Here is a 57,671-nt window from a genome sequence, read left to right as displayed (position 1 = left end):
GGATCACCCGCACCGCCGTGGTCTTTTTGTTGATCATCCCGATGGCCGCTTCGTCGGCAATAAGAGCGGCGATGACCTCGGCGGGGGTATCGCCCGGCACGGCAAACATATCGAGCCCCACCGAGCAGACGGCGGTCATGGCCTCGAGCTTGGCCAGGGTAAGGGCACCCTCCTTTACCGCCCGGATCATGCCGCTGTCCTCACTAACCGGGATAAAGGCGCCGCTTAAGCCGCCTACGTAGGATGAGGCCATGGCCCCGCCCTTTTTGACGGCGTCGTTTAAGAGGGCCAGAGCGGCGGTGGTGCCGCAGGCGCCGCAGCGTTCCAGCCCCAGGGCTTCCAGGATCTCGGCCACGCTGTCGCCCTGGGCGGTGGTGGGGGCGAGGGAGAGATCGACGATACCGAAAGGCACCCCCAGGCGCTGGGAGACCTCGCGGCCGACCAGCTCGCCCATGCGCGTCACCTTGAAGGCCGTGTTCTTGATGACGGCGGCGATGGTCCCCAGATCGGCCTCGGGGTGCTGGCGCACCGCCGCCAAGACCACACCGGGGCCGCTTACGCCAACGTTGAGGGCGAACTCGGCTTCGCCCACGCCGTGAAAGGCGCCGGCCATAAAGGGGTTGTCCTCCGGGGCGTTGCAGAACACCACCAGCTTGGCGCAGCCTAGGCCGCCGCGGTCGGCGGTGAGCTGGGCTGTTTCCTTGATGATCTGCCCCAGCTCGCGCACCGCGTCCATGTTAAGGCCGGCTTTGGTGGTGGCGACGTTCACCGAGGCGCAGACCCGTTCGGTGCTGGCCAAGGCGCGCGGCAGGGAACCAAAAAGCGCCCGGTCGCCGGTGGTGAAGCCCTTGTGTACCAGGGCCGAGAAGCCACCGATGAAGTTTACCCCGACCTCCGCCGCCGCTTTATCCAGCGCCGCGGCCAAGGGCGCATAGTCGGTCGCCCCGGAAGGCTCACCCACCAGGGCGATGGGGGTCACGGCGATGCGCTTGTTGACGATGGGGATGCCAAAGCGCGCCTCCACCTCTTCGGCCACCGGCACCAGGCGCGCGGCGGCGCGGGTGACTTTATCGTAGATGCGCCGGCAGGTTTCCTTAAGGTCGCCCGTCGCGCAGTCGCGCAGGCTGATGCCCAGGGTAACCGTGCGGATATCCAGGTTTTCGGCCTGCACCATGCGAATGGTTTCCAGGATCTCGCTGGGAGAAAAAAGCGTTGGCATGGCAGGCCCTCCTAAATGCGGTGCATGTAGCGGAAAACGTCGGCGTGCTGGAGCTCTACTTTTACCCCCAGCTTCTCGCCTGCCGCAGCGAGACGGGCCTGGAGCTCGCTGAAACCGACGCGGCTGGCCTTCAGGTCCACCACCATGATCATGGCGAAAAACTCCTGCAGCACCGTCTGGCTGATGTCAAGGATGTTAACGTTGTTCTCTGCCAGCACGCCTGCCACCCCGGCGATAATGCCCACCCGGTCCTCGCCGATGACGGTGACAATGGCGCGTCCGTCCTTTTCCTCCACTGTTTTACCTCCTAGCGCCAAGTCTAGAGCAGGGTATAACCTGAAACTTTCGCCGCCTAAGCAGGAAATCCTGCCGGCCGGGGGGAAGTTTACTGCCCTGACTGTTCCCGGGCTGCACGGTGGCGCCGCCAGAGGAGGTAGCCGGCGCCGGCGGCGAGGAGCAGGCTCATCACCTGGGCGGCACGCAGCGGCCCCAGCATGAGGCTGTCGGTGCGCAGGCCCTCAACCCAAAAGCGCCCCAGGGAGTAAAGGACGAGGTAGGCCAAAAACACGTCGCCGCGCCTTACGCCTTGCCGGTGCCTTCCCCAGAGCAGCAGGGCAAAGACCCCCAGGTCCCACAGCGACTCGTAGAGGAAGGTGGGGTGACGCCACTCGCCGGCGATGTACATGGCCCAGGGGAGGCGGGTAGGATAACCGTACGCCTCCTGGTTGAAGAAGTTGCCCCAGCGGCCGATGGCCTGGCCCAGGATCAGGCTCGGGGCTGCAATGTCGGCAATTTGCCAGAAATCCAGGCGGTGCCGGCGGGTGTACCAGAGCCCCACCAGCACAGCGGCGATCAGCCCACCGTGGATGGCCAGGCCTCCCTTCCACAGCTGCGGGATCTCAGCCAAGTGCGCCCGGTAGTAGCTCCACTCGAAGATGACGTAGTAGATGCGGGCGCCGATCCAGCCGATTGGTGCCGCCAAGATGATGAGATTAAGCAGGGCATCTTCATCCAGGCCCTGGCGGCGGGCCTCTTTAAGGGCGAGCCACGTCCCTACCAGGAGGGCCACGGCCATGAGGATGCCGTACCAGCGCACGGTGAGGGGACCCAGGCTGAAGGCGATGGGATTGGGAGTCACGAAAAACACCTGGCCTTTCATGCTGAACTGGGGTTTCGCCCCTATTATACCGGGGGCGGCGGGCGCCCCGCCCCGAAAGCTGCCAGGCAACAAACCTGGTTATTTGTGCCCTTAAAACTCCTTGAGTTCCGCCCGTTGGGTCCAGTAAAAAACTTCAGCCGGCCGGGGGACGGCGCCGCCCAGAAGGCCCAGGTGCTCCAGAAGAGGCAGCAGGCCATCGGTGAGCGCGAGAGCACCCACCTCGGTCAAGGGTACCCAGCGGGCGGCGCGGGCGTCGGATGCAGGGCGGAGTTCCCCGCTCAGGACCTTCGCCCAAAAGTCCACCAGTACATAGTGGTAAACGATGCGGCCGCTGGTGTCGGTGGTGAGCGAGTCCAGGACGGCCACCGGGGACCCCACCGCGATGGTAAGGCCGCACTCCTCGGCAAGCTCGCGCTTTACGGCGGCCGGCAGCGTTTCGCCCACCTCCACCGTCCCGCCCGGGAAACTCCAGAGGCCCCGGGCGGGTTCTTTACCCCGGCGCACCAAAAGAACGTTTCCTTCCCGGACGATGAGGGCACCCACTCCGACCAGGGGCTGCACGGGATAGCGGCGTTGCATGTTCCGACCTTCTTTCGCCCAAACTAAAAGGAGATTCGACGTCGAACCGTTCAGTCCTCCCAGGTGCTCGAAACCGGAAAGGAGTCAACCTTGAACGTTCAAGTCGTCCATCGCCTGCCGGGACGCCTCCGAATCGATGTTCCGGGGCTGCGCCGGAACGCGCCCCTGGCGGCGCGCCTTCAGGAAAACCTGACCGGCCGGCCGGAAATCAAGGCCTACGAGGTAAGCACCCGTACCGGCCGCCTTTTAATTTATACCCGACCGGGGGCCGGGGAGAAAGAGGTTCTGACCCTTCTGGCGCGCCTGGCGGGCGGAGAGCGATGCTCGGCCGCCCAGCCGCGGTACGTAAGCGCCGCGCCGCCTTTAGCTTTACCGGCGCAAGCTGCCCTTACTCTCGCCGGTGGGGGAGCTCTGCTCGGCCTTGCCCTGGCGCGCCTGGCGCGCGGTCCGGGCCGCGGCGGGCGCTCTGGAACCCTGTACGCCCTGCATGCGGTAGCTACAGCACTGGCGGGTTACCCTATCTTCGCCGGCGCCGTCCGCAGCTTAGGCCGCCTTTCCGGCGACGTGCTCCTCAGCCTGGCGCTCCTTGGAACGCTGACGGCCCGGGAGAGCTTGCTCGGCCTTGCGGTGGCCACCCTGGTCAACCTGAACGGCCTCCTCCTGGCCTGGGGCGAAGAGAAGGGACGGCGGGCGGCGGCCCGGCCGTCACCGCCGGCCCGGCTTCTCACCGTGCGCCGGGCCGGCAAAGAGATTGTCGTCTCACCTGCGGCCGTCGTGCCCGGCGACCGCCTGGAGTTCGGCACCGGCAGCCTGGTGTCGGTACCGGGCCGTGTGGAGGAAGGGAAGGGGTTGGTGGCCGAGAGCCTCCTTACCGGTGCGGCCTTACCGCGGCGCGTGGGCCGCGGCGATGAGCTCCCTGCCGGCGTCCTGCTCCTGGCGGGGAAGGTGCAGCTTACTGCCTTGGGTCCCGCTCCCGTGCGCCCGGCCCCCGCCCCGCGTCGCGCCTTGACGGAGGAGCGTGCCGAGCGTTATGCCCGCCGGGTACCGCCCCTGGCCCTGGCTCTAGCGGCCCTTACCTACCTGGGTACCCGTAACCCGCTTGCCGGCCTGTCTCTCCTTATCCTGGGCTGCCCCTGTGTCGTTTACCTGGCCGAGCCGGCGGCCCGGCGCGCCGGGCTGCGGGCTGCCGAACGGCAGGGCCTGGTCGTGCGCGAAAGCGGGGCGCTCCTCCAGGTTGGCACGGTGGACGTGGTGCTCTTCGACAAGACCGGGACCCTCACCGCGGGCGAGCTCAGCCTGCGCGAGGTTCTGCCCCGGGAACCAGTCCGGTCCCCCGAACGGGTCCGGGAGCTCCTTGCGGGAGCCGCCGGCACGGTGCCCGGCGAGGCCCTGCCCCTGGCCCAGGGCTGCTGGGGAGAGGTGGCAGGCAAAAGCCTGTGGGTCGGCAGCGCCGACTTTTTGCGCCGCCACGGTTTCCGGCTGCCGCTTCTCCCGGCCGCCCGGCGCTTGGAACACCAGGGGCGCCTGGTGCTCTACGTGGTCCACGGGCGCCGGGTGGTGGGAACGCTGGGGACGGAAGAGGTCCTGGCAGAGGGGGCGCGGGAAGCGGTGAGCGGGGTCCGCCGGGCCGGTGTAGCGCGGGTGGCGCTGGTTACGGGCGATGCGCCGGCCGCGGCACGCCCCGTGGCGGAGGCGCTCGGCATCGCGGAGGTTTACGCCGGACTGAGCCCCGCAGGCAAGGCCGGCCTGGTGCGGCGCCTGCAGGCAGAAGGCCTGCGCGTAGCGTTTGTAGGGGACAGCCCGGCCGATGAGCCGGCGCTGGAAGCAGCAGATGTCGGCATTGCCCTGGCTCGCCCGGGATACCCGCTGCCGGCCGCCGGTTCGCTCGTTGCGCCGGCCGCCCAACTGGGTGGGGTCCCCGGGCTCATCGCCGCCGGGGCGCGCCTTAAAGAAACGGTGGAGCAGAATTACACCTTGGCCGTCGGCCTCAGCCTGGCCGCCCTGGCGGCCGCCTTGACGGGTTTCCTGGACCCCCTTTCCGCTGCGGTGGTGCACAACCTGGTCACCCTGAGCGTTCTTGCCAACACCGCCCGCCGCCACCGGCGGCCGTGGGACGGTTTTCAACGCCGGCACCCACCGGGCAACGCTGAGGTGCCCGGCCCTCGCTCTGGAGGCGATCTCCTGAGTACTGTCCCCTGGTGGGAGCTCGATGAACCTGCCCTGGTGCGCCACCTGGGCACGGACCTGGTACACGGCCTCAGCACCAGGGAAGCCCTGCGCCGCCTGCAGGCGGTGGGGGCGAACCGCCTGCAGGAACTGCCGCCACCCAACATCCTGGCGGTGGCGCTGCGTCAGCTTTCGGACTTCATGCTGCTCGTCCTTCTAGGGGCGGCGGTGGTCTCCCTCTGGTTGGGGCGGCGCGGCGAGACCTTTACCATCGGTGCCATCATCCTCCTCGACGTGGTGCTCGGTTCGTGGCAGGAGTACCGGGCCGAACGGGCCGTGCAGGCGCTCAGGGAGCTTACTGCTCCCCAGGCGCGGGTGCTGCGCGGCGGTGAGGAGCGGGAGATCCCGGCCGACGGCCTGGTACCGGGCGACGTCATTCTCCTAGGTGCCGGGGATCGGGTCCCGGCCGATGCCCGGCTGCTTACGGCGGCGGGACTGGAGGTGGAGGAGGCGGCGCTCACGGGGGAGAGCGTCCCGGTGAGCAAGGAGGCGCCGGGCGCTGCGGGCGCGGCGGCTGTCGCGGACCCGCGGCGCTCGATGGTTTTTCTCGGGACCAGCGTTACCCGCGGGCGCGCCCGGGCGGTAGTGACCGCCACGGGTATGGGAACGCAGCTCGGTGAAGTGACCAGTCTCATCCAGACGGTCGAGGCCGACGTAGTGCCTCTGGAGAAACGTCTGGAACGCCTGAGCCGTCAGCTGGTGGCCGCCTGCCTGGGCCTGTGCGCCGCTGTTGTGACCGTGGGTCTGCTGCGCGGCCAGCCGGTCCGGCAAATGGTGCTCTCTGGCCTCAGCCTGGCGGTGGGGGCCATCCCGGAAGGGCTCCCCACGTTCGTCACCATCTCCCTGGCCCTGGGTGTGCGCCGCATGATCGCCAAGCACGCCATCGTCCGCCGGCTGCCGGCGGTGGAGACCCTGGGCTGCGCTACGGTAATCTGCTCCGACAAAACCGGGACCCTTACCTGTAACGCCATGACCGTACGCTGCATCTACACCAACGGGCGTTGGGTGAAGCTGGGCGGGGAGGGCTACCGTCCGGCAGGCACGCTCAGCTGGGCGGGGGGCGAACCGGCCGAGCACGACGAAGCGGCGCTCCTTCTCACCCTGGCGGCCGGCGTGTTGGCCAGCGACGCCCGGCTGGTGCCGCCGGAGCGCCCCGGCGGGGAGTGGCGGATGGAAGGCGATCCCACGGAAGGCGCTCTGGCGGTGGCGGCGGCCAAGGCCGGGCTTGACCCGGACGAGGTGAGGCGCTGGGCGGTGCGGCTGGCGGAGCGCCCCTTCGAGAGCGAACGCCGTAGCATGACGACGGTGGTGAAGGAAGAAGCGGGCCACACCTTTGCCTGCGTCAAGGGGGCACCGGAGGTGCTGCTTAGGCGGGCGCGTTACTGCATCTGGCAGGGCAAGCTCACGCCGCTCGGCGAAGAGCGGCGGGCGCATCTGGCGGCTGCGGGCGGGGAAATGACGGCCCGCGCGCTCAGGGTACTGGCGGTGGGCCTCAAACCTCTCCCTGACCAGGTCTTGCCGGCGGAACCACTCCCGGAAGATTTTGAGGAGGGGCTCATCCTCCTTGGACTCGTCGGCATGGTGGACCCGCTGCGCCCGGAGGTCAAGGCGGCGGTGGCGCGCTGCCGCCAGGCCGGAGTGAAGACGGTGCTCATCACCGGCGACCACCCGGACACCGCCCGCGCGGTGGCGGGCGAGCTGGGACTGTGGGAAAAGGACTCCCTGGCGCTGACCGGCCCGGAGCTGGAAGAGCTCTCCGATGCCGAGCTCGCCCAGCTGCTGGCGCGCGTGGTCATCTTTGCCCGTGCCCTGCCGCAGCATAAGGTTCGGATCGTGCGCGCCTTTAAGTCCCAGGGTTACGTGGTGGCCATGACGGGTGACGGCGTTAACGACGCCCCGGCGGTAAAAGAGGCCGACATCGGTATTACCATGGGCCGCACCGGTACCGAGGTGACCAAGCAAGCCTCCTGCCTCATCCTCACGGACGACAACTTCGCCACTATCGTCCGCGCCATCGAAGAGGGGCGGGGCATCTATGAGAACATTCGCCGCTTTATCCGCTACGTACTCACGGGAAGCCTGGCCCAGGTGACCCTCATGTTCACCACCTCCCTCCTGGGCCTGCCGCTTCCGTTGCTGCCGACGCAAATCCTCTGGGTGAACATGGTAACCGAGGGCCTGCCCGCCCTGGCGCTGGGGGCGGACGCACCCGACGGTGCGGTGATGCGGCGCCGCCCGCGCTCGCCGGAGGATGGAATACTAGACGGTGGCCTGGCGGAGCAAATCGTCACCCGGGGGTTCCTCACCGGCCTGGCGACGGCGGGGGTATTTGCCGGCAGCCTGAGCCTCTTCGGCAACCTGCGCCGCGCCCGCACCACGGCCTTCGCCTCTCTGGCGGCCAGCCAGCTGCTGCACGTCTTTGAGTGCCGGCTGGAGGGCCGCCCGCCGGGCGCAGTCCTGGGCCGAAGTTATCTGGTGCCGGCGGTCGGGGCCTCAGCGGGGCTGCTCGCGGCCGCCATAGGCATCCCGCCCCTGCAGCGCGTGTTTTACACTCAGCCGCTCGCGGCCCCGGACATGGCGCTGGCGCTTCTTCCCGGCGGCAGCCATTTGCTGCTGACCGCCGGCAGAGGTCTTGTCCCCCGGGCACCGAAAGGCGCCCCGGCGCAGGGCAGCTTGGCCGGCCAAAGACCAGTATCCGGCGGGACCGACCCAAGGCCTCAGGGCTTCCCTCCCGCCGGCCCCAGGTAAAAAAGAAACGCCTCCCGGCAACGGGAGGCCTTCCTCTTTTTAGACTTTACTCTTCCGCCGGCTGGACGCTGGGGCCGGCGTTGCAGTCATCGGCGGGCTTCCAAGGTTCTTCCCGGCCGCCGCCGGCGGGGGGCGGGGTTTGGTCCTCACCGCCTCCCTGCGCGGCGCTTTGGGTTTTGCTCATTGCTTGTTGCTTCCACTTGTGGGCCTGGTCGTACAGGTTCAAAGCACCCACCGCGGCGGCGACGGCCGCTTTGCGGAGTTGGCGCCGGGCCCAAGGCGAAAAGGCGATCACGGCGGCCGTCCCCAAAAGAAAACCACCCCAGGAAATACGGCCCCGGCGCCGGAGCATTTTAGACATCTCTTCCCGCCACGCCACTACGCACCCTCCCTTTTCTTGTAAAACAACCTTAACACTAGTTTTAGCCATGGCCGGCGGGCCTATCCCGGTGGGGGCACAAGAGATTGTATCCAGTTTTAGCATAATTTGGCCCCTAAGAGGCAAGAATAGGAGGGTAAACCATTTCAAGCGGGGTGGCGAAATGGCACTTCTGGAACGGATGCGCTACGGCCTGGACCCAGAGACCTTACACGCCGTGCGCGAAGAGGTGCGCCGGGAGCTGGAACGGGAGGAGCGGGAGCGCGCGGGTCGTTTCGGCCGCGGGCGCCCGTCTTGTGATGAAGCGGACGAGGACCCGCCGGCCGGCCTGCCGCTCCGGGCGCGGGTGCTGCGCGGTATCCGCGCGGACCTGCGCCGTGGGCGCGGGCTGAGGAGCCGCATGGAAGGAGCCGAAGATCCCTTTGTCTACCGCGCCCTGGAGGCGCTTTTGGCCGAGGCGGAGGAGCAGGGCCTGACCATACGGGAGCTTATCTTAAGCCTTCCGGAGATCAGCCGCGTGGGTGCCGGCATCCTGCAGCCGCGCCTGCAGCGCTTTTTCCGCTCCGAGCAGGGGAGGAGTTTTCTCCTCGGCATGGGCGCGGCGGTGGTGGTGCTGGCCCTGGTCCCGGCGGCGCAGAAGACGCTGCGGCCCCTGGCGGTGAAGGTGGCGCAAGAGGTCATGGAGATTGCTGAGCAGTTCCAAGCTTCGCTGGGCCAGGCAAAAGAAGGGCTGCAGGACATCATGGCGGAGGCCCAGTTTGCCCGGGCGCAGTCGGCGGTGCAGGCGGCGGGGGAGGCCGCAACCGGCCCGGCCGGGGAGGGTGAAGAGTGACCCCGCCGGCGGTGGCTGAGCTTCAGGCCCAGCTCGAGCGGATAGGAAAGGACCTCAAAGGTGCGGTGGACGCCAGCATCGCGCTGCGCCGCGCCGGCCAGAAAGAGGAAGTCATCCGGTTGTGGCAGAATTTCCTGGGCGATTTCCTCAGCTACATCGTTGCCCGGGGCCGGGCGACAGGCGTGAACCTCCTGAGCGGCCTCACCCTGCCGCCCCTCCACCGCTGACGCCGCACGGCGGCGGGGATGCAATTCCCTGCTGCGTGTGGTATACTGAAACCTGTGACAAGCCTTCGGGTGAAGGCCCACGGGAGGGATTGAAGTGGAGAAAGTGCGCGTGCGCTTTGCGCCTAGCCCTACCGGTAAGCTACATATCGGCGGGGCCCGCACAGCCCTTTTCAACTGGCTGCTTGCCCGCCACACCGGCGGCACCTTTGTGCTGCGCATTGAGGACACGGACCTGGAGCGTTCTACCCGGGCTTCCGTGGACCAGATTATCGCTTCGCTCAAGTGGCTGGGCTTGGACTGGGACGAAGGGCCCGAGATCGGCGGGGAGTACGGGCCGTATTACCAGTCGCAGCGGCTGCACCTTTATGAGGACAAGGCGCAGGAGCTCATCGAAAAGGGCCTGGCCTACCTGTGTTACTGTACGCCGGAGGAGCTGGCGGCCAAGCGCGAGGAGGCCCGGCGTACCGGCCGCCCGCCGCGTTACGACGGGCGCTGCCGCAACCTGAGCGAGGAGGAATGCGCCCGCCTGGCCGCCGAAGGGCGCCAGCCGGTAATCCGCTTCAAGGTACCGGAAACGGGCGAGACGGTGGTCGACGACCTCATCCGCGGCCGTGTGGCGTTCCAGAACAGCATCCTGGATGACTTCGTCCTGGTGAAATCGAACGGCATGCCCACCTACAACTTTGCCTGCGTGGTGGACGACCATGCCATGGGCCTTACCCACATCATCCGGGCGGAGGAGCACCTCTCCAACACCCCGCGCCAGGTGCTCTTATACCAGGCGCTCGGTTATGAGCTCCCGAAATTCGCCCACGTGCCCATGATCCTGGCACCCGACCGCTCCAAGCTCAGCAAAAGGCACGGTGCCACCTCGGTGGAGGAGTTCCGCGAGCAGGGGTACCTCAAAGAGGGCATCATCAACTACCTGGCGCTCCTGGGCTGGTCGCCGGAGGGCACCGACGAGATTATGCCGCTCGAGCGCATCGTTGAGGAGTTCAGCCTGGAGCGCATCTCCAAGAACGCCGCCATCTACGACGTTAAAAAGATGACCTGGATCAACGGCCACTACCTGCGCGAGCTTCCCCTCGAGCGCGTGGTGGAGGAGGCCCTGCCGTTCTTAAAGAAAGAGGGGCTCATCGGTGCGGAGCCGACGGAGGAAGAGCTGGAGCTCGCCACCGCAAGCATTGCGCTGACGCGCGACCGGGCCAAGACACTGGTGGAGCTCACCGACGGCGTAAGTTACTTCTTTAAGGATGACTGGGCGTACGACGAAAAGGGCGTACGCAAGCACTTCGCCTCCGCGGGGACGGCGGAGCGCCTGCGGCAGGCGCGGGAGCGGCTGGCGGGCGTCGAGCCCTTCAGCGCCGAGGCCGTCGAGACGGCCTACCGTACCCTGGCCGCCGAGCTGGGCGTTAAGGCGGCACAGCTTATTCACCCCACGCGCCTGGCCGTGAGCGGGCGTACCATCGGCCCCGGCCTCTTTGAGCTCATGGCGCTCCTGGGGCGGGAAAAGTGCCTGGCGCGCCTGGACCGGGCCGTCGCCTTCATCGAGGCCGGCCTGCCGGCTCCGGAACAGGCGGAGGGTGCGCCGCCGATGTAGAACGGCGACGCCGGACTGCGTCAGCTTGGAAGGCAAAAAGGACGGGAAGCAGCACCTGCCCCCGCCCTTTTTTGTGCCCGGCGCCGGTCGAGCGCCGGGGCGCGATTCAGCACGCGCGCGCCCTACAAGGGCAACTTGTTGCCAAACACCTCCTGCAGCTTATCCGTCGCCTTCAGCCCGCTGCCCGTCAACACCGCCACCGCCCGTTCCGCAGGGCGCAGATCTCCCTGGGCGCGGAGCTTGGTGAGGGCGGCGGCTACGGTGGCCGAGGTGGGCTCGACATACAGGCCGCAGGCGGCCAGCTCCGCCAAAGCCGTGACGATCTCTTCTTCCGTCACGGTGATGAAACGGCCGCCGCTTGCCTGCACGGCTGCCAGCACCTCGCGCCCGCGCGGCGGCGCGGCCGAGGCGATTCCCTCGGCCAGGGTCGGACCCTTGGCGATGCCGGCCGGCTCCGCCGCACCGGCGGCGAAGGCTGCCGCCAGCGGGGCACAGGCGGCGCTTTGCACGGCGATGAGGCGCGGCAGCCGGCCTATGACGCCGGCAGCCGCAAGGAGTTTAAACCCGGCCGCCAGCCCCAGGGCCAGACTGCCGTTGCCCACCGGGATGACGATGCTGTCTGGTGCTGCCCAGCCCAGCTGCTCGGCCAGCTCCAGGGCCAGGGTCTTTACTCCCTCGGCGAAGAGCGGGCTCAGGTTGTGGCTGGCGTAAAACGTGGTCCGAGCGGCCTGAAGGACGGCCCGGGCGGTGTCCTCGCGGCTTCCCCGTACGGGCACCAGGTGTGCACCGGCGAGAGCGACCTGCACCAGCTTCCCTCGGCTGGCCGAAGCCGGCACGTAGATGGTGCAGCCGATCCCGGCGCGGGCGGCGTAGGTGGCCAGCGAGGCGCCGGCGTTTCCAGAGGAATCTTCTACCACATCCTGTATGCCCCAGGCCTTGAGCTGCGAGACCAGCACCGTGGTACCCCGGTCCTTGAAGGACCCGCTGGGGCACAGGTAATCGAGCTTGAAGAGGATCTCCCGGCCGTGCCACTTCACCGGCACGAGCGGCGTCCAGCCCTCCCCCAGTGTCACCGGCTCCGCTCCTGCCGGGAGCGGGAGGACGTGTCGGTAGCGCCAGAGAGAATAATCGTGCCGGTTAATGCTCTCCCGGTCAAAGCGCACCGGCTTGTCCCAGTCAAGGCGGCTGCCGCAGGCACAGCGCCAGCACGGCTCCTCGGCCGGGTAGCGCGCGCCGCAGCGCGGGCAGACAAACAAGGCTGTATCCCCCTTTGTTTCTCGCTTTCATGCTTCCCTTATTCTCTTTCCGCATGCCCGGCGCAAATCCTGCCTCGCCTGGCAGTACCGGGGAAGCAGGCACTCTACCGGGTGGTGCCGCCTTCGCTCTCCGCCGTTCGGGGAAGGAAAAACGGCCGGCGCCCCGAATTTAGGAAAGAGAAAGTCAGCGCCCGAAACCCTGAAGGAGGAGTTGCTGTGCCCGAGTGCAATATGGAACGCAACAAGAAGAACTGCCCCTGCACCTACGAGCCCTGCGCGCGCAAGGGCCGTTGCTGCGAGTGCATCGCCTTTCACCGGAAATACGGGGAACTCCCCGGCTGCCTCTTTCCACCGGAGGTGGAACGGACGTACGACCGCTCCTTGGAAGCGCTTATCCGGGCCAAAGACCGCTGGAGTAAAGACTTGAAATGACCCAAGCGCCTGCACCGTACTTCACTTACTTAGGTGCCGCACTTTTTTTCTACAACCTTGTCGGCGGCGCTCTCATGGGCTGGGACAAGCGGCAGGCCCGGCGTGGCGCCTGGCGGGTACCGGAACGGACGCTCTTCACCCTTGCCTTCACAGGCGCTGCCTTGGGAATCCTGGCCGGCATGTACCTTTTCCGCCACAAGACCCGGCACCTGTCCTTCGTTCTCGGCATCCCGGCCATCATCGCCCTGCAGCTGGGGGTACTCGTATGGCTCAGCCGCTGAGGAACGTAAGCGGTGTGGTGCTGGCGGGAGGCACAGGCCGACGCTTGGGCGCAAGCAAAGCCTACCTTACGCTGGGCGCTCAAACCTTTCTCGAGCTGGCAGTGGAGAAGCTGGGTGCGCTGTGCGCCGAGGTGCTGGTGGTGGGAAACTGCGTCACGCCGCAAGCGAGGCTCGGTGCCCGTTTCCTCCGGGAAGCCGAGGACGCCCCGCCGCACCCGGCGCGCGGGCTGCGGGCGGCCTTACGGCACGCCCGCTACAGCACCTGCCTGGTGCTGGCCGTGGACCTACCCTTGGTGCGGCGGGAGCTTTTGGCGGGGCTCCTAAGCGAAGGCGAGGCCGAGGGAAGCCCCCTCGTTCTCCCGGCGGTGAACGGCTTTCTCGAACCCCTCGTGGGCCTTTACCGCCGGGACCTTCTTCCCCGCCTGGAGGCGCTGGGGTCCGGGCAGGGGCTCCAGGCCTGGGCACGCTCCCTCCCGCCCGGGGAGCTCAAGCTGATCCCGGAGGCGAAGCTGCGCCGCTGGGATCCAGAGCTTGTCTCCTTCCTCAACGTCAACACCTGGGCCGACTACGGGCGCCTTACGGCGTGTGGCCGGCCCTCCCGGGCGGCGGCCGTGCCGGTTGTGCCGCGCTTCTCAGAGAAAAGGACTGGATACGTCCTGCGGGGATAAACCCGGCGGGGACACTGTTTCTCACGCGGGCGAAAAGAGGTGTTTGCCACGAAACGCGCTGTTTGTCCTTTCGATTGTCCTGACACCTGCAGTGTTCTGGTGGCGGATGACGGAAGAAGCTGCCGCGGCGACCCGGCCGACCCGTACACCCGCGGGTTTCTTTGCGCCAAGGGGCGCCGCTACCCTGAGCTGGTCTTTTCCCCTGACCGGCTCCTCACCCCGCTCAAAAGGGTGGGGCCGAAGGGCAGCGCGATCTTTCGGCCGGTGAGCTGGGAGGAGGCCCTGGCGGAAATCGCGGCGCGCTTGGAAGAAACGCTCACCCGCTGGAGCGGCGCGAGCATCCTGCCTTACGCCTCCTCCGGCACCTTGGGAGCCATCCAGGGGCGGGCCGGCGACCCCTTTTTCAACGCCCTCGGGGCCCTTTCCCTGGCCGACACCATCTGCAGCGCCGCCGGCGAGGCGGGGTGGGAGGCCACCCTCGGCCGCCGGCTGGGGACGGATCCCGAGACAGCAGTCGACTGCGACCTTATCCTCATTTGGGGCGCCAACCCGGCCTCGACGCGCCAGCACTTCGTGCCCCTGCTGCAGGAGGCGCGCCGCCGGGGCGCCCGGGTGGTGCTGATAGATCCCTACGCCAGCCGCACGGCCCGCCTGGCCGACCGCCGGCTCTGCCCGCGGCCGGGCACCGACACGGCCCTGGCCCTGGGACTCATGCACGTCCTCTGGCGGGAAGACCTCCTCGACCATGCCTACCTGGAGCGGCATACGGTGGGTTTTTCCGAGTTGGTCCGCCGGGTCCTGCCGCGCTACACGCCCGAGCAGACGGCCGGCATCACCGGCGTCCTCGCCGAAGAGATTGTCGCCCTGGCCCGCGCGTATGCCGCCGCCCAGGCGCCCTTTCTCCTTATCGGTTACGGCCTCTCGCGCCAGCGCGGCGCCGGGCAACTCTTCCGGGCCCTGGCCTGCCTGCCGGCGCTGGTGGGAGCATACGGGCGAAAGCGGGGCGGGGCCCTGTTCTCCACCAGCCAGGGCTTCCCGCTCGACCGTTCGGCGGTGCACCGGGTGGACCTCCGGCCTGTGCCGGCGCGCGTCGTGAACATGCTGGAGCTGGGAAAAGCCTTAGGTGCCATGGCAGAGCAACCCGTTCGCCTGCTTTTTGTTTACAACGCCAACCCGGCGGCCACCTGCCCGGACCAGAACAGCGTGCGCGCGGGCCTGGCCCGGGACGACCTTTTCACCGTGGTGCTGGAGCAGTTTCCCACAGAGACCACGGCCTACGCCGACATCATTCTCCCGGCCACCACCGCCTGGGAGCACGCCGACCTCTACAGCGCTTACGGCCACTACTACCTCAAGTGGGCGGAGGCGGTGCTGCCGCCGCGCGCGGCGGCGCGCAGCAACCTGGCGGTCTTCCAGGAACTGGCCGGCCGGCTGGGACTTAAAGACCCGGTGTTTTCGCTGACAGCCCGGCAGTGGGCCGAGCAGGTGGTGCGGCGCGGGCCGGGCGGCTTAAGCGACGACCAGTGGGCCGCGCTCTGGCGCGGCGAGCCGGTGCGGGTGTTGCCGCGGGGCGCGAACCCGTTTGCGCACGGTTTTCCCACGCCCTCGGGCAAGCTTGAGATCTATTCCGCGACCCTGGCCGCCCAGGGCCTGCCGCCGCTGCCGGACTACCAGGAAGACGAACCTTCCGCGGACGCCGATACACTGCACCTCATCACTGCCCACCCACACGACTTCATCAATTCCAGCCTAGTGCCGCCGGCACGGGCGCGCGGCGGGGGGAAGCGGCCGGTGCTGGTGCTTAACCCCGCGGATGCCGCCGACCGCGGGCTCAAGGACGGAGACCTGGTGCGCGCCAAGAGCGCCCAGGGTGAAGTCGATCTTCCCCTGGCGGTGAGCGCGGCCATCCGGCCCGGCGCCGCCTACATCCAGGGCCTGGTCGACCCTACCTCCGCGCCCGGCTGGAGCGTGAACTTCCTCACCTCCCAGCGCCTTTCCGACTTCGGCGGCGGCAGCACCTTCAGCGACAGCCGGATCAAGGTCAGTAAGGCCGGCGAAAGGGGCGGGGACGCAGGTGGAGATCATTGAACCGCCGGCTATCCGCGGCATTCCGGCTCCCTGACTCGAACGCGCTTCATAAGCGCACTTCAATCGCAACATACGCCGAACGCCTTTTGGCCTGCGCCCCAGCCTGAACCTGCCGCGTGTAGGCTGCGGCGGGGTTTCCCTTGACTTTCCGGATTGCCTGTGCTAAGATATGTGTTGTCGAAACGCTGCGGGATGGTGTAGCGGTAGCACACATGACTCTGGATCATGTTGCCTAGGTTCGAATCCTAGTCCCGCAGCCAATTTTTTTGTGTCTTGCGGCCCCGTGGTCTAGTGGTCTAGGACACCGCCCTTTCACGGCGGCAACAGGGGTTCGAGTCCCCTCGGGGCTACCAAACGTAGCACAGCCAAGCTCCCGGTGCCGAAGTGGTGCCGGGAGCTTTTTTGTAAGCAGGCCGGTTGCCACAAACCGCCCCGCAACCGTCCTCTTGGTTGCCTCTGGGCAAAGCAGAGCGCTTTTCAGGGATGTATCCCGTATGCGCAATGAGGTTGCGGCAGCATGAAAGGAAACATTTAGACTATGGGGGTCCACCTAAAAAATTCCACCCCCGGTGACGGGGGAGGGATGCCGCTGGGCTGAATGGGATGCACAGCGGGGCAGAAAAACGGCCCGGCCGAGCCGGGCGTCAAGTATATAGAAGAAGGGGGGTATTGGATAGCTCTCTTATAAGGTACCAGATCTGTGTTAAGCGGAGGTGACAGGAAGTTTGCACGTTGCTTAAGAAAGGCCGCGGCGGCCGCTTTTTTCTTTTAACCCGCCGGCCTCTGACGGGGGTGGATGTGCTAAAATGGTAGAAAGGCATTCCGTACCGAGACACCAAGGGGAAAGGGGTGACCCCCGGTTCGGTCGGGGAGCGTGATGGTTAGAATCCTGCACGTGGCCGACCTGCACTTGGGTTGGGAGCCGCGGTTTTTAGGGCCTAAGGCGGAGGAGTGGCAGCGCCGGCGCGACGATCTTCTGACAGCGGTGGTGGACTACGCCGTGGCGCCGGAACACGGCATTGACCTGGTGCTGATCGTAGGGGATCTGTTCGACACCCATAAGCCCGGGCCGGCACTGGTGAACCAGGTTGAGGCCCAGCTGCGACGGTTGGTGGAGCACGGGCGGCAGGTGGTAACCGTGCCGGGCAACCACGACGAAATCTCTTACCCTGACTCCGTCTACCGCCGGGCGGCCGGCGTGTGGCCGGGCATTCTGGTCCAAAATCCACAGCCCGATCTGGTGGCGACCTTGAACATCAGGGACGAGACCTGCTATCTCTACTCACTGGCCTACACCGGAGGTCTCACCCGCACCGATCCGCCCATCGCCGATTTCCCCTGCAACGGCCAGCCGGGCTGGCACATCGCCGCCTTCCACGGCTCGCTCAACTGGAACGCGGGCGACCGCAGCCTGCCGCTGGCGGAGGCGGCGCTGGGGCGGGCGGGTTACAACTACGTGGCCCTGGGGCACATACATAAGCGGACGGAACGGGTACTGGGCAGAGGAGTTGCCGTGTACCCGGGCGGTCTGGCCGCGAAGGGCTGGTCGGACCCGGGCACGGGACGGCTCACGGTGGCAACCCTCTCCGGCAGCGGGGTGCGCACGGAAACGGTCGTCCTCGACCACCCGGGGTGCTGCACCTGCCGCACCCTGGAGGTGGACGCCGGCATGTACGGCTCCGCGGCCGAGCTTGCGGACGGCCTTAAAGCGCGGCTCGGGCAAAAAGATATCGCCTGCGTGCACCTGACCGGCAGTCCCAGTTACCCGGTGGAGCCGCAGCACCTCCAGGAACTCTTAGCTCCTTGTTGCTACTACCTGGAGGTGCGCGACGAAACGGCGGCCGCTGCGCCGGGAGCACTGGAGGCCTGGGCGCGCGAGACCACATTGCGCGGCTATTTTGTCCGCCGGATGAAGGCGCGCCTGGCGGCTGTGCACGATGAACGGGAACGCCGCCTGGTGAGCCGGGCGCTCACCTGGGGCCTCAAAGCGCTGGGAGGTGAGGCGGGTGAGTAAAAAGATCCGCTGGCAGCGGCTGGTGCTCCGCGGTTTCGGGCGCTTCGCGGGCGAAGTGGAGCTTACCTTTCACCCCGGCCTGAACCACGCCGTGGCCCCCAACGAGCAAGGAAAGTCCACCTTGGTGGCCGGGCTGGCGGCGGTGCTCTTCGGGCTGCCGGCCAGCAGCGATCCTGCCCGACGCGGTAAAGCCCGTTACCGTAACTGGGCGGAGCCCGAGCGCTTTGAGGGCGAGGTTTACTTTAGTGTCGACGGCACCACCTACCGCGTTCAGCGCGATTTTGACAGCGACCGGGTGACCCTCAGCCGTAAGGACGGCAACCGCTGGACGCAACTCGCGGGCGGCGAGCACCGCGCGCGGGCCCGGAAGCGCAATTTGACCTATGAAGAGTCACTGGCGGGCCTCATCGGCATCGCTTCGGCCGACCTTTTCTGGTCCACCTTTTGTGTGGGCCAGCCGCCGCCCGAGCCCGGGCAAATCAGCCACAGCGTGCAGCAACTGCTGGCCGGTGCCGGCGCCACGGGGGCGGAGGCGCTGGCATTTTTGGAGGAACACCTGGAGAAAAAGACCCGCTACACCGGGCGCCTGGGCGTGACCGGCCGGGACAAGAACAAGGACCGCGAGCTGGAGAGACTGCAAGAAGAAAAAAGGAACCTGGAGCAGGCCGTGAAGGAAAGCGCCGCCGGCGTTGACGCACAACACGCCCTGCAGCAGGAGTTGAGCCGGTTGGAGCAAGAAAAAAAGGACACCCAGGATGCCCTCACCGCCAAGGAGGGGCTCTACCAGGGCTGGAATCGCTGGCGGCTGTTACGCGACCAGTATGAGGCGGCACTTAAGGAGCAGGTAAAGCTGGAGGAGGCCCGAGAGCAGGCTGCCCAGCTAGAGAGGCAATTGGCCCTGGTGAACGCCGGCTTGGCCGAAGAGTACGAGGAGTTTCAGGAAGCACCTCCGGGGGTCAAGGATAGGTTGGACGAACTCCTGGCCACCGCGGAAGAGCTGAAACGCCTCCAAGCGGAAAGCGCGGGCCTTGAGCAGCGAATAGAAGACCTCCGCACGGAAAGCAGGGCGCTGGAGGAAAAGCTGCACGGCCCGCTGGCGGCGGCCGTAGGGCGGCCGCACCTGGTGCGGGATCACCAGGAACTGGTGCGCCGGCTGGCGGAGGCACGCGACTTGGCGGCACGCCTGGCCGACCTGGAACGGCGCGCCAGGGAAGCTGAGGCGGTGCTCGAGGAGGTACAAACCTGGGCAGCGCTGGGCGACAGACCCCTGGATTTTTACCGCCGTACCGCCCGGGCGGCGCTGGAGAAATATGAGGGCCTGCAGGCGCGCGCCCGCGCCCTGGCGGCCAAGCAAAAGGAACTGGCCGAGCGTTACGGTTTCTTTGCCGCCGCGCCCCCGGAGCTTTTGGCCCAGTGCCGGGATTATCACACCCTGACCCGCGAACGCGAGGGAGCCAGGGACAGGGCGCAGGCCGCACTTAAGGCGGCCGAAGCCAAGCTGGTGCGGCAGAAACAGCAAGAGGAGAAACTTAAGCAGCAGTTCGCCGACGTGGCCGACCTGCCCCCGGACAGCGCCGCGCTGCTCGATGAGAAACTGGCGTTGGCCGCGGCCCGGCAGCGTCTAGAGGAAAAAGCCGCCGCGCAGCGGCAAAAGGCGGGTGGGACAGGCTTGTGGGTGGCCGGGGCGGCTCTACTTGTGGCGGCGGCGGTGCTTTGGGCCGCGGGGCATGCGGCTGGCCTTGCGCTGGCCCTGCTGGCGGCCGGGGCAGGACTTTGGATCTACGGCGCGGCCGCCGGGCGCCGGCGTGCTCCGGCGGCCGACCCGGAGCGGGCGCGAGTTGCAACCGCGCTCGAGGCCCTGGATGCCAGACTCGGGTCACTCGCCGTCCTGCCCCTGCCCGAGCTGGCGGCCCGGCGCGAGCGGCTGCGGCTCTGGGAAGAGCAGCGGCGCGAACTTACGGCGGCGGCTGCGGACCTGCCTACGGAAGACGAGCTCGCCGCTTTGCGGGAGCAGGCGGCGCGGGCGGAAAAGGACCTGGAGAGTTTTCGGGAAGAGCTGGCACCGGTGTGCGCCCAGTTTGCCGACCCCCAGGCCGCGTATTTGGCCTGGCAGGGGCTGGTACAGGCGGTGGCGGAGCTGGAAAAGGAGTTGGCAGGGGCGGCCGAGCGGGATTTCGGCCGGCTGGCCGCCCAGATCGCGGCGGCCCCCCTGGAGAGTGTAGCGCTCTGGCGGGACCTGCAGCCTCTGGCAGAAGCCGTGGGCCGGGACGTACCGACGGTGGGCGACGCTGTGCGCTGGCTGGAGGCATTAACCCCGGCCGAGTGGGAGAGCTGGCGGCGGGCGGCGGAGCGGTATCGCGCAGCTGAAGAAGAGCTGCGCACCTTAGGCATTCAGCGGGCAGAACTGGAAAAGCCGGATGCAACCGGAAAGAGCCGGCGCGAGCAGCTGGAGGCAGGTATCCAGGCCCTGCGCGCCGCTATTCATCCCTTCAACGAAAACACCCCGGCGGCGGAGATCGCCGGGCTGGTGGCGGCCTGCCGGGAGGCGGAGCAGGAGCTGCAAGAAAAGCTGGCGGTGGTAAAAAATGAAACAGACAACCTGGCCAAGCTGAAAGAGAAGCTCAGGGCACTCCAAGAGAAGGAAGCAGGCTTGCGGCAAGAGCTGGCGCCTATTTTGACCCCCGCAGGCGGCAGCGCGGCGGCGGCCAAAGCGCGCTGGCTGGCATGGCAGGAAAAAGAAACGGTGCGGCAGGGCCTGGCGTCGCGCTTGGAGGGTTTGCTCAAGGGGCAGGGCGCGGCCAGCCTAACGGACCTCAGCGCCAAGGCCCTGGATGCCGCCAATACCGCCCTCGCCATTAAGCGGGAGTGGGAAAACCTCATCGCCGGCCGCCCGGGCCTCCCGAGCACGGCCCAGGCGCAAGAGCGGGCAGAACTGGAGAAGGAGTACAGCGCGCTGGAGCGGGCGCGCGCGGAGCTGGCGCAAAAGAAAAAGGCCCTGGAAGACGACATCTACGCGAAAAACAAGGAGCTGAGCGCCCTCCTCGGCCGGCGGGTGATCAATATTGCCGCGGCCCAGGATAGACTTAAAGAACTGGAAGATGAGTGCGCGCGGCTGGAGCTCGAGGCGGAAGCCCTGGCCCTGGCCCACCGTGAGCTGGCGGCGGCGCGCGACGAGTTTAGTGCGGCGTACCGGGAGCGCCTGGCCCGGCGGGCAAGCGGGTACTTCGCGGCCTTCACCGGGGTCCCGGGGCGCCAGGTGCTCTTTGATACAGAATTCGACGTCAGCATCGCGGAGCCGGATGGCCAAGTGGTGGCCATCGCTCAGCTCAGCCAGGGGGCGCAGGACCAGCTGCAGATCGCCCTGCGCCTGGCGATTGCCGACCTCGTCGCGGGCAACTTCAACCTGCCGCTAATCTTCGACGATCCTTTTCTCAACTTTGACAGCGAGCGCCTGGCCCAGCTCCAGGCCACGCTCACCGAACTAGGGAAGGAGCGACAGATCATCCTTCTTTCCCACCAGGAAACGTACCGGACCTGGGGCGAGCCGCTGCAGTTTTGTGGAAGCTAGTACCCGCGCAGGCCAGGGGCTTACCATGGCTGGAAAAAGCAGAGGCAGATAAGCGAAACCCCGCTCAAGCGAGCGGGGTTTTTATATCTTTTTTTATATCTTTGAGGAGGAATATCACGACCGAACGAAGAATATAAATTGAAAAACAAGGCAACCATATTGCGATAATCGCAACCAGGAAAGGAAGGCGGTGCGTCACGGGTCCAAAAGAACAGACACGGAAAGATACACTGCACACCTTGGACAAGAGCCTGGAACTTCTCTTTTGTTTTGAGGAGCAACCGGACTGGAGTCAAACGGAACTGTCTCAGCGGCTGGGCCTGCACAAAACCATCGTGCACCGGATATTACGAACGTTTTGCCGGCACGGGGTCTTAGTGCGCAGTCCCGCGAATAAACGTTACCGCCTCGGTCTGCGCGTTTGGGAGTTGGGCAATCTGGTAAACCAGCACCAGGAGTTTTTGGAGCATGCCAGACAGGTCATGGCACGCCTGGCAGAGGATTCAGGAGAATCAGTGTTTCTCAACAGCGTAGTAGGTTTTGAAGGGCTGGTGGTCCTGGTACAAGAAGGACCGCAGGCCGTCAAAGTTACCTACAGCGCCGGCCGGCGGGTGCCCCTTTACGCGGGCGCATCGGGCAAGGTGCTGCTGTCAACTTTTTCTGCAGAGCAGCTACAGGACTTTTTTACCAGCGTACAGCTTAAACCTTTCACCCCTGCCACTATTACCGACGCGGAGACCCTGCGGCAGGACCTGGAACGCATCCGGACTCAAGGTTACGCGTACAGCATCGGGGAATTAGATGAGGGGGTTGCCGCCCTGGCCGTGAAACTGGACACGGCTGCGTATCCAGGGACAGTTGGTTTAAGTATTGGTGGTCCCGCTTTTCGCTTTGCAGGAAGAGTGTCGGAGTTGCTGCGGCTGTTGCAGGCGGCGGCGCATGCATTGGACCATGTGAAGTAAGGGGGGTCGACGAATCTGCTGCAAAGCACGTCCAAGAGGGTTGCTTAAGAAAGAAGAGGAGGCGAGTTGAAATGAAGGAAGGGAACCGGCACGTACGGGCCTTGGAACCTGCAACCTTAGTGATCAGCCTGCTCATGGCCGCCTTTGCCGCTGTCATCTGTATGCAGATTATCTCGCGCATTGGTATCACTCCTAACACGTCAATAGTCGGCGCCATCCTGGCCATGATCCTGGCGCGGATTCCCTTTGGGGACTTGACGCGCTTCCGTTCCCTCGAACGGCAAAACCTCGTCCAAACCATGGCCTCGGCAGGCGGCTTCGCCGCGGCAAACTGCGGCCTGCTTGCGGTTGGCATTGTCTTCTTGCTCGGCCAACCCAACCTGGTGATTCCCATGCTGATCGGTTCGGCCTTCTCAACCCTCATCGGCATCTGGTTTGCCTGCAGCCTTTATGACTCAGACGTGTACCCGGCGGCTGCCGCCTGGCCCCCGGGCGTGGCCACGGCGGAAGCCTTGATCGCCGGCGACGAGGGCGGACACCGCGCTATGCGGCTGGTCCAGGGGATACTGTTGGGGGTTGTCGGCACGCACTTTAAGCTGCCGATGGCGGGAATTGGCATTGTGTTTATCGCGAACATATTTGCCATGGCATCCCTGGGTGTCGGCCTAGTGATCCGGGGCTATTCACCGCTCCTTTTAGGCATCGATTTAGGGAAAACCTATATTCCTCACGGCGTGATGATTGGAGCGGGCTTTATTTCCTTGCTGCAGGCCCTGGCCATCATCAACCGCGGTTCAAAACGCAAACCAGAAACGCCGCGGCAGGAGGTCTCTAAAGAGAAAGAGGTGCAATGGGAACCCACGGTAACGGGCGAGCGAGTGAAGCAGGTGCTGGGCCATGGAACACTGCTCTACCTGGGCGGTGCCGTTGTCATGGCTCTGGTTGCGGGAATCGTCAGCCAGATGACGGCCGTCCAGCTGCTCATCTGGGTGGTATGGGCGGGCCTCTCCGCAGTCATCGCGGCTGTACTGGTGGGGCTGAGCGCCATGCACTCCGGCTGGTTCCCGGGGTTCGCCATCTCGGTCATCTTCCTTACCATCGGTATGTTTCTTAAGATACCGGCGCTGCCGCTGGCTTTGCTGACCGGCTACGTGGCTTCTGCGGGTCCCTGCTTCGCCGACCTGGGATATGACCTGAAAACGGGCTGGCTACTGCGCGGGCGGGGCAAGGATGTGGAGTATGAACTGGACGGGCGCCGGCAACAGCTTATTGCCGAATTGGTCGGCGGCCTGGTGGCCATGGTAGTGGTCTTCCTCTTCATGAACATGCACTTCAAGCTGGATATGCTGCCGCCCGTAAGCCGCGTCTTTGCCGCCACCGTCAAAGCCGGAGCCAACCCGGACATCCTGCGCCAGCTAATCATCTGGGCAATTCCCGGTGCCATCCTGCAGGGTATTGGTGGCTCAGGAAAGGCCATGGGCATCCTCTTCGCGACCGGCCTCTTGATTCAAAACCCGATCTACGGTATAGGTGTCCTGGCGGCGGTGGTTGTACGCCTTGTCTTCGGAACCAAGTTCATGGAGGTGCGCGACGCAGGCCTGATTGCCGGCGATGGGATTTACGGCTTTGTGAGTGCGGTGGTCAGGACCATGTTCTAAGGAGCTGAGCGTTATGCACAAAGTCGGACTGATTCGCGTCCTTACGACTGACGAGCAACCCCTCCTGCAGCTTCACGGGCGGCTCATAGAGGAAGCCTTTCCGCATCTCCAGGTAAGAAGCCGGTGCATTCCCGACCAACCGCAGGGCATTTACGATGCGGCGACGGAGGCCGTGGCTGTACCGAAGATCGTCCACCTGGCCAAGGAGATGGCGGCGGCCGGCGCCGAGGCCCTGATCGTCAGCTGCGCCGCCGACCCCGGCGTGCCAGAAGTGCGACGCGAGCTTTCCCTCCCTGTGATCGGGGCCGGATCGGCGGCGGCCGCTTTGGCCCTGGCGCTAGGTCGACGTGTAGGCACATTGGGGATAACCGCTGAGGCGCCGGAGCCCATGAAGCGCGTTCTGGGCACACACCTTGTCGCACAGAGTAGACCTGCAGCAGTAAGGACCACCCTCGACCTCTTGACCGAGAGCGGGACAACAGGCATTTTTGCCGCTGCCCGGGAACTGAAGGAGCGCGGCTGCGACGTCATTTGCCTGGCCTGTACCGGTTTGTCTACCCTCCAAATTGCGGACGAACTCGGCCGTGCCACGGGCCTTCCAGTGGTGGATCCGGTAATTGCCGCCGGTGTCGTAGCCGACTATCTACTTCGCCGCGGCACACAAAATAATATAAAGCTGGGGAGGACGTAAGATGAAAACCCTGGTTACCAAAGAACTTGTCGATGCTGCCAGCTTGGGTGGCGCCGTCCTCGGTGGGGGCGGCGGCGGGTCGCGCGAAACCGGCCGCCGCCTGGGCTACCTGGCGGCCGAACTTGGGCGCACCTGGTTGGTAGACGCCACCGACCTGAGTGATGATACCTGGGTGCTGATGGTTTCGGCGGTGGGGGCGCCGGCGGCCAAGGGACGGCATGCTGAACCCATGTACTATGTGCGCGCAGCTCAGCTGATTGAACAAGCCACAGGCATCAGCACCGGAGGAATCATAACCAACGAAGCCGGCGGCCTGGCCACCGTAAACGGGTGGCTGCAGGCCGCCCTAATGGGATTGCCTGTGGTCGACGCCCCGGGAAACGGCCGCGCTCACCCGGCCAGCATCATGGGGGCCATGGGTCTGGAACGCAACAAGGGTTACGAATCAGTACAGGCGGCCATCGGCGGGGACCGGGAGGCCGGTACCTACGTGGAACTTGTCGTCAAAGGCGATTTGAGCCGTTGCTCCAATATGGTGCGGCAGGCGGCCGTGCAGGCCGGTGGCCTGGTCGCGGTGGCGCGCAATCCGGTTACCATCGGCTATGCCAAGAAAAACGCGGCGGTGGGTGCGGTACGCCAGGCCATAGCCTTGGGCCAGGCCATGCTGCAGGCTGCAGCGCGGGGTCCCCAGGACGTCCTCGAAGCTGCAGCCGGTACCCTGGGCGGTACCATCTTTGCTGCAGGTCGGGTTACCAGGGTAGACCTCACCACAACAGGTGGCTTTGACGTTGGTAAGGTGACGATAGAGGCTGATGACACCGTTACCCTAGACTTCTGGAACGAGTACATGACGCTGGAAAAGGGTGGAGTGAGGCACGGCACCTTTCCAGATTTGATCACAACGATGGACGCTAGGACCGGGTATCCCTTAACCTCAGCTGAGATCGCCGCTGGGCAGGAGGTTGCAGTGCTCCATGTACCGCGGGAAAGGTTGCTCCTCGGTGCCAGCATGCAAAACCAGGCGCTCTTTGCAGCGGTGGAACAAGCCATTGGAAAAGAAATAGTAAAGTATTTGGCTTGACGGGAGGGTGAGGAGATGACGTTTAAGGCTACCTTAGAAGCGTACGACCTGCTGGATGATGCGCGGGTGGATGGCGAACGCGTTAGAAAGGCCTTGCTGGCGGCCGGTTTGGAACAGGTAAAGGTCACCCGGGTGGACGGGCCACAGGGTTTCACGGATTTTGTGCAAGTCGTGATACCGGGAACGCAGGGCAGGCAGGCGGGCGGGCCCAGCCCTACGCTCGGCGTAGTTGGACGCCTTGGCGGCATCGGCGCGCGTCCGGAGAGGATTGGCCTGGTCTCGGACGGCGACGGGGCTGTAGCCGCCCTGGCTCTGGCTTTGAAACTGGCCCGGATGCAACAAAAGGGCGATGTGCTTCCGGGGGACGTCATGATAAGCACGCACATTTGTCCCCATGCCCCCACCCAACCCCACGAACCGGTCCCGTTTATGGGTTCTCCGGTCGACATGGCGGCGATGAACCGCTATGAGGTTACGCCGGAGATGGAGGCGGTGCTGTCCATCGATACCACGAAGGGCAACCGCATCATCAACCAGCGCGGTTTTGCCATCACGCCCACCGTAAAAGAAGGCTACATCCTGCGGGTTTCTGAAGACCTGCTCGATATAATGCAGATGGTGTCGGGACGGCTGCCGGCTGTTCTGGCCATAACCACGCAGGACATCACGCCTTATGGAAACGGGGTTTTTCACCTGAACAGCTTGGTTCAGCCCGCCACGGCTACGGCGGCGCCGGTGGTGGGAGTAGCAATCACTGCGCAGGTGGCTGTGCCCGGTTGTGGCACCGGCGCCAGCCACGTGGTGGACATCGAAGAGACCGTCCGCTTCGCACTGGAAGCGGCAAAGGCCTTCGGAGCCGGGAAGTGCCGTTTCTACGACGAGGGGGAGTATCAGCGGCTCCTTGACCTTTACGGGTCCTTAGCCCACCTCCAGACCCTGGGGCGCCACGGCGGCGCGAGTGTTCGGCATGAAAGCCCAAATAACGCTGACCGTGAGCGAGGGCAAGCGGCTGATTGCCAAAGCCATCGCCAACCTCCCCGAGGTGCAGCAGGCACTGCGTGAAGGAAAGATTCTCCTCAAAGGAGGAACAACAGTATCTGCTGTTGCTGAGGAACTCGCCGGCATTGCCCTGCGCATTTCCGGGCGCATCACCCCGCGGGGTACGCGCGCCGGCCGTGAACAGCTACCTGCCCCGCACACAGTGCTGCTGGAGCGGGGCCTGTGGCGCAATGTGGACGCTGAGTTGGAAGAAGCGGTCCTCGGGATGGCCCCTTCAGATGTGGCAGTTTGCGGGGCGAATCTGATCGATGCTTCGGGGCGGGCTGCCATCATGGCTGGAAGCCCTCTGGGCGGTAAACCGGGGAAGGTCCTCGCGGCATTGGAAGCCGAGGGGATCACCACCATCATTGCCGCCGGTTTAGAAAAACTCTCGCCGTGTTCCATAACCGAGGCCATCGCCGCCGCTGGGCGCAGGGACACGTCCCGGTCCATGGGAATGGCGGTGGGCCTGATACCGGTCCCGGGACGCGTTATCACCGAGGTTACTGCGATCACGCTGCTCGCTCCGGTGAAAGCCACCGTAATCGGTCGCGGCGGCATCGACGGCGCTGAGGGGTCCACGACCTTGGCCGTCGAGGGGGAAGCGGAAAATGTGGAGAGACTGTGGGAACTGGTGTTGGCGCTCAAAGGCGCCCGGACCAGCGGCGCCGAGGGCAGCTTGGTCGAGTGCCGGCGCGGTGGCCCCAACTGTCAGCTGCACGTGGGCTGCATCTATGGCGGCAAAGCAAATCATTAGGGGGCGGACAGGTGAAAAAAGTTCTTGGCACGGTGACCATCGGCCAGGCGCCGCGCGAGGACCTGGTGCCGGAGCTGGCGGCAATTCTGGGCCGGGACACAGAAATTAAGGAAGCCGGCGCCCTGGACGGCTTGACCAAAGAAGAGATCGCCCGCCTTGCCCCGGAGCCGGGAGACTATGTGCTCGTGACGCGTCTGCAGGACGGCTCCGCGGTAAAGGTGGCGGAGAAGCACATTTATCCCCGCCTTCAGGCCAAAACCGCAGAGCTCTTTCGCCAGGGGATTCCCGTGGTGGCACTGCTCTGTACCGGCGAATTCCCACGTTTTGCTGGGGCAGGGCTTTTGGTGCGGCCGCAGCCTGTGCTCTATAACGTGACCGCCGCCCTGGCTGCCGACCTGAGGCTGGGTGTGCTGATCCCTGCGCCGGACCAGATTGCTCAAGCTGCAACTCGTTGGCGGGCTGTGGGACGCGCGCAGATAGTGCGGGCCGCTTCACCCTATGGTGACCCGCGAGAACTGGAAGAAGCGGCCGGAGATCTGGCCGCAGCCGGGGTGGAGCTTACCGTAATGGACTGCATGGGCTACACACTGGCTATGCAGGAAAAGGTTCGCCGGCTGACCGGGGCGCCCGTTGTTTTGGCCCGCGGCATCGTGGCCAGGGTGCTGCGGGAAATCTTGGGCTGAGGGAGGAAAATAACGCGTGGGTGAAGACATGCTGCAGGTGGCGCGGCAGGTGTTACAGGATAACCTGGGGCTTCAGGCCGGGGAGCAACTGCTGGTCATCGAAGACGAGACCACGCTGAAGATAGGGGAAGCGCTTTTTGCGGCCGGGGCGCAGCTGGGAGCCCGGGCGCTGCTTCTTCGGATCCAGCCTTTGGGCCGCAGCGGAGCAGAACCGCCGGAAGCGGTGGCCCGGGCCATGGGGGCAGCCGACGTGGTAATAGCGGCCACGGCACACTCACTAACGCACACCCAGGCAAAAAAGGCGGCCTGTGCCGCCGGGGTAAGGGTTGCTACCATGCCCGGGATTACCGAGGAGATGTTTTTCGCCGGCCCAATAACGGCGGATTATAACCGCGTTGCCGCCCTAACTCGTAGAATCGCCGATCTCCTCAGTTCGGCCGAGGAGGCTACGCTTGAGAAAGATGGCCAACGCTTGCGCCTGTCCCTTCGAGGCCGTAAGGGCATAGCCAGTACCGGCGTGTATCGGGAGAGGGGGGCATCCGGCAACCTGCCCTCCGGTGAGGCGTACATCGCACCCGTGGAGGGCAGCGCTGAAGGGGTGGTCATTGTGGACGGCTCATTTGCCGGCCTGGGCAGGCCGGCCGCTCCACTCAAACTCACCTTTACGCGTGGCGTGCTGACGGCAGTGGAAGGGCCGGACGGCGGACGGCTGCTGAACCTTTTAGGGGACGACCCGCAGGCGCGGAACCTGGCGGAACTAGGCATTGGAACCAACGACAAGGCGCGCATCACCGGAGTTATACTGGAGGACGAGAAGGCGTACGGTACCGTTCATGTCGCTTTAGGAAGCAACGATACCTTTGGTGGCCGGGTGGCGGCCGGTATCCACGTGGATGGCGTGATCAAGGCGCCGGACCTGTATATAGATGGGCGCAAAGTTCTAAGCGGAGGTAGAATACTGCTCGATTAAATCGCGGCCGGCTTCACAGTTCGCGTAGGAGGCACAGAAACAGAGAACAAGAACCCCGCCCGGCAGGTCCGGGCGGGGTGAGGAGAAGGAGAAGGCAGGGGGCGGAAAGAATACCTAAAAAAGACTGGACAGTAAAGAACAGGAGCTGGTGGCAGTGCAGCCGGAAGTTGTGGCCGTGGCCTACCGCGGCCGGTGGGAGGAAAGCCGCCACTACGGGTCGATCGCGGTGGTGGACGGGGAGGGAAATCTGCTTTACAGCCGGGGTGATCCGGAGCGCCTGACCTTTTTGCGCTCGGCGGCCAAGCCCTTCCAGGCGCTGCCGGTTGTAACCACGGGCGCCTATGACGCCTTTGGTTTCACCTTGGACGAACTGGCGGTAATGTGCGCCTCGCACAGTGGGGAAGATATGCACGTGGCACGGGTGCTTTCGGTCCTTCATAAGATCGGCCTGGATGAGGCGAGCCTGCAGTGTGGGGTCCATACCCCTTTCCACAAACCTACCGCCCGCCGCCTGCGCCGGGCGGGCGAGCCGATCGGCCCGGCCCGCAATGCCTGCTCGGGGAAGCACGCCGCCATGCTTGCCCTCTGCCGTCACCGGGGCTGGGACACGGCCGGCTACCTGGAGCTGGGCCACCCGGTACAGCAGCTGATGCTGCGGACGGTGGCGGAGCTCACCGGTTACCCGGCGGAAGCGATCAGGACGGGGCGCGACACCTGCGGAGTGCCGGTGTTCGCCGTGCCGCTTCGGAACATGGCCTGGGGCTACGCCCGGCTGGCGGGCGCCGGCGGGCCTGCAGGGGAGCAGCGCCGGGGGATCGCGCTCATCCAAGAGGCCATGGCCCGCTACCCGGAGCTCATTGCCGGAACGGAGCGCTACACTACCGCGCTTCTCAAAACTGCCAACGGTGCCCTGGTGGCCAAGGACGGGGCAGAAGCCTCTTTCGGCGTGGGCAGCATCCCTGCGGGCATCGGTGTGGCCGTGAAGATCGAGGATGGGTCCGACCGGGCGCTGGCACCGGTGGTGACCGAGGTGCTCGCCGAACTGTCCCTGCTGGACGAAGGCGCCTTGCAGGCGCTGAGCCCCTTTCGCAGCTATGCGATCAAGACCTGGGGCGGGTTAACCGCCGGCCGGTTGGAGGCGGTACCTTTCTTTAAGTAAAGGAGCTGGACGCGATGGACACCATGCGCTGGGAGGACGGGGCGCTCTTACTGCTCGACCAGACGAAGCTCCCGGAGAAAACGGAGTACCTGCGCTGCACCCGGCCGGAGGAGGTGGCGGCTGCCATCCGGCGGCTGGCGGTGCGCGGGGCGCCGGCCATCGGCATTGCGGCGGCCTACGGCCTGGCCTTGGGAGCGCGCGAGTTTAAGGGTACGGAGAGGGAGGAGTTCCTGCGGCACCTCAGGGCGGTGAAAGAACTTCTGGCCGGGACGCGGCCCACGGCGGTAAACCTCTTTCGGGCGCTCGAGCGCGCCTACCGGCGGGCCGAAGAGCTGGCGGATGAGAGCGTCGCGGCCATGCAGCAGGCCCTCCTGGACGCGGCCCATCACCTCTTTGCGGAAGATATGGAGATTTGCCGGCGAATCGGTGCGCACGGCGCGGCGGTGGTCCCGCCCGGCGCCCGCATCCTTACCCACTGCAACGCCGGTGCCCTGGCCACGGCCGGGTACGGGACGGCACTGGGGGTGATCCGGGCGGCCCACGCGGCGGGCAAGGTGGCCATGGTGTACGCCGACGAAACCAGGCCCCTGCTGCAGGGTGCGCGCCTTACCGCCTACGAGCTCCAGGAGGACGGCATTCCTGTGACTCTGATCTGCGATGATATGGCCGGCTACGCCATGCAAAAGGGCCGGGTGGACTTGGTGATCTTCGGTGCCGACCGCATCGCCGCCAATGGCGACACCGCCAACAAAATCGGCTCCTACAGCGTGGCCGTCCTTGCCCGTGAGCACGGTATCCCGGTCTATGTGGCGGCACCGCTGGCCACCATCGATGAAAGGCTCACGAGCGGCCGGGAGATCCCCATCGAGGAGCGCGACCCGGAGGAGGTCACCCACATCGGCGGCCGGAGGCTGGCGCGGGCGGGGGTGTCTGTCTGGAACCCGGCTTTCGACGTGACGCCCCACTGGTACCTGAGCGGCATCATCACCGAGGCCGGCATCTTGCGGCCGCCCTTTAAGGAGGCCATCCAAAAGGCCCTGGCGGCACCAAAGGGGGAGTGAAGAGGTGCGGGCGCTGGACGTAATCGCCAAAAAACGGGACGGCGGCGAACTTACGGCGGCCGAGATTGAATTTATGGTACGCGCCTATACCGCAGGCGAGATACCGGACTACCAAATGGCGGCCTTTCTTATGGCTGTCTACATCCGCGGGATGAACCGGCGCGAGACCGGCGCACTCACTTTGGCTATGGCCCGTTCGGGCGAACAGCTGGACCTCTCCGCGCTGCCCGGGCGCAAGGTGGACAAGCACTCCACCGGTGGCGTCGGGGACAAGACGACGCTGGTGGTGGCACCGCTGGTGGCGGCGGCCGGCGTGCCGGTGGCCAAGATGTCGGGGCGGGGCCTGGGACACACCGGCGGTACGGTGGACAAACTGGCCGCCGTCCCCGGGTTCCGGGTCAATCTTACGCAGGAAGAGTTCCTGGCCAATGTGCGGCGGATCGGCCTGGCCCTCACCGGCCAGACCGGGAACCTGGCCCCGGCGGACAAAAAGATCTACGCCCTGCGCGATGTCACGGCCACCACCGCCAGCATCCCGCTCATCGCTAGCTCCATCATGTCCAAGAAGATCGCTGCCGGGGCCGACGCCATCGTGCTGGACGTGAAGTGCGGCTCGGGGGCCTTTCTGCCGCGTTTGGAAGAGGCCCGCGAGCTGGCCCGCACCATGGTGGATACCGGCGCTGCGGTAGGGCGGAAGACGGTGGCCTTGATCACGGACATGAACCAGCCGCTGGGCTATGCCGTAGGCAACGCTTTGGAGGTAGAGGAGGCCCTGGCTGCCCTGCGCGGCCGGGGTCCGGCCGACCTTACCGGCCTCTCCCTGGCCCTGGGGGCCCAGATGCTGGTCCTGGCCGGGCGCGTAGAAAATGAAGCGGCAGGCAAGGCGCTCCTTACGGACCTTCTTACCAGCGGCGCGGCCCTCGATAAGTTTCGCGAGCTGGTGGCGGCCCAGGGCGGCAACCCGCAGGTGGTGGACGACCCCGGGATGCTGCCGCAGGCACAGCTGAAGATACCGGTCCCCGCCCCAAGCGCCGGCTACGTGGCCGACCTGCGCGCCGACGTCATCGGCCGCGCCGCCATGCTGCTCGGCGCCGGCCGGGAAAAGAAGGAGGACGAGATCGACCTGGCGGTGGGCCTTGTTCTTAAGAAGAAGGTGGGCGACCGCGTCGCCGCCGGCGAGCCGCTGGCTGTGGTGCACGCGAACGATGCGGCACGCGCCCAGGAAGCTACGGCACTGTTTCTCAGCGCCTGTAGCATCGTCCCGCAGCCGCCGGCCCCCCGGCCGCTGCTGTATGAAACCGTTAAGTAAAGGGGAAAACCCGGGGACTTCCCCGGGTTTTTTCCTCGGACCTCCACGCTGCTGAAGCAGAACTACAGCAGTCCTGCCTACCTCGGGCCCTCTCCTTCGGCGCGAACGGCTGCTTTAGATTTGCCCGGTGAGCTTCAGTACCAGCTGGGCGATGACGGCCGAGCCGATGAAAGTGCCGATAAAGACGAAGGCGGAGACGACGATGATGCGCCAGCCGAGTTTCTTAAAGTCGTCCAGGTCCTTCCCCGAGGCAATGCCGGCGTAGGCCAGTACCGGGGTACAAAGGGCAAGGAACTGCACCTTGTTCGCCTGGGCGGTGAACCAGGCGGCACCCGGGAACCCGGGGATGGTGAGGATGATACCGATGAGCGAGATATAGACGATGCTGGGCAGCTTCACCGGGATGAGCTTGGCCAGGACGAGGCCGCTGATGACGATGCCGAGGAGGACCAGCATCCCCGGAATGGCCTCCATAGGGTTGACCTTGAAGCCGATGCGATTGCCGACCAGGGTGATGGCGGCCACGATAACGAGGATCTTCAGGGTGTCACGCCAGTCCATCATTTACTTCCCCTCCTGTCCGGCGGCTGGTTCTGCCTGGGCGACGGCCTGCGCTGCTTCCTTGGGTCCGAACTTGCGGTAGAGCCATTCGGTGAAGGGGATGGCCACAAACACTGAGGCGTAGACACCGTCCGCCGCCGTAAGCAGGTTGCTGGCGGAGGCGAAGGCCTGAATCTCTTTCGCCATCGCCGGGACCGCCGCCGTTAAGGCGCCGGAACTCGCGGCCATCATGCTGGCGCTGCCCACGCCGCAGGCCATGGCCAGGGCATAAGGATGAAAGATCTTGAGGCTGGCGAAGAAGCCGGCCATGATGCCGAAGAAGATGGCGCCGAACAGGGTCCCGCAGATGTAGACGCCCATCACGCCGCGGCCCTCCGGCGACTCGAGCCCGTACATTTCACCAATGATGGCCAGGTTTCCCTCACGGGCGATGGAGTGCACGGCGCCGATGGCTTCGCGCCGGAAGCCGAGCAGCATGGCGATGGGGAAGGCTAGGATGATGGTGCCGAAGTTGCCGATCTCCTGGAGAATCAGGGCAGGGCCCGCCTTGATGAGGAGAGGTACCGAAGGCCCGATGGTGGTGCCGTACTTGGCGATGAGGAGCATCACCGAGAGGCCGATGAAGGGCGTGGCCAGCTTCATCTCCTCCAGGTCGACCACCTTGAGGAACTTCGGCCCCAGCATCAACCCGATGACCAAAGCGTAGAGCATGGGGAGCAGGATCGCCTTGCCCGGCCCGACCTGGAAGCTCTTGATGCCGATGAACTCAGACACCGCCACCATGGCCAGCACCAGGGCGTGGATCTTCCATTCCGACGGCTTCTGCATGGGCTCCAACCTCGCTTTCCTTAAGTTTCTATTCCTTACCGGCCCGGAAGTCGGCCCACATCTTGAGGTAGCTTTCCCGATCAAGCGGTGCCTGGAAAGCGGCCTTGATGGCGCGGGCCTTAGCAGCGCCGTTCACCAGGAGGTCGACCGCGGTCATGGCCAGGGCCTGGGCAGGGAAAATATAGGCCATATCTGGGTCGCTCACGCAAAAGTCCTTGCCGTGGGCCAGGCCGCTGAAGCCGCCGATGGTGGGTTGGATGGCCGGCACGAGCTGGGAGATGTCGCCGATGTCGGAGGAGCCTGCCATGTGTGCACCCGGGACCACGTTTTCTGCTCCAATAAGCCGGCGCATGTTGGCGGCAAAGAGTTCCGAGAGCTCCGGGTGCTGGCTCAGCGGCAGATACCCCGGGATCTCATCAATCTGGCACTCGGCGCCGACGGCGTAAGCGCCGGCCTTAAGGGCGCGGTTGACCTTGTGGTTGGCGTCGAAGACCGCCGGCATGCTGCGCCCGCGCACGTAGGTTTCCACGGTGACCTCAGCCGGGACGATGTTCACCAGGTCGCCGCCCTTGGTGATGATGGGGTGGACGCGGATGGAGTCCTCGTCGCGGAAGGTCTCGCGCTGGGCATGGATGGCCATGAGCCCCAGCATGGCGGCGTTAAGGGCATTGATCCCCTCGTGGGGAGCACCGCCGGCGTGGGCCGCCTTGCCCAGGTAGGTGACGATCTTGCCGATGAAGCCGTTGCAGGTGCCGCCGACGAAGGCCTTGCGCTCCGGCGTTTGCGCTTCCGAGTGGACCATCATCACGGCGTCCAGGTCGGAGAAGGCACCTGCCTTGATGAGTTCCTGCTTGCCGCCGAAAAACTCGATCTTGCCTTCTTCCATCAAGCGGCGGCGATACCCCAGCTCCACAAACTCTTCGGCCGGCACGGCCATGAGCACCACGTCACCGCCCAGCTCCTTCACCGCCCCGGAGCGGACGAGGCCGATTCCGGCCCCCAGCATGGCCGCCAGCTGCCCGTGGTGCCCGCAGGCGTGCGCGGCGCCCGTGTGCGGGTCGGCCTGGGGGTGCTGGGGGGAAACCACGGCGTCCAGTTCGCCCAGGATGGCCACCCGGGCGTTATGTTCCCGGCCGGGTGCCACCGCCCTTACCCCGGTGAGGGCCAGCCCGCGCTCGACGGTGAGGCCCAGCCCGGCGAGTTTGCCCGCCACCAGCTCGGAGGTGCGCGTCTCCTTGTAGCCGAGCTCCGGGTGGGTGAAGATGTCCTCCGCCAGCGCCACAATCTCGTCGCGGGCGGCGGCGATGCTCCGGCATACCTGCTGCTTCAGCTGCGCCAACTCTGCTTCGTTCATGCGAATCCTCCTCTGTATGTGTGCAGTAAACACTACTCCATCCACAATGGACAAATTATAGCGCAGAAAAAGGGTGTTTTCAACCGGACGGGCGACTGTGCAGCCGCCTGAGACGCCGGCTGGGACGCTGGCGGTGCGTGCAGCGCTTCGGGCTTGTTCACACGCCTTAAGATGCCGAACGCCGGTAGACGGGCCGCGCCGGCAGGGCTTGGTGCTGCGCCCTTATCTTTGGCGTTTAAAAGAGGATGGCCCCGGGGCCGGCGGCGAATACTCTCAAGGGACTGAATCTTAGGCCGCGGAGGAGGAAAACCCATGCTTTGTTCTAATGCCTACCTCTATAAACTCAAACGGGACAGTTACGTGGTGGACGTGCGGGAGAAACTGCGGTCCTACGGCTGGCCGGAAGAGAAGGTGCTGGACTGCGCCTTGGGCACCAACCCCTTGGGGGCGCCGCCGGCGGCCCGGGAGGCTTACCGGGCCGCGGCCGGGGAGGACTTCTCACGTTACCCGGACCCCTGGGCGGACGAGCTGCGGGAAAACCTGGCCCGCTTCTGGGCCGGGGCGGGAATAACGGCGGCGGACATCGCCGTCGGTCCCGGTTCCATGGGCGTGCTGGAGCGCTTGAACAAGTTGTTCCTCTTTCCGGGAGCGCAGGTCCTAGGGTATACGCCGCAGTTTTCCGAGTACGTGAGCGACGCCCGCGCCAACGGGGCTGTCTACTGCAGCCTGCCGCTGGCCGGCGAAAAGCTGGAATTTGACCCGGCTGCCTTTCTCGAGCGTCTCACGCCCGCCGTTACTCTGGTTTATCTTGATAATCCCAACAACCCTACGGGTCAGCTGCTGGACCTCGCCACCCTCCGCACCATCCTTGAGCGCGCCCAGGAGCTTTCTGTTCCGGTGCTGGTGGACGAGGCATACGGGGAGTTCGTTTCGCCGGAAAGTTCCGCCGTCTATCTCAGTACTTCCTTCTCGAACCTTCTTGTGGTCCGTTCTTTCTCCAAGGGCTGGGGCCTGGCGGGGTTGCGGGTGGGCTACGCGGTGCTCCGGGACGAGCTGCGCTCCCTCTACAGCCGCGTGGACCTCCCTTTCAGCCTCAGCCGGGCGGCGTGCAGGGCGGCGCGGGCGGCCCTGGCCGACCGGGAATTCGCCGTCCGCTCCCGCCGACGCGTGGGCGCGGTGAAGGCGGAGGTCCTGCGTTCCCTCAAGGTCCTAAGGCCGTCGACTACCCACCCCACCACCCCCATCGTTACCTTAACGGCGCCGGATCCGGCGACGGATCTCCGGGATGCCTTTTTGCGCCAGGGAGTGCTGGTGGAGTCCGGCGCTGACTTCCCCGGCCTCAGCGCGGCTTCAGTTCGCCTGCGGGTGCCGGCGGAGGCAGGCGAGCTCCTGAACCGGTTGGCGGCGGTGGAAGAGGTGCTGGCGGGCAGCAGGCGGTAAAGAGCAGGATTCGGCGCGCGAAAGAGAGTAAGAAGGTGGCACAGTCAGGGACTAAAAATAAAGAAGGGGTGGCAGATGTGGACCGGGAGATACGGCAGGAGTTTTTGACGGAAGAGTTTGCCCGGGAGCTGGATCGCAGCGACGAGCTGGCCCACTGGCGCGGGCACTTTTACCTTAAGCCGGGGAGCATATACATGGACGGCAATTCCCTGGGGCTCCTATCCCGGGAGGCCGAGGCAGCTCTGCTTAGCAGCTTGAACGAGTGGAAGACCCTGGGCATCGATGGCTGGACACGGGCCGAGCAGCCCTGGTTCTACCTGGCGGAAGAGCTGGGGCGGAAAGAGGCGCCGCTAGTGGGGGCGGAGCCGGATGAGGTGATTGTGACGGGCTCTACCACCTTGAACCTGCACAACCTCATGGCTGCCTTTTACCGGCCGGAGGGGAAACGGAAAAAGATCCTGGCCGACGAGCTCAATTTTCCCTCCGACAAGTACGCGCTGGAAAGCCAGCTGCGCCTGCACGGGCTCGACCCCCAGGAAAACCTGGTGCTGGTGCGCTCCCGCGACGGCCGTACCCTGGAGGAAAAAGACATCATCGCCGCTCTGACGGATGAGGTGGCGGTGGCGGTGCTGCCATCGGTGCTTTACCGCAGCGGGCAGCTTCTTAACCTGTCGCTCCTCACCTACGCGGCGCACGAGAAAGGCGCGCTCATCGGCTTCGACCTTAGCCACTCGGCCGGGGTGGTGCCGCACAAACTCCACGCCTGGGACGTGGACTTCGCCTTCTGGTGCAACTACAAGTACTTAAACGCCGGGCCGGGCGCCGCAGCCAGCCTCTTTGTACACCAGAAGCACTTTGGCCGCCTGCCGGGCCTGGCAGGCTGGTGGGGCTACCGCAAGGACCGGCAGTTTGACATGAATCTTACATTTGAGCCGGCGGCCGGTGCGGGGGCCTGGCAGGCGGGGACACCGCCCGTCCTCAGCCTGGCACCGCTGGCCGGATCGCTTGCGCTCTTTAAGGCCGCCGGGATGGAACGGCTGCGCGCCAAGTCCTTGGCCCTCACCTCTTACCTGATCTACCTTATCGACGCCGGCTTGAGCGGCCCACCCTATAACTACCGCATCGGCACGCCGCGCGAGCCGGAGCGGCGGGGCGGGCACGTGGCGGTGGAGCACGAGGAGGCGGTACGCTTGAGCGCCGCCCTCAAGCGGCGCGGGGTGATCCCCGATTTCCGGCCGCCCAACGTCATCCGCCTGGCTCCTGTGCCCCTTTACACCAGCTTTCACGACGTCTGGCAGGTGGTGCGGCACCTCAAGGAGATCATCGACACCCGCGAGTACGAGCTCTTCCCACGCGAGCGGGATACCGTGGCTTGACAGTTCTGTTGCCAAAGACAATCCCACGAATTCCAACAGCGCAGACCTGACGCTTCTTCTCTATACTCGCCTGCGTTCTTTTGAACCGAGGCGGCATGCACCTTCGGGGAAGCCCCCTGCGGGGCCTGCCGCCGCGATGGCTGCCGATTCGCAGTGGCCGCAGCCTATCTCTACGAGCAGGAGGTTGGTGGATTGTACAAGGTGAAAAGAAGGCCCCTCGCCGAGCTCACGGTGGAACTGGCCGCGGCGGCGCAGGGGAAGGTTAAGGCAGACGTGGTTATTCAGGGCGGCCGGGTGGTGAACGTCTTTACCGGTGAGATCCTTACGGCCGACGTGGCCGTCCGTGCCGGGCGGGTGGTCCTCGTGGGGGCGGCCGGGCACACCGTCGGTCCGGAGACCCGGGTGCTGGATGCTAAGGGGTACTACTTGGTACCCGGCCTCCTGGACGGCCACATCCACGTGGAGAGCAGCATGGTAAGCGTTACCCAGTTCGCCCGGGCGGTGCTGCCCAGCGGGACCACCACCATCTTCATGGATCCGCACGAGATCGCCAACGTTTTCGGCCTTCCCGGTATCCGCCTCATGGTGGAAGAGGGGAAGAACCTGCCGCTCAAGGTGTTTGCCACCATGCCCTCCTGCGTGCCGGCGGCGCCCGGCTTTGAGGATGCCGGTGCCGTGATCGGGCCGGCCGAGGTGGCCGAGGCCATGGGCTGGGAGGGCATCATCGGGCTGGGCGAGATGATGAACTTCCCCGGAGTTCTCGCAGGCGACCCCAGCGTCCACGGGGAACTGCAGGCGACCATGGCGGCCGGCAAGGTGATCACCGGCCACTACTCCCTCCCGGAGACGGAGGTGGGGCTCCAGGCCTACGCCGCGGCCGGTATTGCCTCCTGCCACGAGTCCACCCGCAAGGAAGACGCCCTGGCGCGCCTGCGGCTCGGGATGTACGCCAAGCTGCGCGAAGGCTCGGCCTGGCATGACATCAAGGCCACCATCAAGAGCCTTACCGAGACGGGCGTGGACACGCGGCGGGCGGTGCTGGTGACCGATGACACGCACCCGGCGACGCTCCTTGCGGTGGGGCACCTCAGCCACGTGGTGCGGCGCGCCATCGAAGAGGGGCTGAGCCCCATCCGCGCCATTCAGCTGGCAACGCTCAACCCGGCCGAGTGTTTCGGCCTGAGCCGGGACCTGGGAAGCATCGCGCCGGGGCGCTGCGCCGACATTCTCTTCGTCCCCGACCTGGCGGACTTTCGGCCGGCAAAGGTCATGGTGGACGGTGAGGTCGTGGCCGCAGAGGGGCGGCTTTTGGTCGAGCTTCCCCCGTACCTGTATCCCGAGTGGGCCACCCGGTCCGTGCGGCTCAAGCACTCCCTGACGCCGGCGGACTTTACAATCCCCGCACCGGTGACCGAGGGGCGGGTGCGCGTGCGGGCCATGCAGGTGATCGAGGCCAAGGTGGGGACCCTAAGCGTCGAGGCGCATGTGCCGGCGCGGGACGGCGCGCTGGCCGCCGTGCCCGCGGCGGACGTGGCTAAGGTGGCCTGCATCGAGCGCCACGGCGGTCCGGGGAATATCGGCCTCGGTTTTGTGAAGGGGTTTGGCTTCACGGGAGGTGCGGTGGCCTCCACCGTGGCCCACGACAGTCACAACCTTCTCATCATCGGCATGAACGATGCCGACATGGCGCTGGCCGGCAACACCCTGGCGGAATGCGGCGGCGGTATGGCGGCCGTGCGGGACGGGAAGGTCCTGGCGCTGCTGAAACTCCCCATCGCCGGGCTCATGTCGCCTGAGCCGGTGGAAGAAGTGGACGCCGCGGTGCGCGCCCTGGAGGCGGCCTGGCGGGCGCTGGGCTGCCGGCTGGTGTCGCCCTTTATGACCATGGCCCTTCTTTCGCTGGCGGTGTTGCCGGAGCTGCGCATCACCAACCGGGGTTTGGTGGACACGCTGAGGTTCCGGTTTGTCGATCCGGTGCTCGATGTCTAAAGCCGAGTAGCACACATCCCCCGCCGGGCATATAGTGGGTTAGGCGGCGGGGCTTCCGCGCCCAAGCAAGAACAAAGGAGGGTGTACTATGGCTGACGCACCGGCTTTCATCGGCGGCTTTTGGTGGTGGTGGATCCTCATCCTCATCATCATCATCCTGTTCTTCTTCTTCCTCCTCTTCTTCTTCCCTGGTTGCAAAGTCTAAGGCCGGATGAAAGCAAGGATCAGCCCTGGCGCGTGCCAGGGCCGATCTTTAGGCGGGGCCGTGCATTGCCCGGCGCCTGCCCACTCCCCGCCCTCCGTTGTCACCCGCGGGCGGATGATAAAGTGGCATCCAGCGAGTACTCGGGGTAGGCGGCGGGCGGGGGCGACACCGCGCGGCAGGAACAGCGTCAAGATGGCCGCGGTAAAGAACAGAGCCGACCCGATGGCGCTGATGATGGCGCCGTAGCGCCTGCGCGTGCCGCCTCGGCAAGCGAACGGGCTGACTGAAAGGGCGGGCTTGAGGTTGAGGCCGTCCACCTTACCTCTCTTGTGGGTGTTCCTCCTCGCTCCCTAGAAGGCTGCGCAGGAAGTCCTGGACCTCAGGCGGTGGTGTGCCGGCCCCGGCCTGCTCGGCCACCCTGCTGATGAGGGTTCCGAGCGTTTTTTTGGTGGCCGGATCCAGGGCGGCCGTCAGGCTCTGGGCCATGTGCATAAGCTGCTGCGGGTCTGTGGGTTCGTCCTTGAGCAGGCCGCTGTCGAGGGCCAGATCATAGAGCTTGGCCTTGTCCGTTAGGCTGATTCCGGCCTGCAGCAGGGCCTCTTCCGGCGACAGTCCTCCTTGCGTCATCAGCTTTTGGACTTCTTGCGAGAGCTCCTGCATCTTCTCACCCAAGTTTCTTACCTCCTTGGCATTTTCTAGTCTAGAGTATTCGCCTGGCGCCGACAAAGTGCCGGGTTTCACCACCTGGAGGCCGGGCGAATACAATGGAGAGAACAGGGCGGTAAACTGCCAGGGAGGTATGAAGCATGCCGCACGAGCGTGAGCGTGATATCCAGAATACACTGGCCCCGGGCCTGATGCGCGGTGCGCCTTTGCTGCCGGCCGAGCCGGGCGACGAGGGGCCGAAAAACGCCGACACCACCGGCGGGGGTTACGAAGCACCTCCTTCCGGGGAGGCACCTGTTCCACCGGCGGAGTCCGGCGCCGGCGGTGCCAACCTAGCTGCCCAAGGTAAGGCCGCAGTGCGCGAGGTAATCGTAAGCGGCAAGGCGGAAGCGGCGCTCAGCACCGTGGCCAACGCAGCGGAAAAAACGAAAGAAGGAGTAGAGGTTTTGCTCCAGATCCTCGGTCTGGCCAAGACCAAGCTCGAGGGCGGCGGGCCGGGCACTGAAGGCCTGCCGAACCCGCTCTCAGCATCCCAGGTGGAAATGCTGTGGAACCTGATCAAGGTACCGGAGTTCCAGTATCTTGCAGCCAGCATGCTGGCACGGATGCTGGCTGACTAAGGGGTCAGGTATCAACTTTCCACGGTTTTTCGCAAGCCTGCGAAAGCGGCGGCTCCCGGCCGAACGCTGGCACCGCGTGCATGATCCTGAGGGAGAACGAAGAACGCCTGAGGAACAGAAGAGAGAAGTCTGGTACAGTAAACTCGTGTAATCGTGCTTACTAAGTCTTGACACTAACTCATCTTAAAAGTATTGACTGTTGAAGTTTACAGCTGTAAAATGATCTCGGATCAATTAAATAATACTCGGATCGCGCCGTGGGGGAGCTATAAAGCTGAGACGGAGGGCAAAGCTCCGAACCCCTAGAACCTGATGTGGGTAATTCCACCGTAGGGAACGGTTGTCACAATAGAAGCGTCAGCCGGCCTACGCCGGCGTTTTTATTTAGGGCGCTTTGAGGCTGCCAGGCCAAGGTAGAGCTATATAAAACTTTAAGGAGGAGGAGTCTCAGATGAACGTCTTTTCCCAACCCGTTCACGATGTGAAGGTGAGCCGCTTAATTCTCAGGCATTATTTGCAAGAACTAGAAGAGGCGGTGGAATCGGACATCATAGTCACCGGTGCAGGGCCTTCCGGGCTGGTCTGCGCTTATACCCTGGCAGAAAAAGGATATAAAGTCACAGTGCTCGACAGACGCATTGCTCCCGGAGGAGGCATATGGGGCGGCTCGATGAGCTTCAACAAGGTCATACTGCAAAAAGATGTAGCGGACATCCTCAACCAGTTCGGCATCCCGTACACAGAAGATGAACAGGCCCTGGTTGTCTCATCTGTGGCCTTCGCCAGCAAGCTCATCTTCGCTGCCGCTTCCCACCCCAATATCAAGTTGTTCAATCTCATTACTGTAGTGGATCTTCATTCCACAGAGAATAAAATCACCGGCGTGGTCATCAATAACAGTGCCATCGAGATGGGAGGATTGCATGTAGATCCGATGGTGCTCACAGCCAAAGCTGTACTTGATTCTACCGGGCATGACGCTGTCCTTGTAAATCTCTACAGCAAGAGAGCCAAGCTAGAGATGACAAAAGAATCCTTTATGAATGCCACAAAGGGCGAAGAAGAGGTGGTAAGGAATACCCGTATGGTAGCCCCGGGATTGTTTGTGGCAGGTATGGCGGCAAACAACGTCGACGGTGGGTGCAGGATGGGTCCTATCTTTGGAGGTATGTTACTCTCGGGTAAGAAAGCGGCCGGGTTAATCGCAGAATACATTCAGAAATAATGCCCGTTGGGAAGTGTAATTTTCTGCCACTGAGGAGGTGGCTGACCTGCCATCCGATTGTATTTTTTGCGGAATAATTGAAGGCAAAATATCGGCAAAAGTGGTATATCAAGACGAAAAGGTCATGGCGTTTGAGGACATCAAGCCGATAGCGCCGGTACACATCCTCATCGTACCTCGCAAACATATACCAGATCTCACCAAGACGACGGCTGAGGATGTAGACGTACTAGGGCATATCCAGTGGGTAGCAGCGGAAATCGCCCGGCAACAGGGGATAGCCGAACGCGGTTTTAAGCTCGTGAACAACTGCCGCGCTGACGGTGGTCAGGTCATCTACCACCTCCACTATCATCTGATAGGTGGAAAACTGCTGAAATACATCGTTTAAAAAACAGACGGTGAAAAAGCCTCCTGTCCTTCGCAGGAAAGGGGGCTTTTCACTCTCACATAGATGGCCTGTGAGCGTCTGCTATTTTCTTCGCCCAAAAGGATGGCAACATCGGATGGCGAATTACCTTCGACAACGAGGAAACCAGGGCCGCCGTTCGTAAGTACCAGCATAGGCTTGTCGGTATTGCGTGGGTTACCCCCTGGGAGGGAGCAAAAGCCGTAGACGAGGCCAAGCGCTACATTGAGAGTGCTGGCTTCAAAGGCATCAAATTACATCCCCTCCTGCATGCCTTTGTGGCCAACGAAGAAGTGGTGCACCCCATCGCCGAAGCGGCCAAAGACCTGGATGTCCCTCTTTTCATCTACTCCGGGCGCCCTCCCTTTCCCCTTCCTTGGAGCATCGCTCAGCTGGCCGAGGTTTTCCCCGAGGTCAAAATTGTGATGATCCACATGGGGCCATGGCCACGGGGTGTACATCCAGGCGGGCTATCGCTGTTTCTCCTTCCCTGGAAACAGCTCCCACGGCAGGAACTGAGCGGAAAGACGAAGAAAGAGACCCCACCGTCCTTAGGCAGGACGAGTATCGGAGATACTCAGGAGGGTGAGGTCTCATGGAATTAATTCAACAACTAGCCGCGGCTTTCCTGCAGGTGTTTGATAGAATTTGTGACTTAGGAGGGCAGATTGGCGTTCGGGATTTGAGGAACGCCTTTGGGACATCATCATGGGGCTGGGACAGGACGTTGAGCAAATCGCCCTGGAAAAACAGGACAAGTATCTCTTAGAGGGTAGAGTAAACTTGTAGTAGTCATCCATGCCGCTAAATAGTGGCACCACGAAGGATGAAAATAGAGAGAAGGCGAACTTGTATCGCACTACCCGGATGAAGAAGGTCGTTTTCCCTTGGTGCCGATAAGACTGATTAGTAGTCTGACCTCGGCGATCGCGAGATTCACGGTTTGGGTCGGCGCAACGCCGAGGAGATTTTGGCAGAAACCGGAGTTGACATGAGCAGTTTCCCAGCGAGGGTCCCGATTACTTTGATAAACTGAACGAACGAGGCGCAGTCTCTCGGGCGGTGGCGCGCCTTGAAGCCTTGGGATACAAAGTTACTCTAAAGCAGGATGAGACTGCAGCTTAGCTCAAGGGAATTTTCGAAGGAGTTCCCCCGCGCGGAGCGCACCGTGATGCATGAAAATGGGTAGGTGCAGGGCTTGCCCGACGAGGTGTAATAGGTGATAGTAAAGGTAACGCTTCGGTTGGAACAGACGCCGGGATTCCTTGGCACCAGTGAGTCCGTGAAGGAGTTTGCGCGCGGGAACTTCGAGGTGCCGTAGATTGTTGCTTCGAGCACGTCGAGGAGAGTCTTGAGCAGGAAGTTCCCTCCGGTCGAGGCGATACGCTAGGGTTAGGGGGAACGACGAATGCAAAGCGAACTGCCAGAAGTATACGAGCGCTGTGCTGCGTTGGACGTCCACAAAGAAACGGTGGCGGCGTGCATCCGTGTACCGGGACCAAACGGTAAGCAGCAAGAGATTCGTACCTTTGGCACGATGACGACGGATCTGTTGGTTCTGCGGGATTGGCTGGTCAGTCACGGGGTTACGCACGTGGCGATGGAGAGTACAGGGGTATACTGGAAGCCGGTTTACCATATCCTCGAGGAGGACATGGAGATCGTACTTGTTAATGCTGCCCACGTGAAGAACGTTCCCGGGCACAAGACCGACGTCAAGGACTGTGCCTGGCTGGCGAAGTTGATGGAAGTAGGGCTTTTAAAGGGTAGTTTCGTGCTGCCGCGGCCCTTCCGGGACTTGCGTGATTTGACCCGGTTCCGCAAACAGTTAATCAACGACCGTGTGCGGGAGGTCAACCGCCTCCATAAGATTTTGCAGGATAGCGGGGTTAAGCTGAGCAATGTCGCTACGGACGTGATGGGAGTAAGTGGTCGTGCGATGATCGAGGGACTGATCCAGGGGACAACGGACCCCGAAGTCTTGGCTGGCCTAGCCAAAGGTAAACTGCGCAAGAAGCTACCGCTGCTACAAAAAGCATTGACCGGCAAATTTCGCGAACACCACGCCTTTATGGCAGCACAGATTCTAAGCCTTATCGATGGGATTGAAGCAACCCTGGAGGATGTATCGACCCGGATTGAGACGTTGATGCACCCTTTCGAGAAGTCGGTGATCAAGCTGAAGGCGGTCCCAGGTCTGGAACGCAAGGTGATTGAGGACATCCTGGCTGAAATCACCGACAACATGAGCCACTTCCCTACCGCACGGCACATCGCGAGTTGGGCAGCCATTTGTCCAGGCAACAACGAGAGCGCCGGCAAGAAGAAAAGTGGCAAGACCAGGCATGGGAACAAGTGGTTACGCGCAGCTCTCGTCCAGGCGGCCCGTGCTGCGGTTCGCCAAAAGGATTCCTACTTCGGCGCCCTCTACAGGCGACTTGTGGTTCGTCGCGGCGATCAGAAAGCCATCGTCGCTGTAGCGCACAGTCTTCTCGTGACCATCTACCATATGCTCCGCGATGATACCAACTACACCGACCTCGGCGCTGATTACTTCGCGAAGCGCAACAACGAAGTGGCAAAGCGTCGATCGATCAGAGAACTCGAACGGTTAGGGTACAAAGTGACGTTAGAGCCTATCGATGCCGCCTTGGCGGCAAGTGCATAGAATCATTTTCTGAGGAGGAGGAGGTAAACAGGAGATCTTGTGTGGGGGGGTATAGAAAGAGAGATCTCACACAGGGTTGGTCTGGAAGGCCACCCAAATCCCGCCAAGGAGTGTGAGATCTCTCATGCTGAGTATTCGCCACATTATCTGTGCAATCCTTCTTCTCATCAAAGGGATTTTGACTTTTGTACGTGAGAGCCGCAATATGTCGGAACTAGAGCGGGGAATTCAGGCTCTCACGCAGCAGATGGCGAGAACCCTCCTGGAGGCCATCCTGGAAGCCATGGACCAGGAACTCATGGCCAAGTGCGAGGAGTCGCTTCGCCTGGCGGGGACTCGCTCCCGAACGATCCTGACGCTGTTTGGCCCTCTCAAGATAAAGCGCAGGTTCTACCGTGACGCCAAGATAGGAAAGGCAGTTTTTCTTCTTGAGGAAACACTTTGGGCTGCCCGCTTCCGCCCGAATTTCCGACAACCTCACCCAGATGTGCCAAGAGATCGGCCTTGATGTTCCCTTCCGGCAGGCCGCCAAGATCATCGGCCTGCTGGTTCCCCGGGTCAGCGCCATGACCGTGTGGAAATGCTTCCAACAGGCCGGTGCAGCAGCGGCCAAACGAAGGGTTGACGAAAGCGGCAACCGATGCTATAATACAAAATGCCGGTACGCGATGGCCCTATCGTCTAGTGGCCTAGGACGCCGCCCTCTCACGGCGGAAACTGGGGTTCGACTCCCCATAGGGCTACCAATTCATGAAAACGTGACGTCTTCATCGAGGCCGAGCGCGATGAAGGCGTTTTTGTTTTACAACGCCTATCCTCTGATCTGCCCCTCGCTGGCGCTGGGTACCAGGTCGAAAACGTCCTCTTGCAGGCAGTAGGTGATATCCGGCTCCAGGCCGAGGGAGAGCAGGTACTGGTAGTGGCCGGCATGGCTGATGAGTTCGCGCAGGTTGGTGCGGTGGGTTTCAGAGAGAAGCAAAGCGGCGTAGGCCAGGTCGTCCAGGACAAGGTCCGGAACCAGGGCCTTAAGGTGGGCGACGATGCGCCCGGCGCAGGAGGCGTCGTCGAGAGAGAAGCGCCCCCGCGTGCCGGAGCAGACGAGGATGGCGTCCTGCCCGAGGTGGGCCAGGGTGCGGGCCACTGCCCCGGCGTTAAGGAAAGCGCCGATGAAGAGCGGTTCCACGTGTCGCAGGGCGGCCAGGGCCCGGGTGCCGTTGGTGGTGGTGAGGATGACGGTTTTGCCCGCCACTTTTTCCGGCGTGTACTCGAGCGGCGAGTTGCCCAGGGGGAAGCCGGGAATGGGGAGGGCGCGGCGCTCCCCGCCGCAGAGGGCTGTCCCGGGAGGGAAGGTGGCGGCCAGCGCCCTGGCTTCTTCTATTTCGGCCACGGGCCGGACGGCCTGGGCGCCGTGCGCCAGGGCCGTTATCATGACGCTGGTGGCGCGCAGCACGTCGATCACGACCGCGGGACCGGGGGTTGCGGGAGGAACAAGGGTCGGCAGGGCGTAGACCGTTACCTTCATTAAACAAAGCTCCTTTGCTGTGAAGTTACAAACGTGCTGTGGCCGCTGAAGAGCGGACGGCAGGGGTTGCATTTTTGCCGAGGCGGCTGATCATTGGTCCGGCGGGAACCTGGGTGCTAAGTCCCTGCGGGTGGGAACCAGGTGTAGGACGTGGGTGGTAGAATGCCTTAAACTGCGGTGCTAGCGCGCGCCCTGCGGGGCGCGGGGCTTGACGGGCGTCCAGTACTGGCGCAGCAGCTGGTAGAACTCGGGCGTAGTATAACCCAGGCGCCAGAATGCCACGCCGGCCAGCCCCTTCTCACGCACCAGGTCGAGCTTAGCCCGCAGGCTGGCGGTGTTTTCGTACCACACAGTGTGCGCCTGGCCCTGTTCGTCGGTGTAAGTGAAGTAGGGCAGGGCGGCACTCTCATCCCACTTCACTTCTGGGCGGTAGCGCTTGAGGATGTCGTCCAGGTAGGAGACGTAGGCGTCGAGCCCGTTGTGGGCGAAGAGGATGGTGCGGCGGCCGGCCGGCGACCAGTCGTAGCCGTAGATCCCCAGGCCGAGGAGGACCTTCTCGGCCGGGATGCGCTTCAGGGTGTAGTCCACCACCTCCCTCACCCAGGGGAGCGGCGTCTGCGGGCCGGCCGTACCCGGCGACTTGTCGTAAGCCATGATGGCCACCTGGTCGGCGGCGCGGCCCAGGGCGGCGTAGTCGTACGCCCGGTGCCAGCCGTTTTCCGTGCGGGCAGGAAGCGACAGAGCGAGCTTTTTGCCCTGCGCATGGACGGCCTGCGCCAGCCGCTCGACGAAGGCGGTAAGGGCGGGACCGTCTGCTTCGCGCACCAGTTCAAAGTCGATGTTGACGCCGGTGAAGCCTTCCCGTGCCAGGAGCGCCGTGATGTCGGCGATGAGCTGGTCGCCCCGCGTCCGATCGCCGAGCACCTGGTGGAGTTTGTCGGGGGTGTTCTCAAAAATGAGGGCATAAGTTTCCACCCCTGCCTGAGCGGCCACGGTCAGCGGCTCCTGGTAGCCCTCGGGCACGCTGATGCCGCGCTGGGCCGCCTGCCCCGTGAGCCGCCCGTTTTCATCCAGGGTATACCACTTGGGCGCCACCCCAGAAAGTTCGCGGTAGCTGGCCATGAAATCCGGGTAGGAGCGCGAGAAGTAGTAGCCCAGTATATAGGCTGGGGTAGGTCCGGTGTGGATGGTTACAGTGCGGGTAGCGTTATCCCAACCGACGGCTGCGCCGAAGGCCTGGCTGAAAAAGCGCAGCGGCACCAGGGTGCGGCTTTGCCGCACCACCGCCGGGGCGTCGAGCGGAACCTGCCGGCCTGCCACCTTGGCAGTCCGTGCGCCGATAGTAAGTTCCACCACCAGGTCCCCGCGCTCGGCGTGCACCACGCGGCGGGCGCCATCCCAATGGACGTTTACGCCCAGGGCCTCACCTATGGCGCGGAAAGGTACCAGCGTGCGGCCCTGCTCAAGAACGGGCGGGACGTCAAAGACAAGGGGACGGCCGTTTAAAAGGACGCGAACGGGGGCAGCCGCCCCGGCAGGCTGCGGTGCAAGGACGGCTGTCAAGAGCAGCAGGCTGAGAAGAAGAACCGGCGGGCGTTTACCTGGCCCCATGGTTGTACCCCTTTCCTAAGGTGGTGATCGGTACCAGAACTACCAAATATACTTCGTCTTCGGGCGGCGGAATCCTTCCCTGAACAGCTAACAGGGGAGCCGGGGCAGGCGGGGCGGGCGGCGGCATTGACAACGCCCCGGGGCGAAGTTATGATTAACCTGGAAAGAAGCAGGGAGAAAGCCGGCCGAGGCATACAAACCGGTCTCGGCCGGGCATCATGAAGAAAAGACAACTTCACCGGGAGGGAAGCGAAATGGAGTCGCTGCTGCGTAAAGCCATGCTGCTCGGCATCGGCGCCTTGAGCATGACCAAGGAGGCCTTGGAAAAAGGGATTGACGAACTGGTGAAAAAGGGCGAGGTGAGCCAGGAGGAGGCCCGCGAGATGATGCGCGAGCTGTGGGAACGCGGGCAAAAGGAGCGGGACAACCTGACACGCCTGGTGCGGGAACAAACCGAGCGCGCCCTAAAGGCTTTTAAAGGCGCCTCGCGCGAGGACCTGGCCGCCTTGGAGGCACGGGTTGCCGCGCTGGAACGCCGCCTGGGCCCGAGCCCAGACCAAGAGCCTGCGGCCCCGGTGGATAATGTCGAAACGCCGCACCAGGAAAACGAATAGCCGCGTGCCTTCCGGCGCGCGGCTTGGGGGAGAGGAGTCGCCGTGCCAAAGATCCACCTGGTAACTGACAGCACCAGCTACCTGCCGCCTGCGGTTATCAAGGAGTATAACATTCACGTGGTGCCGCTCAGGGTGAACATGGAAGGGGCCTCGCTGCGCGAGGGAAGCGACATCACCAATGCAGAGTTTTTCCGGCGCCTGCGTTCCGCCGCGACTCTACCTACCACGTCGCAACCGCCGGCTGGGGAGTTCGCCTCCCTCTACCAAGAGCTGGGCCGCGACGGGGGCAGTATCGTCTCCATCCATATCTCAGGCGACCTGAGCGGTACGGTGGCGGCGGCGGAAACGGCGCGGCGCATGCTGCCCGAGCTCGATATCCATATCCTCGACAGCCGCATCACCTGCCTGGGGCTGGGCTTTGCAGTGTGGGAAGCGGCGCGCGCTGTGGCCGCGGGCCGGGCGCTGCCGGAGGTGTTGCAGCGGGCGCGTGCGGTGATCGACAACGTCACGGCCTTTTTCATGGTGGACGACCTGCACTACCTACACAAAGGCGGGCGCATCGGTATGGCTCAGGCGTTCCTGGGCTCGCTCCTGGCGGTAAAGCCCATCCTGGCCATGAAGAACGCCCAGGGGATTATCAGCGTGGAGGACAAGGTGCGGACAAAAAAGAAGGCGCTCGAGCGCCTGGTGGAACTCGCTGCAAGCGCCTGCAGCCGGGAGAAAAAGGTGACCGCCACCGTACTCGATGCCGACGCCAAGGACACGCGGCAGGAACTTCAGACCCAGCTGCTGGCGGCCCTGCCGCAGGCGGAGATCATACCTTCCGAGTTTGGGCCGGTTATCGGCACCCACGTGGGGCCGGGGGCGGTCGGGGTGATCTACTACACGGTCTAGGGGGCGGTGCCCCCTTTGTTGTTCACCCCCTAGGCGCCCGGCCGCGGCAGGTCGGCCATGATGCAGCAGGTGAGCCAGAGGGCGCCGGCCAAGAAGCCGCCCAAGACGTCGGTGGGGTAGTGGGCGCCCAGGTAGACGCGGCTGAAGCCGATGCCGAGGAGAAGGAGCAGGGTTGCCGCCACCACCAGCCGGCGCGCTGGCGCAGCGGGTAGACGGCGCCACCAGAGATAGGCCAGCATCCCGTAGAAGGCGGTGGCCACCATGGCGTGCCCGCTGGGGAAGCTGTAACCGCTCACGTCGATGAGGCGCGCGATGTTGGGCCGCGTGCGGTGAAAGCCCCATTTGAGGAGCTCGTCGATGCTCCAGCCGCCCGCCAAGGCCAGTGCCAGGAGCAGCGCTTGAAAACGGGCGCCGCGGCGGGCCAAGAGCAGCATACTCAGGGCGGCCAGCGGAACAAGCACGGTAAAGGACCCCAGGGTGGTGACGGCCTGCATCACCAGCGTGAAGAGGGGCTGCCGCACGGAAGCGGCGAGAGCCAAGAGGTAGGTGTCGGCGCGGAGGAACTCCTGCTCGGCCACTTCATCGGCCAGCTTGGCAAAGAGAATCAGAAAGATAAAGGAGAGGCACGCCCCGGCCATGAGGTACAGGCCGGGCTCGCCCCAGCGCGCGAGGGGTGACCGCTGCCACCACCACCTCCAGGCGGGGACGGCGGTGTAGGCGGGGCGGGCCCGCCGCGGGCGCCGGGCGAAGTACCAGGCGGCCGCCGCCAGGACTACCCCCAGGCCCAGGGTGACGGGGCCAAGGTAAGTGCTGAGGAGAGCGGTGGCCTGTTCACCCCAGAGGTAAATGGTCAGGGCTTCGAGGAAAAAGCGCAGACCGCGCCCGCCCAGGGAGGCGGCGAGCACCACCCAGGGGCTGACCTGAAAAACCCCGGCGGCGATGGTAAAGACCTTGTACGGGATCGGGGTTAGAGCGGCCAGAGCCACTGCCCAGCCGCCGTAGCGGTTAAAGAGACCTTCCACCTGGCCGACGCGCTGCGGGGAGGCGAAGTGCCGCAGCAGCGGGCGACCGAAGCGCAGGCCGATGAACGCGCCAAAGACGCCGCCCAAGGAAGAGGAAAGGGTGGTAAGGAGCGCATACCACCACCCCAAGGCGGGCTGTAAGAGGCAAAGGGGAATGAGAATAACGTCGGGCGGCACCGGGAAGAAGGAGGCTTCGGCAAAGGCTGTGACAATGAGGCCCCCTAAGCCGTACTGGCTGAGCACGGCCGTGGTGGCCGCCAGCCATTGGTGAAGACTAGACATCACTCACCCTCCTGCAAAAATCAGAGCCGCGCCCTGAGTTATTGCCAACTCATTATACTATACCAGAGCAAGATTAAGGAATCATGAACAAGGAAGGTGCCAGGAGTGGAGGTCTATTTAGACAACAGTGCCACCACCCGGGTGCGGCCGGAGGTGGTGGCGGCCATGGTCAAGGCCATGGAAGAAGATTACGGCAACCCCTCGTCGGTTCACCGGCGCGGTCAGGCGGCGGAGCGGGCGGTAAAGGCGGCGCGCGCGGCGGTGGCGGAGACGCTGGCTGCCGAACCGGGGGAAATTTTCTTCACTTCCGGGGGCACGGAGGCCAACAACCTGGCCATTCTCGGCCTGGCCCGGGCGCGGGCGCGCCGGGGCCGGCACCTTATCACCACCGCCGTCGAGCACCCTTCGGTGTTAGAGGCCTTTCATCGCCTGGAGAAAGAGGGCTTTTCGGTAACCTATCTGCCCGTGGACCGGGAAGGCATGCTCGACCTGGACGCCCTCCGGGCGGCCCTTGGCCCCGAGACCATTTTAGTGAGCACCATGCATGTCAACAATGAAGTGGGGGCCATCGCCCCCCTGGCCGAGATCGCTGGGCTCCTCAGCCAGTGCCGGCCGCGACCGGCCTGGCATGTGGATGCCGTGCAGGGTTTTGCCCGGCTTCCCCTCGAGCCGCACCGCCTGGGCATCGACCTCTTGTCCCTCAGCGCCCATAAGATTCAGGGGCCGAAAGGGGTGGGGGCGCTGTTTGTCCGGCGCGGCGTGCGCCTGGAGGCGCAGCTTCTGGGCGGCGGGCAGGAAGCCGGCCTGCGCTCGGGCACAGAAAACGTCCCCGGGATCGTCGGCCTGGGCGTGGCCGCCCGGCTGATGGGAAAAGAGAGCGCGACCGCCTGTGCCCACATGGGTAGACTAAAGGCGCGGCTCCGTGACCGCACCCTGAACGCGCTCCCGGATACCACAGCCAACGGTCCCCAGGATGACCGCGGGGCGCCGCACATCCTCAACCTTTCCTTTGCCGGGGTAAAGGGCGAGGTGCTGCTCCATGCCCTGGAGGAGCGGGGGATCTACGTTTCCACCGGGTCGGCCTGTTCTTCGCACCATGCGCCGGGGAGCCATGTGCTGGCGGCCATGAAACTGCCTCCCGCCCAGCGCGAGGGCGCCATCCGGTTCAGCCTGGCGCCGGCCAATACGGAGGCCGAGATCGACTACACCGCAGACTGCTTGAAGGAGATAGTGCCGGAGCTGCGGGCGCTGATGCGCTGACAGGTGGCAAAGACAATGTTCCATGGTGAAACGGAGTGACAGCTATGCCCGGACTCATTCTCGCCCGCTACGGGGAGATCGGCCTTAAGGGCAAAAACCGCCGGCTTTTCGAAGGAAAACTCATCGAGCGGATGCATGCCGCATTGGCGGGGCTGAGCGTGCAGGGTATCCGGCGCGAGTACGGGCGCATCTATGTGCACCTGAACGGGGACGGGGAGGAGGCCTGCCGCCGTCTTACCCGGGTCTTTGGGCTGGTGGCGGTGAGCCCGGCGGTAAGCACGGACCTTGACCTCGGCGCCATCAAAACGGCGGCGGAGGCGTCCCTGGCGGAGGCGTACGCCGCCGGCGCCCGCACCTTCAAGGTGGATACTCGCCGGCCCAACAAAGCCTTTCCCCTCACCTCACCGGAGGTGAACAGGGCCCTGGGAGCTCACCTGCTCCAGCGTTTCCCGGACCTGAGCGTGGATGTGCACCGGCCAGCGGTAACCCTGCACGTGGAACTGCGCGACCGGTCGTACCTGTATTGGCGTTCCCTGCCGGGACCGGGCGGCTTGCCGCTCGGCGTCAGTGGCCGGGCGGTGCTGCTCCTCTCCGGCGGTATCGACAGCCCGGTGGCCGGCTGGATGATCATGAAACGCGGGGTGGAGATTGTCGCCGTCTACTTTCACAGTTTTCCTTTTACAAGCGACCGGGCCAAGGAAAAGGTGATCGACCTTTGCCGCGTGCTGGCGCGCTACAGCGGCAAGGTGAAGCTCTATGTGATACCCTTTACGGCCATCCAAAAAGCGCTGCACCAGGGCGGGCCGGATGAGCTCGAGACGATTCTGCTGCGGCGCATGATGATGCGCATCGCCCGGCGGGTGGCGGAGCGCGAGGGGGCTGCCGCCCTGGTCACCGGGGAGAGCGTGGGCCAGGTGGCGAGCCAGACTCTGCCCAGCCTCGCCGCCACCGGCGCGGTGGTGGACCTTCCCCTGCTGCGCCCGCTCATCGCCCTGGACAAAGAGGAGATCATCGCCCGCGCCAAAGCCATCGGCACCTTTGACATCTCCATCCGCCCCTACGCCGACTGCTGCACCGTGTTTGTGCCCCGCCACCCGGAGACCCACCCCTGCCTGGAGCGGGTGGAGGCTGCCGAAGCGGGGCTGGTGGCGGAGTCCCTGCTCCAGGAGGCGGTGGCGAAGGCGGAAATATTAGAAGTGGATAGTACGCAGGAAGGAAGTTGGGAGACCTAATGGAAACAGCGAAGAGACGGCCGCGGGCCGGGAAAAGGAGGGACGAGCGCGTGGCGGCACCGGCGGTGTCCTTGATTCCCCTGGGGGGAACGCGGGAAATCGGCAAGAACATGATGGTGGTCGAGTTCGGCGACGACATAGTGGTCATCGACGCCGGGGTGGCCTTTCCCGATGAGGAACTCCTCGGCATCGACCTGGTGGTGCCTGACATCGGCTACCTGCTGGAAAATGCCAACCGGGTGCGCGGCATTGTCCTCACCCACGGGCATGAGGACCACATTGGGGCCCTGCCCTACGTGCTGCCCCGCCTCAACGTCCCCGTGTACGGCACCAAGCTCACCATCGGCTTGGTGCAAAAGAAGCTCGAAGAACACCACCTGCAAAAGCAGGCCAAGCTCCACGTGGTGGTTCCGGGCGGCGGCCCGGTGAAGCTGGGGCAGATCAGCGTGGAGTGGATTCGTACCAATCACAGCATCCCGGACGGGTGCGCCCTGGCCTTTCATACCCCGGCGGGGGTCGTCATTCACTCCGGCGACTTCAAGATTGACCCGACCCCTATCGACGGCCGGCACACGGACATCGCCCGCCTGTCCGCTCTGGGCGAAAAGGGCGTGCTGGCGCTTTTTTGCGATGCCACCAACGCCGAGCGGCCGGGTTACACCCCCTCGGAAAAGGTGGTCGGGGAGACCTTCGACCGGGTCTTTGAAGAGGCGGAGGGCCGGATCCTCATCGCGACCTTCGCGTCTAACATCCACCGCATCCAGCAGGCCATCGATACCGCGGTGCGCTGCCGGCGCAAGGTGGGCATTGCCGGCCGCAGCATGCGCGAGAACGTGGCGGTGGCGGAGGAGCTTGGCTACCTCCAAGCGCCCAAAGGCACCCTGGTGGAGCTGGAGGAAATAAACCGCCTACCGGATGACAAGGTGGTCATTCTCACCACCGGGAGCCAGGGCGAGCCCATGGCCGCCCTCACCCGCATGGCCAACAACGACCACCGCCAGGTGCAAATCCGCCAGGGGGACACCGTGATCATCTCGGCCACGCCCATTCCGGGGAACGAAAGCCTGGTGGGCCGGACCATCGACAACCTCTTCCGTCTCGGGGCCGAAGTGGTTTACAAAGAAGTGGCTCAGGTGCACGTTTCGGGGCACGCCAGCCAGGAAGAGATCAAGTTTATGACCAATATGGTGCGGCCCCGTTACCTCATTCCCTTCCACGGCGAGTACCGGCATCTGGCGGCTTTTCTCAAAATTGCAGAGGAGCTGGGCATTGACCGGGAGCGCGTTCTCATTCCTGACATCGGCGACCGCATCGAGGTGAGCCGGGAAAAAGGCGCCCTCACCGGCCACGTCAGCTCGGGTTCTGTCTTTATCGACGGCCTGGGCGTCGGCGATGTGGGTCACATTGTGCTGCGGGACCGTCTTTCGCTGGCCACCAACGGCGTGCTGGTGGTGGTGGTAGTTATGGACAAGCAAAAGGGGCGCTTCCTCTCCGGTCCCGACATCATCACGCGCGGCTTTGTTTACGTGCGCGAGTCGGAGGCGCTCCTGGAAGCGGCCAAGAAACAGGTGGGCGGCGCGCTCAAAGAAATTGAAGAGAAAGGGATCACCGAGTGGTCGGTTATCAAGGCCAAGATTCAAGAAAACCTAAGCAGCTACCTGGATGCGGCCACCGGGCGCCGGCCCAATATCCTGCCCATCATAATCGAAATCTAGCTATGACTAGCGCACCTCCGCCGGGTGAACACTAGTGACGAGTAAAGCGGGGGTTTCCCCGAAGGAGGTGCTCACGTGCTGAGAAGCGGCGCCGGTTTCGGCCGCAACCACGGCAACCTGGGCGGCGAGACCCTAAGTCGCCTGACGCCTTCGCTGCGGCGCCCGGCGGTGCGCCTGGCCGCCGCCAAGGTGGATGCCGGCGAGGAGGCCGTCGGGCCGGAGTTTGCCATGCAGACGGCCGGCGGTCACCTGCCGGAGTGGCTGGATTAAGGACTTTTAACTACAAAGGGTGAATCCCTCCGGATTCACCCTTTCTCCTTGCCCGTCATATGCTGTGGGTAGGACGGGTAAAGGGAGTGTGACCGCCGTGGAAAAAATCCAACAGGGGGATATCGTTACCCGTCGTTCATATCAGGGGGATATTTTTTTCAAAGTAATGGAGGTACTTTTCGAGGGAGACCGCGCGGTAGCCATCTTGAAGGGCCTGGATGTGCGCCTCCTGGCTGATGCGCCCTTAAGCGACCTGCGCAAGGTGGAGGCGGGGGAGCTGAGGGAGTACAGAGAGAAGCTCCTCAAGCGCAACGCCGAGTGCTTCCGGCGCATCAGCGAACGCCAGAGCCTGGTCCGGGCCCAGCTGGTGAAAGGGGCGGCGGGGAACGGCGGGGAAGAAAGTTTTTTTGAGTTACCGGGGAAGGTGCTCCATCTCGACGGCGACCCCGACTACCTGGAGTTCTGCCTCAGCGCCTACAAGCAGCTCGGTGTCGCCGCCGTAGGCAAGCAGGTGACGGAACAAGAGCAGCCCAAGTACGTGGCCGAACTCATCCGGGAGCACTCCCCGGATATCCTGATTCTCACCGGGCACGATGCCCTGATTAAGGGCGCCCGCGATTATAGTGACCCGCGCAGCTATCGCAACACGCGCTATTTCATCGAGGCGGTAAGAAACGCGCGGCAGGTGGTACCGGGGAGAGACGATCTGGTGATTTTTGCTGGGGCGTGTCAGTCCAACTTTGAAGCCATCATTGCAGCCGGCGCCAATTACGCCAGCGCGCCGAAACGGGTGCTTATCCACTGCCTGGATCCGGTGTTCATCGCCGAAGAAGTGGCGTTTACGCCCATCTCCAAGCTGGTTTCATTGCCGGAGCTGGTGGCCGGTACCATCACCGGCAAAGAAGGTATCGGGGGCATAGAAACCCGCGGCAAGTTCCGCCTGGGCTTCCCTAAAGCTGGGTAAGGCCTTGGGGACATTTGGGGCTGGCGGCAGCGGCCACCAGCCCCAAATGTAATGCAATCTTAACCTTGACGGCAGGCTTTGCCTTCTGTATAATATATAGTTTCTGTTGACAGGGCAGAACAATTGTGTTACAATATGGACATTGAGAGCCATTCTGGCTTCAACCTTCGGAAAGGGAGGTCACAAGCCGTGCGCCAGACCACTCTAGCTGAGATCCGCCGGGACCTGGAAGCTTGCCGCGGACAGCGCCTGCGCCTGGAGGCTCACCGTGGACGCCATAAGGTGATTGTGCGCGAGGG

Annotated in this window: 51 protein-coding genes, 3 tRNA genes and 1 riboswitch (2 of these 55 cut by a window edge); of the genes, 41 read left to right on the top strand and 13 right to left on the bottom strand. The window is 64.3% G+C overall.

The window, feature by feature from the left end; all coding sequences use genetic code 11:
- From K5554_RS02185 to K5554_RS02170, 4 genes are all read right to left on the bottom strand, one after another.
- Nucleotides 1–1,219: the 5' portion of a PFL family protein gene (locus K5554_RS02185; protein WP_221039532.1), read on the bottom strand. 149 nt of this gene lie to the left of the window's left edge; only the first 1,219 of its 1,368 coding nucleotides appear in the window; it begins with the start codon at nt 1,217–1,219; its stop codon lies beyond the left edge, outside the window.
- A gap of 11 nt (nt 1,220–1,230) precedes the next feature.
- The gene (locus tag K5554_RS02180; RefSeq protein WP_221039531.1) at nt 1,231–1,515 is read right to left on the bottom strand and encodes an ACT domain-containing protein; all 285 of its coding nucleotides are present in this window, start codon (nt 1,513–1,515) and stop codon (nt 1,231–1,233) included.
- An 89-nt stretch (nt 1,516–1,604) separates the two neighbouring features.
- Nucleotides 1,605–2,366, bottom strand: coding sequence for a prolipoprotein diacylglyceryl transferase (gene lgt, locus K5554_RS02175; RefSeq protein WP_221039530.1), 762 nt, complete (start codon nt 2,364–2,366; stop codon nt 1,605–1,607).
- Nucleotides 2,367–2,468: 102 nt separating this feature from the next.
- The gene (locus tag K5554_RS02170) at nt 2,469–2,957 is read right to left on the bottom strand and encodes an NUDIX hydrolase (RefSeq protein WP_221039529.1); all 489 of its coding nucleotides are present in this window, start codon (nt 2,955–2,957) and stop codon (nt 2,469–2,471) included.
- Between the two features lie 90 nt (nt 2,958–3,047).
- Here K5554_RS02170 and K5554_RS02165 point away from each other — a divergent pair, with 90 nt between their 5' ends.
- A complete protein-coding gene (locus K5554_RS02165; protein WP_221039528.1) occupies nt 3,048–7,931 on the top strand; it encodes an HAD-IC family P-type ATPase in 4,884 nt (1,627 codons plus the stop codon).
- Between the two features lie 46 nt (nt 7,932–7,977).
- On the opposite strand, the gene K5554_RS02160 is transcribed toward K5554_RS02165, so the two are convergent.
- Nucleotides 7,978–8,310 carry a hypothetical protein gene (locus K5554_RS02160; RefSeq protein WP_221039527.1) on the bottom strand — a complete coding sequence of 111 codons (333 nt, stop codon included), beginning with the start codon at nt 8,308–8,310 and terminating at the stop codon, nt 7,978–7,980.
- A 163-nt stretch (nt 8,311–8,473) separates the two neighbouring features.
- On the opposite strand from K5554_RS02160, the gene K5554_RS02155 reads away from it, so the two are divergent.
- The 3 genes from K5554_RS02155 (at nt 8,474) to gltX (ending at nt 10,969) form a co-directional block, all read left to right on the top strand.
- Nucleotides 8,474–9,142 carry a hypothetical protein gene (locus K5554_RS02155; RefSeq protein ID WP_221039526.1) on the top strand — a complete coding sequence of 223 codons (669 nt, stop codon included), beginning with the start codon at nt 8,474–8,476 and terminating at the stop codon, nt 9,140–9,142.
- Nucleotides 9,139–9,369: a hypothetical protein gene (locus tag K5554_RS02150; RefSeq protein WP_221039525.1), complete on the top strand. Its 231-nt coding sequence runs from the start codon at nt 9,139–9,141 to the stop codon at nt 9,367–9,369. The genes K5554_RS02155 and K5554_RS02150 overlap by 4 nt, the downstream gene beginning before the upstream one ends.
- Nucleotides 9,370–9,463: 94 nt before the next feature.
- Nucleotides 9,464–10,969, top strand: a complete 1,506-nt coding sequence (gene gltX / locus K5554_RS02145; RefSeq protein ID WP_221039524.1) for a glutamate--tRNA ligase — start codon at nt 9,464–9,466, stop codon at nt 10,967–10,969.
- A gap of 122 nt (nt 10,970–11,091) precedes the next feature.
- Here the strand turns inward: gltX and K5554_RS02140 are convergent, their stop codons facing one another.
- Nucleotides 11,092–12,225 (bottom strand): threonine synthase, encoded by a 1,134-nt coding sequence (locus tag K5554_RS02140; RefSeq protein ID WP_221039523.1) that lies wholly within the window; start codon nt 12,223–12,225, stop codon nt 11,092–11,094.
- Nucleotides 12,226–12,441: 216 nt separating this feature from the next.
- Between K5554_RS02140 and K5554_RS02135 the strand changes: the two genes are divergently transcribed.
- The 19 genes from K5554_RS02135 (at nt 12,442) to K5554_RS02045 (ending at nt 32,645) form a co-directional block, all read left to right on the top strand.
- Nucleotides 12,442–12,657 carry a DUF6485 family protein gene (locus tag K5554_RS02135; protein WP_255565470.1) on the top strand — a complete coding sequence of 72 codons (216 nt, stop codon included), beginning with the start codon at nt 12,442–12,444 and terminating at the stop codon, nt 12,655–12,657.
- Nucleotides 12,654–12,938, top strand: a complete 285-nt coding sequence (locus tag K5554_RS02130; RefSeq protein ID WP_221039522.1) for a DUF1294 domain-containing protein — start codon at nt 12,654–12,656, stop codon at nt 12,936–12,938. The genes K5554_RS02135 and K5554_RS02130 overlap by 4 nt, the downstream gene beginning before the upstream one ends.
- Complete coding sequence (locus K5554_RS02125) at nt 12,923–13,606, top strand: molybdenum cofactor guanylyltransferase (RefSeq protein ID WP_221039521.1); 684 nt, start codon at nt 12,923–12,925, stop codon at nt 13,604–13,606. Before K5554_RS02130 ends, K5554_RS02125 begins: the two co-directional genes overlap by 16 nt.
- Nucleotides 13,607–13,645: 39 nt before the next feature.
- The gene (locus K5554_RS02120; RefSeq protein WP_221039520.1) at nt 13,646–15,694 is read left to right on the top strand and encodes a molybdopterin-dependent oxidoreductase; all 2,049 of its coding nucleotides are present in this window, start codon (nt 13,646–13,648) and stop codon (nt 15,692–15,694) included.
- 186 nt (nt 15,695–15,880) lie between these two features.
- Nucleotides 15,881–15,954 (top strand) — tRNA-Gln (locus tag K5554_RS02115).
- Between the two features lie 17 nt (nt 15,955–15,971).
- Nucleotides 15,972–16,047, top strand: a tRNA-Glu gene (locus K5554_RS02110).
- A gap of 524 nt (nt 16,048–16,571) precedes the next feature.
- Nucleotides 16,572–17,708 (top strand): DNA repair exonuclease, encoded by a 1,137-nt coding sequence (locus K5554_RS02105; RefSeq protein ID WP_255565569.1) that lies wholly within the window; start codon nt 16,572–16,574, stop codon nt 17,706–17,708.
- Nucleotides 17,701–21,276 carry an AAA family ATPase gene (locus tag K5554_RS02100; RefSeq protein WP_221039518.1) on the top strand — a complete coding sequence of 1,192 codons (3,576 nt, stop codon included), beginning with the start codon at nt 17,701–17,703 and terminating at the stop codon, nt 21,274–21,276. Before K5554_RS02105 ends, K5554_RS02100 begins: the two co-directional genes overlap by 8 nt.
- Nucleotides 21,277–21,515: 239 nt before the next feature.
- Nucleotides 21,516–22,238: an IclR family transcriptional regulator gene (locus K5554_RS02095; RefSeq protein WP_221039517.1), complete on the top strand. Its 723-nt coding sequence runs from the start codon at nt 21,516–21,518 to the stop codon at nt 22,236–22,238.
- Nucleotides 22,239–22,309: 71 nt separating this feature from the next.
- A complete protein-coding gene (locus K5554_RS02090; RefSeq protein ID WP_221039516.1) occupies nt 22,310–23,896 on the top strand; it encodes an OPT/YSL family transporter in 1,587 nt (528 codons plus the stop codon).
- Nucleotides 23,897–23,909: 13 nt separating this feature from the next.
- Nucleotides 23,910–24,587 (top strand): aspartate/glutamate racemase family protein, encoded by a 678-nt coding sequence (locus tag K5554_RS02085; protein ID WP_221039515.1) that lies wholly within the window; start codon nt 23,910–23,912, stop codon nt 24,585–24,587.
- Nucleotide 24,588: 1 nt separating this feature from the next.
- Nucleotides 24,589–25,668 carry a DUF917 family protein gene (locus tag K5554_RS02080; RefSeq protein ID WP_221039514.1) on the top strand — a complete coding sequence of 360 codons (1,080 nt, stop codon included), beginning with the start codon at nt 24,589–24,591 and terminating at the stop codon, nt 25,666–25,668.
- A gap of 15 nt (nt 25,669–25,683) precedes the next feature.
- Nucleotides 25,684–26,730, top strand: a complete 1,047-nt coding sequence (locus K5554_RS02075; RefSeq protein WP_221039513.1) for a DUF1177 domain-containing protein — start codon at nt 25,684–25,686, stop codon at nt 26,728–26,730.
- On the top strand, nt 26,636–27,463 hold the full coding sequence (locus tag K5554_RS02070; RefSeq protein WP_221039512.1) for a hypothetical protein: 828 nt from the start codon (nt 26,636–26,638) through the stop codon (nt 27,461–27,463). Before K5554_RS02075 ends, K5554_RS02070 begins: the two co-directional genes overlap by 95 nt.
- A gap of 11 nt (nt 27,464–27,474) precedes the next feature.
- On the top strand, nt 27,475–28,146 hold the full coding sequence (locus tag K5554_RS02065) for an AroM family protein (RefSeq protein ID WP_221039511.1): 672 nt from the start codon (nt 27,475–27,477) through the stop codon (nt 28,144–28,146).
- 16 nt (nt 28,147–28,162) lie between these two features.
- Complete coding sequence (locus K5554_RS02060) at nt 28,163–29,116, top strand: aminopeptidase (RefSeq protein WP_255565468.1); 954 nt, start codon at nt 28,163–28,165, stop codon at nt 29,114–29,116.
- Between the two features lie 154 nt (nt 29,117–29,270).
- Nucleotides 29,271–30,275, top strand: coding sequence for an asparaginase (locus K5554_RS02055; RefSeq protein ID WP_221039510.1), 1,005 nt, complete (start codon nt 29,271–29,273; stop codon nt 30,273–30,275).
- Between the two features lie 14 nt (nt 30,276–30,289).
- Entirely contained in the window at nt 30,290–31,336 is a 1,047-nt protein-coding gene (gene mtnA, locus K5554_RS02050) for an S-methyl-5-thioribose-1-phosphate isomerase (protein ID WP_221039509.1), read from the top strand.
- Nucleotides 31,337–31,340: 4 nt separating this feature from the next.
- The gene (locus tag K5554_RS02045; protein ID WP_221039508.1) at nt 31,341–32,645 is read left to right on the top strand and encodes a pyrimidine-nucleoside phosphorylase; all 1,305 of its coding nucleotides are present in this window, start codon (nt 31,341–31,343) and stop codon (nt 32,643–32,645) included.
- 114 nt (nt 32,646–32,759) lie between these two features.
- Here the strand turns inward: K5554_RS02045 and K5554_RS02040 are convergent, their stop codons facing one another.
- From K5554_RS02040 to K5554_RS02030, 3 genes are read right to left on the bottom strand one after another with little or no spacing between them, the layout of a single operon-like run.
- Complete coding sequence (locus tag K5554_RS02040) at nt 32,760–33,206, bottom strand: hypothetical protein (RefSeq protein ID WP_370636956.1); 447 nt, start codon at nt 33,204–33,206, stop codon at nt 32,760–32,762.
- A 3-nt stretch (nt 33,207–33,209) separates the two neighbouring features.
- Entirely contained in the window at nt 33,210–34,034 is an 825-nt protein-coding gene (locus tag K5554_RS02035; protein WP_221039506.1) for a DUF3100 domain-containing protein, read from the bottom strand.
- A 28-nt stretch (nt 34,035–34,062) separates the two neighbouring features.
- Nucleotides 34,063–35,388 (bottom strand): amidohydrolase, encoded by a 1,326-nt coding sequence (locus K5554_RS02030; protein WP_221039505.1) that lies wholly within the window; start codon nt 35,386–35,388, stop codon nt 34,063–34,065.
- Between the two features lie 312 nt (nt 35,389–35,700).
- Here K5554_RS02030 and K5554_RS02025 point away from each other — a divergent pair, with 312 nt between their 5' ends.
- The 3 genes from K5554_RS02025 to ade all read left to right on the top strand — a co-directional run bounded on the left by K5554_RS02025 (nt 35,701) and on the right by ade (nt 40,193).
- Nucleotides 35,701–36,828 carry a histidinol-phosphate transaminase gene (locus tag K5554_RS02025; RefSeq protein WP_221039504.1) on the top strand — a complete coding sequence of 376 codons (1,128 nt, stop codon included), beginning with the start codon at nt 35,701–35,703 and terminating at the stop codon, nt 36,826–36,828.
- Nucleotides 36,829–36,917: 89 nt separating this feature from the next.
- Nucleotides 36,918–38,204 carry a kynureninase gene (kynU, locus tag K5554_RS02020; RefSeq protein WP_370636955.1) on the top strand — a complete coding sequence of 429 codons (1,287 nt, stop codon included), beginning with the start codon at nt 36,918–36,920 and terminating at the stop codon, nt 38,202–38,204.
- A 192-nt stretch (nt 38,205–38,396) separates the two neighbouring features.
- Nucleotides 38,397–40,193 carry an adenine deaminase gene (gene ade / locus K5554_RS02015; protein ID WP_221039502.1) on the top strand — a complete coding sequence of 599 codons (1,797 nt, stop codon included), beginning with the start codon at nt 38,397–38,399 and terminating at the stop codon, nt 40,191–40,193.
- Nucleotides 40,194–40,716: 523 nt separating this feature from the next.
- Here ade and K5554_RS02010 read toward each other — a convergent pair.
- Nucleotides 40,717–41,070: a hypothetical protein gene (locus tag K5554_RS02010; protein WP_221039501.1), complete on the bottom strand. Its 354-nt coding sequence runs from the start codon at nt 41,068–41,070 to the stop codon at nt 40,717–40,719.
- A gap of 134 nt (nt 41,071–41,204) precedes the next feature.
- Here K5554_RS02010 and K5554_RS02005 point away from each other — a divergent pair, with 134 nt between their 5' ends.
- From K5554_RS02005 to K5554_RS01975, 7 genes are all read left to right on the top strand, one after another.
- Nucleotides 41,205–41,684, top strand: coding sequence for a hypothetical protein (locus K5554_RS02005; protein ID WP_221039500.1), 480 nt, complete (start codon nt 41,205–41,207; stop codon nt 41,682–41,684).
- A 249-nt stretch (nt 41,685–41,933) separates the two neighbouring features.
- A riboswitch (TPP riboswitch) is annotated at nt 41,934–42,037 on the top strand.
- A 98-nt stretch (nt 42,038–42,135) separates the two neighbouring features.
- Nucleotides 42,136–42,909 carry a sulfide-dependent adenosine diphosphate thiazole synthase gene (locus K5554_RS02000; RefSeq protein WP_221039499.1) on the top strand — a complete coding sequence of 258 codons (774 nt, stop codon included), beginning with the start codon at nt 42,136–42,138 and terminating at the stop codon, nt 42,907–42,909.
- Between the two features lie 37 nt (nt 42,910–42,946).
- Entirely contained in the window at nt 42,947–43,300 is a 354-nt protein-coding gene (locus tag K5554_RS01995; protein WP_255565467.1) for a histidine triad nucleotide-binding protein, read from the top strand.
- Nucleotides 43,301–43,383: 83 nt separating this feature from the next.
- Entirely contained in the window at nt 43,384–43,923 is a 540-nt protein-coding gene (locus K5554_RS14645) for an amidohydrolase family protein (protein WP_221040484.1), read from the top strand.
- Between the two features lie 803 nt (nt 43,924–44,726).
- Nucleotides 44,727–45,986 (top strand): IS110 family transposase, encoded by a 1,260-nt coding sequence (locus K5554_RS01985; RefSeq protein ID WP_221039498.1) that lies wholly within the window; start codon nt 44,727–44,729, stop codon nt 45,984–45,986.
- Between the two features lie 124 nt (nt 45,987–46,110).
- Complete coding sequence (locus tag K5554_RS01980) at nt 46,111–46,494, top strand: UPF0236 family transposase-like protein (RefSeq protein WP_221039497.1); 384 nt, start codon at nt 46,111–46,113, stop codon at nt 46,492–46,494.
- A gap of 162 nt (nt 46,495–46,656) precedes the next feature.
- A tRNA-Glu gene (locus K5554_RS01975) sits at nt 46,657–46,732 on the top strand.
- 65 nt (nt 46,733–46,797) lie between these two features.
- Here the strand turns inward: K5554_RS01975 and K5554_RS01970 are convergent.
- Nucleotides 46,798–47,508: a 2-phosphosulfolactate phosphatase gene (locus K5554_RS01970; RefSeq protein WP_221039496.1), complete on the bottom strand. Its 711-nt coding sequence runs from the start codon at nt 47,506–47,508 to the stop codon at nt 46,798–46,800.
- 180 nt (nt 47,509–47,688) lie between these two features.
- Nucleotides 47,689–49,119: a stalk domain-containing protein gene (locus K5554_RS01965; protein WP_221039495.1), complete on the bottom strand. Its 1,431-nt coding sequence runs from the start codon at nt 49,117–49,119 to the stop codon at nt 47,689–47,691.
- 254 nt (nt 49,120–49,373) lie between these two features.
- Between K5554_RS01965 and K5554_RS01960 the strand changes: the two genes are divergently transcribed.
- Both K5554_RS01960 and K5554_RS01955 read left to right on the top strand, forming a co-directional pair.
- Nucleotides 49,374–49,733 carry a phasin family protein gene (locus K5554_RS01960; RefSeq protein WP_221039494.1) on the top strand — a complete coding sequence of 120 codons (360 nt, stop codon included), beginning with the start codon at nt 49,374–49,376 and terminating at the stop codon, nt 49,731–49,733.
- Nucleotides 49,734–49,775: 42 nt separating this feature from the next.
- Nucleotides 49,776–50,627 carry a DegV family protein gene (locus tag K5554_RS01955; RefSeq protein ID WP_221039493.1) on the top strand — a complete coding sequence of 284 codons (852 nt, stop codon included), beginning with the start codon at nt 49,776–49,778 and terminating at the stop codon, nt 50,625–50,627.
- A 29-nt stretch (nt 50,628–50,656) separates the two neighbouring features.
- Here the strand turns inward: K5554_RS01955 and K5554_RS01950 are convergent, their stop codons facing one another.
- On the bottom strand, nt 50,657–51,931 hold the full coding sequence (locus K5554_RS01950; RefSeq protein ID WP_221039492.1) for a phosphatase PAP2 family protein: 1,275 nt from the start codon (nt 51,929–51,931) through the stop codon (nt 50,657–50,659).
- Nucleotides 51,932–52,036: 105 nt separating this feature from the next.
- On the opposite strand from K5554_RS01950, the gene K5554_RS01945 reads away from it, so the two are divergent.
- The 6 genes from K5554_RS01945 to K5554_RS01920 all read left to right on the top strand — a co-directional run.
- Nucleotides 52,037–53,191, top strand: coding sequence for a cysteine desulfurase family protein (locus tag K5554_RS01945; RefSeq protein WP_221039491.1), 1,155 nt, complete (start codon nt 52,037–52,039; stop codon nt 53,189–53,191).
- Nucleotides 53,192–53,235: 44 nt separating this feature from the next.
- On the top strand, nt 53,236–54,423 hold the full coding sequence (gene thiI / locus K5554_RS01940; RefSeq protein WP_221039490.1) for a tRNA uracil 4-sulfurtransferase ThiI: 1,188 nt from the start codon (nt 53,236–53,238) through the stop codon (nt 54,421–54,423).
- On the top strand, nt 54,423–56,138 hold the full coding sequence (locus K5554_RS01935) for a ribonuclease J (protein WP_221039489.1): 1,716 nt from the start codon (nt 54,423–54,425) through the stop codon (nt 56,136–56,138). The genes thiI and K5554_RS01935 overlap by 1 nt, the downstream gene beginning before the upstream one ends.
- Before the next feature lie 75 nt (nt 56,139–56,213).
- Complete coding sequence (locus tag K5554_RS01930) at nt 56,214–56,408, top strand: hypothetical protein (protein WP_221039488.1); 195 nt, start codon at nt 56,214–56,216, stop codon at nt 56,406–56,408.
- 97 nt (nt 56,409–56,505) lie between these two features.
- Nucleotides 56,506–57,372, top strand: a complete 867-nt coding sequence (gene yabG, locus K5554_RS01925; RefSeq protein WP_221039487.1) for a sporulation peptidase YabG — start codon at nt 56,506–56,508, stop codon at nt 57,370–57,372.
- Nucleotides 57,373–57,561: 189 nt separating this feature from the next.
- Nucleotides 57,562–57,671, top strand: partial view of a Veg family protein gene (locus K5554_RS01920; RefSeq protein ID WP_255565465.1) — the start only. Its footprint extends 157 nt past the window's final position; only the first 110 of its 267 coding nucleotides appear in the window; it begins with the start codon at nt 57,562–57,564; the stop codon falls past the right edge of the window.

The sequence above is a fragment of the Gelria sp. Kuro-4 genome (assembly GCF_019668485.1).
Classification (GTDB): Bacteria; Bacillota; DTU030; order DUMP01; family DUMP01; genus DUMP01.
This window is presented reverse-complemented; position numbering and strand designations above follow the sequence as displayed.

What these genes read in the sequence shown, in the direction of transcription:
- K5554_RS02170 (WP_221039529.1), bottom strand. Translation starts at nt 2,957, where the DNA reads ATGCAACGCCGCTATCCCGTGCAGCCCCTGGTCGGAGTGGGTGCCCTC.
- K5554_RS02155 (WP_221039526.1), top strand. Translation starts at nt 8,474, where the DNA reads ATGGCACTTCTGGAACGGATGCGCTACGGCCTGGACCCAGAGACCTTA.
- K5554_RS02130 (WP_221039522.1), top strand. Translation starts at nt 12,654, where the DNA reads ATGACCCAAGCGCCTGCACCGTACTTCACTTACTTAGGTGCCGCACTT.
- K5554_RS02125 (WP_221039521.1), top strand. Translation starts at nt 12,923, where the DNA reads ATGGCTCAGCCGCTGAGGAACGTAAGCGGTGTGGTGCTGGCGGGAGGC.
- K5554_RS02105 (WP_255565569.1), top strand. Translation starts at nt 16,572, where the DNA reads ATGGTTAGAATCCTGCACGTGGCCGACCTGCACTTGGGTTGGGAGCCG.
- K5554_RS02090 (WP_221039516.1), top strand. Translation starts at nt 22,310, where the DNA reads ATGAAGGAAGGGAACCGGCACGTACGGGCCTTGGAACCTGCAACCTTA.
- K5554_RS02085 (WP_221039515.1), top strand. Translation starts at nt 23,910, where the DNA reads ATGCACAAAGTCGGACTGATTCGCGTCCTTACGACTGACGAGCAACCC.
- K5554_RS02080 (WP_221039514.1), top strand. Translation starts at nt 24,589, where the DNA reads ATGAAAACCCTGGTTACCAAAGAACTTGTCGATGCTGCCAGCTTGGGT.
- K5554_RS02075 (WP_221039513.1), top strand. Translation starts at nt 25,684, where the DNA reads ATGACGTTTAAGGCTACCTTAGAAGCGTACGACCTGCTGGATGATGCG.
- K5554_RS02070 (WP_221039512.1), top strand. Translation starts at nt 26,636, where the DNA reads ATGAAAGCCCAAATAACGCTGACCGTGAGCGAGGGCAAGCGGCTGATT.
- mtnA (WP_221039509.1), top strand. Translation starts at nt 30,290, where the DNA reads ATGGACACCATGCGCTGGGAGGACGGGGCGCTCTTACTGCTCGACCAG.
- K5554_RS02040 (WP_370636956.1), bottom strand. Translation starts at nt 33,206, where the DNA reads ATGGACTGGCGTGACACCCTGAAGATCCTCGTTATCGTGGCCGCCATC.
- K5554_RS02035 (WP_221039506.1), bottom strand. Translation starts at nt 34,034, where the DNA reads ATGCAGAAGCCGTCGGAATGGAAGATCCACGCCCTGGTGCTGGCCATG.
- K5554_RS02030 (WP_221039505.1), bottom strand. Translation starts at nt 35,388, where the DNA reads ATGAACGAAGCAGAGTTGGCGCAGCTGAAGCAGCAGGTATGCCGGAGC.
- K5554_RS02025 (WP_221039504.1), top strand. Translation starts at nt 35,701, where the DNA reads ATGCTTTGTTCTAATGCCTACCTCTATAAACTCAAACGGGACAGTTAC.
- K5554_RS02005 (WP_221039500.1), top strand. Translation starts at nt 41,205, where the DNA reads ATGCCGCACGAGCGTGAGCGTGATATCCAGAATACACTGGCCCCGGGC.
- K5554_RS02000 (WP_221039499.1), top strand. Translation starts at nt 42,136, where the DNA reads ATGAACGTCTTTTCCCAACCCGTTCACGATGTGAAGGTGAGCCGCTTA.
- K5554_RS01985 (WP_221039498.1), top strand. Translation starts at nt 44,727, where the DNA reads ATGCAAAGCGAACTGCCAGAAGTATACGAGCGCTGTGCTGCGTTGGAC.
- K5554_RS01980 (WP_221039497.1), top strand. Translation starts at nt 46,111, where the DNA reads ATGCTGAGTATTCGCCACATTATCTGTGCAATCCTTCTTCTCATCAAA.
- K5554_RS01970 (WP_221039496.1), bottom strand. Translation starts at nt 47,508, where the DNA reads ATGAAGGTAACGGTCTACGCCCTGCCGACCCTTGTTCCTCCCGCAACC.
- K5554_RS01965 (WP_221039495.1), bottom strand. Translation starts at nt 49,119, where the DNA reads ATGGGGCCAGGTAAACGCCCGCCGGTTCTTCTTCTCAGCCTGCTGCTC.
- K5554_RS01960 (WP_221039494.1), top strand. Translation starts at nt 49,374, where the DNA reads ATGGAGTCGCTGCTGCGTAAAGCCATGCTGCTCGGCATCGGCGCCTTG.
- K5554_RS01950 (WP_221039492.1), bottom strand. Translation starts at nt 51,931, where the DNA reads ATGTCTAGTCTTCACCAATGGCTGGCGGCCACCACGGCCGTGCTCAGC.
- thiI (WP_221039490.1), top strand. Translation starts at nt 53,236, where the DNA reads ATGCCCGGACTCATTCTCGCCCGCTACGGGGAGATCGGCCTTAAGGGC.
- K5554_RS01935 (WP_221039489.1), top strand. Translation starts at nt 54,423, where the DNA reads ATGGAAACAGCGAAGAGACGGCCGCGGGCCGGGAAAAGGAGGGACGAG.